This is a genomic window from Bacillus sp. JJ1521, from assembly GCF_036965165.1.
GTDB lineage: Bacteria > Bacillota > Bacilli > Bacillales > Bacillaceae_L > Ferdinandcohnia.
Map to the genome: position 1 here is coordinate 1 of NZ_JBALOX010000021.1, position 54,590 is coordinate 54,590.

A 54,590-nucleotide genomic window follows, 5' to 3' on the forward strand; every position below is an offset into this window, starting at 1 on the left:
AACCGTATTTACCACAGCTGCTTCTAATGCTGCCGTCCCACCTGAAGGAAGGAGCAAAACATCTTGTTTGGTCCCGAAGACTGTTTTGACTCGCCCGGTAGCATCTTGATACAGCTTTACAAATTCTGGTGTACGATGGCTAATCATATCCTGCGCCATGGCCAGTTCTACTTTCTTAGGAATGGGAGTTGGTCCAGGATGTCTAAGAATATTTTGATACATTTTTAATCCTCCATTTCACAACCTTAATAAGGTTGATTTATCTAGATTTGATTATATCTTATTTTAATGTATTTTTCAGTTAATTCCGTCTTTAACCAGAAAGGATTACATATCAATGATAAAAAAATAACCCTCTACTTTTTCAAGTGAAGGGTTAACAAAGTTAAGCGACGTACTCTTCTTTTTTTATATCAGTTGGGTCTTCCTTAAGATAATATTTTCCTTTTGTAGCAATAGCCAAAATAATCGTGAGGATAGCAGCAAGAATGCTTGCAAAAAATGCGGCCGTACTTTGTAAAAACGTACCCATATATCCTAGCGCGGCGACCGTTCCAAGGATACATGAAATTAATAGTGCGCCAACTCCTACTGGATTCCATTTATATAAGTACGCTTGTTTAGCCTCATAGTAACCTGGGCTAAGCTTTAATATTTTCTTAACGAAAACAGCATCTGTCACTAATATAGATGCCCAGGACAATAGGAAGACTCCTTGGAAAGTCAAGACTGTATCAAGGTGATTGACAATATTACCAAGCATTAAGAGGATAGCGGATACACCGGTTACAACGACCCAAAAACGTCTTCCAGGTTTAAAATGAAATACGTTTTCAAAAAAGTTCGATAGTGATAGTGAACCACTGTAAATATTTGTAACGTTAATTCTAACTTGGGTAATCATTGTAAATAATGCTCCCCACATACCTAGAAGTGTAACGATATACACACCAGGATTCGGTTCACCAAGACGAACACCGAACCAAATACCTAAACCGCCCATTACACCAAAACAGAAAATCTGTGGGACAAAGCCAATTGCAAATATTCCAATTTTCCTGTCTTTAGGTTTAAGAAAACGTGCGTAGTCGGACGCAAGCAGGGGAGTTAATCCCATAATTCCGTGTTGCATACCAATGCAAAGTAAAAGAGCTGTTCCTCCAACTTGAACGTTTTCTGGCATATATGTCCAGAAGCTTCCATCGTATAAGGACGGTGTCATAGCTGCGACAATAATCGCGGCAATTAAAAAAACGCCAAACAGTGGTAAGGACCATTTTTGTAATTTGTCCAATTGTTTGATTCCAAACCAGTTTAGTGGAATGACGAGGGTACCAAAGAATAGAATTAAAGCCCATTCAGGAATAACGGGTAAGAATTCGTGGACTGCGGAAACTAGAATTAAACCTTCCAGTGCACAATACATGATGAAATTTGTGGCATAAATAATGGAGGTCAAAGATGCGCCAATATATCCGAATCCGCCTCCCCTTGATAATAAATTGACGTTCATACCAGACTTTGCAGATAAGTACGCAATGAATGTTCCAAGAATACCGGCAACGATAATCGCATATATAGCGGAAATTATGGCGTTAATAGCACCAAACTGAAGTGCCATCACACTTCCCATTTGAAAATAAAAAATAGCCGTTGCAATTCCGAATGTAATATTCGTTATACTTAACCAACTCATGTTCCTCTTGTTAAGTGGTACTCTATCCAATGAATAATCATCACTCGCTTCATTGCGGTTCTGATCTGCTTGGATAACAGATCCCATTTTATCATCTCCTTTTGTGAATGTTTTCACAAGTGTGTTGCTTGTGTAATAAATAGTATTCTACAAACGCGCTTAACTGTTTGTAAGTATATCAATTATAAAATAGAGGTAGCAACCGCGATAATCACTCATATATCGTGATAAGACCCCATTAGAACGATTCTAGTAGACATAATCTGCCTCTATCTTAGGAATGGTTCCAAATACCGAATAATTCGATCTAAATGCTATTGAATATGCGTATTATGATGATGGATGGAATAACTTGCACAATTAGAAAAGAATAATTTTCGGATTTTGTCGAAATGAGGTAAACATATTATTTTTATATAGAATAGAACAGTGCCTTATAGAAATATTTTAGTAAAATCTTCTGAAAAATGTGTTAAAATAAATAGAGTCGAGATAACGTTATCATAGAAGCATTACATATGGTCTGCTATTAAAAGTAGTCGCGACAAGACAGGGATTGGAGGAATATCTATGACTGCTGGACTTATAATCATTTTACTACTCGTTCTATTTTTACCTTTCGTTGTAAAACCAATTGAACGAAATTTAGAACCCTTTTTATTTGTCATGGGCTTCCTAGCGGCACTGGTAAGCGGTGTCTTTAATCGGGAGTTATTTTTTCATGCGTTAAAAGACCCCATTTTCATTACGCTAGCTGTGCTTATCGCAGGTTTATTATTCAAATGGTTGAAGAGACCAATTGAAGGGGCCATCTTAAATGTTAGTCACAAAATGGATATCCGTTTATTTCTTGCAATAATCATTGTGGTTTTAGGATTATTATCAAGTATTATAACTGCCATTATTGCTGCTATCGTGCTCGTATCGATCGTAAGTACGTTAAGTTTGGATCGCAAAACCGAAATTCGGACTGTTATCCTAGCTTGTTTTTCGATTGGACTAGGTGCCGTTCTAACGCCAGTTGGGGAACCATTATCAACGATTACAACAAGTAAGTTAAAAGAGGATTTCTTTTATCTTTTTGAATTAATTGGTCTTGAAGTTATTGTTGCTGTAGTTTTAATTGGTGTTGTAGCACTATTCGCATTAAAACCAGTTGAGGGTGCTGGTGGCTTGGATGGGGACAACCAGGCAGAAAGCTACTCTGAAATCATTGTTCGTTCCTTTAAAATTTACCTATTCGTAATGGGTCTAACTTTATTAGGTGCAGGCTATGAACCATTGGTAAATATGTATTTACTTCATTTACAACCAGGGGTCCTTTACTGGATCAACATGATTTCGGCGATTCTTGATAATGCCACATTAGCTGCAGCTGAAATTAGTCCATCTATGAATTCAGAAACACTTCGCTTCTTGCTGCTAGGGCTAATCATTAGTGGTGGAATGCTAATACCAGGAAATATCCCCAATATCATTTCAGCTAACAAACTTGGAATTACAAGTAAAGAGTGGGCAAAATTCGGTGTGCCATTTGGTTTAGTTGTTATGGTTATTTTCTTTATTTATTTGCTTATTATGGGGTAACAATTAAGAGACCTAAAGAATGATCATCAAAAGCCACCTGCATTTTGACAACAGGTGGCTTTTGATTTTATTTAATTTGAAGGTTTTCCATTTGCTTAATAGATACAATTACATCTTGATCACTATAGGAACCCAATAATTGCATTGTCTCCTCAGGACTTGCTGCGTGGGAAGCAATCCGTGCCATTGCTTGTTCTTGGTTGTTGGTGATACCTAGATCGTTAAAGCAAGCCGGTAAGTCTAACATCTGCTAGAAAGGTATAAGTTCCTATACCTCATCTAATTTTAAAAGAAAACTGTATATGTAAATGTGAAATTTCTGCTAATACTTTGTGTTCTTTACCATAAGAAATACTTATCCATTTTCATAATAAAGATTAAATTTATTAATCACCCTTTTGCAANNGTACAAGGGGTGGTAGTAAATGGAATATATAATTCTATTTTTCATTGGGATTTGTGCGACGACTTTGGGGACGCTTGCTGGTGGTGGGGGATTGATTAGTCTCCCGTCAATGTTGCTTTTGGGGGTACCAGTTCATTCAGCAATTGGGGCGAATAAGGTTTCCAATACGATTAGTTCGTTCTCGAGCTTCTTCTATTTACTACGGAAAAAGGAGCTTTCTTTAAAAGAGTCGATTTGGATTATACCAGTTAGTTTAGCCGGGGGGATCAGCGGGGGCTTTATTGCTTCAAGGATTTCTGCAGAAAATATGTATATTGTGGCAATTGTCCTGTTATTGTTTGCTTTCATTGTTTCCTTTATCGGAAAAGGGAACTTTACAGGAAATGAACCATTGAAGTTTAACAAAATAAGTGCACCGGGGTTGTACAGTATTGGTATCTACGATGGGTTATTTGGTCCAGGTCAGGGGACGTTAATGCTTTATCTATACAATCATTTAAATATCGCATATATTCGTGCGGTTGGATTAGTAAGACTCGCTACGTTTTCTAGTTGTTTTGGGGCTGCAATGACGTATATTGCGACAGGTAAAATTATATGGCCAGTTACAATTGCATTGTTGCTAGGTTCCGTTACAGGGGCACAAATTGGGGTGCGCATTGCTCAGAAGCTAAAGCCCCAGTATGTAAAACCAATTTTAAGAATTGTAACAGTACTGCTTATTGTTCAAATTGTAAGTGAGAATGTACTTTAAATAAAAATCTGGGCTTAATGAAAAAGCCCAGATTTTTTTAGTTTTTGTTTGATTGGAGTACTGAGTTTGTTTAAAGGTTCTTTTAGCCAAGCACCAAACATGATGGCTGCCATGCCAAATAAAGTTAGGATAAAGAGATCATAGTAAACTGTTTCCCAGATAATCCCGCCAACAGCTTCACGTGTTAAACTGATGGCATAGCTGAATGGGAGGTAAGGGTGAATGTATTGAAAAAAGGAAGGCAGCAGGACAACTGGGAAAGTGCCACCCGAGCTTGAGATTTGTAAAACTAGGAGCACAATTGCTAAAGCCTTGCCGACATTGCCTAGTATTGATACAAGAGAGTAGATCATGACGACGAAGACGAGACTGATAAAAACACTAAACAAAATAAAGAAGAAGGGTGCACTTACTTCGACTCCTATTAGCCACATATCTCCAGCAGTCACAATAATGGTCTGCAAAATACCAATCGTTAAAAAGGTTAATGCTTTTCCAAAGTACTCCTCTTTTCCTGTTATGCTTTCAAAACCATGAGCATCAATCGAAAGTAGCGATATCATTAATAATCCGCCTACCCAAATTGCTAGTACTGTATAGAACGGCGTCATTCCCGTACCGTAATTTGGAAGAGGGAAAAGTTTATGAGAATCCAAAACAACAGGTTCAGCAAAGAAGCCACATTCTACCTCCGGATCATTTCTTAGCAACTCAATAACGTCATTAATGTTGGCTTTTTGATTAAGGTCACGAATTTTCCCAGCAAGATCATTTACCTTTTGATTTAAATATGGGTATTGATTACGAGCAGCACCGATGATGTTTTTCCCTTCTTGTAGTTGCCCATTCGCATTAGTAAGGATTGATTCAATTCTTGGTATGATTTGTTGTACCTTTACAATGATTTCCCTTGCCCCTTTTATGGTCTGTTTTGCATTTTTGAGCTGAGTTCGAATGTTTGGCTCAATTTCATTGTTGTATTGATGTATGAATGTGTCGATCTGGTCTCTTGTATTTTTTGAATAGCTTTGAACCTCTTCTAAGCTAGGTATGTTTTTGTCAATATCATTAATCTGTTGATACAAGGAATCTACTTGTGAAACGGCATTATCGAGATATTGATTCTGAACTTGAAGTTGTGACTTGTATTGCTTCCCAAGTGTATTTAATTCTGTTCGGATATCATTTAGTTGCTCATTTGATCGATTGTCAGTTAGTGAATCTAGTTGATTAAACGAGTCATTGATATCCGGGTTATTTAATCCGCTTTTCATGTCACTAAGTAGACTTTGAAGAGATTTGATATCCCTTTTGGTTGAGGCTAAATCAGTAGGGATATTATCTACTGATTGGATATAATCATCCACTGTGTGTGTTGCGTGTTGAACCTTTGCCAAATCCACTTTGATGAGTGGAGATAATTCATTAAAGCGGGTTTCAGCTTTTGTAAGGAAAGAATCCGCATCGTCAATTGTATGTAAGGCTTGGTCGGTCGTACTTTTCGCTTTTGGAATCAATCCCTGGATATCATCGATTACGGATTCTGCTTGATTTATTTCTCCGTAAGCATCATCAAGTGCCATTTTTATAGATGGCATTTTCTCTTGCAATAATAAGACATAGTTTTGAAATCGCTCAATATCAGGTTTATTCTGTTCCAGTTCAAGTCCAAGTCTATTAAAAGCATCAAAAATAGTCCCGTTTACCGTGGAAACAAACTGGCTTGTAATCTGTTCAGTAATGACACTGGCCCCTTTTTCTGTAATCTTTGGGGAGATGGCATTCACTTTTTCATTTACATAATATTGTATTGTTGCTTTTGTTGGGTGGTCGCTAATAACAGTTCCAAGCTTATTTGAAAAATCAGAGGGGATAATAATAACCGCGTATAGATCTCCAGATTTAACCTCCTTCATTGCTTGGTTGCGGTTGAGAAAATGCCATTCAAACGAGTTATTCTTTTTTAAGGTTTTAATTAAGTCATCTCCAATCTGAATTTCTTTATCGTCAATTATAGTCCCTCGGTCTTCACTAACAATGCCAACCGGAATTTGATTGGTATTGCCATAAGGGTCCCATGAAGCCTTGATGTTAAACCAAGCGTAAAGCGATGGAAGCAAAATAAGGGATAGGACAACTATAGCTGCAACCCAATTTGTTAACGTATTGTTAATATCATTTAAAAAGATCATCCTGATATTTTTCATATGGCAATTCCTTTCTCGAAAGACTCTTTCTATTAGTAATGCCATAAATTTTAACGAATATCAGATTTTCGTAGCCCTATTTGGTTATCCTAGTCAGAAGGAGCGTGAAGACAGTGGAATCATCATTTTGTCCAGTCATGTGGGATGAGGATCCAACACCCGAAGACCAGAAGGATTGCAAGAAATGTGGATTGTATCAGCAGGGTACACGGATGATCTGGGGAGAGGGAAATCCGACAGCTCCGATCATGATTATATTGGATAATCCTGGTGCCCGAGAAGATCGTGAAGGAAATCCAATGATTTGTGGAACAAGGCAGACCTTGCAGAAAGTAGCCCATGAAGCTGGGATAGATAAAGAGCAATTATATGTCACGTATATTTTAAAAAGACAGCCAAAACGGGCTTATGATAAGGAGAAAACACGCGAAATCTGCATGAATCATCTCCTTGCTCAGTTGGAGGAGCAGAAACCGAAACTAATTGTTTGTCTGGGCAATGTGGCAGTTCAGTCATTTTTTCAGAACACCGAACTCGAGGTTAAAGGACTTAGAGGAAACTTTTATCAGATGAATGGCTATCAAACGACTGTCGCGTACCATCCGCTTGCGGCCAGAAGAAGACCAAATTTGTATCCACTCCTTCTTGAAGATATGCAGTTAGTAGCATTAGAGCTTCGGAAACAAATCTGATAAAAGGACAGGTCAATATAAACCTGTCTTTTTTAGTTTCCAGTATATTTAAATGAGTATATATGCGTTTTTGTTAACTCAATGACTTCCTCAATAAACTCCTCTTCAGTTTCCTTGAAACCATTTGTGATCCAATTTTGGATAAGCCCGTAAAAGCCATAGGCTGTGTAGCGTTTAAAGTAGTCCATGTTGACTGGAATATTGTTGATTGTTTCAAATATAAATTTTTCTTGATAAATTTTTAAAATTGTTTGAGGGAAACTTGTATGTAATCCCGGTAATGTGTCTTCATATTTAATGAGCTCAAAAAAGGTACGATGCTAATCAATATAGGAAACAATATTAAAAGATGGTTTACCTATCTTTGATGTAAATACTTTTTGTCCGGGTGTATATGGTTTGCCAACAGAATTCCATAACCCCGTCATCATAGAATCTAGTAAATCTTCAGCTAAATCAATTTTATCCTGGTAGTGAACATAAAAGGTACTGCGATTATAGGATGCTTTATCTACAATATCCTTTACAGAAACGGAATGATAACCCTTTTCTTTAATAAGGTCGATGAGAGCAAGTTTTAGATGTTCCTTTGTACGATTTTGACGTTTAGAATGGATATCAAATTCATCATTCATTAAAAAAACCTCCCCCAAAATAGACAGTTTTGTTTCAACTGTCTACTAGTTAGACAATTCTATTTTAATTGATGATTGTTAAGTATACCTACAATAGTAGAATTAAATTATGAACAAATGGTGACAATACCGTTTGTGGTAAATATTACTCTACCTTAGGGTAACACTATATCCAAATTATATTTTATAGGGGAGGAATACAAAATGGGAAAATTACAAGGCAAAGTGGCTGTCATAACTGGTGGAGCTTCAGGCATTGGTGCAGCAACAGCTCGTTTATTTGTTGAAGAAGGGGCAAAAGTTGTTCTTGTTGACTTAAATGAAGAAAAAGGTAAAGCTTTTGAAGCGGAATTGAAAGCGCTAAATGCAGAAGCTCTATTTGTAAAAGCAAACATTACAAGTGAAGAAGAAGTGGCAAATATCTATAAACAAACAATCGAAGCATTTGGTAAAGTGGATGTTGTTTTCAACAATGCAGGTATTGGACGGGTTCAACCATCACATGAATTAGAGTATTCTGAGTGGAGAAATACAGTAAATGTGGACTTGGATGGTGTTTTCTTAGTAGCACGTGAAGCTATCCGTGAATTCTTAAAAGCCGATGGTGGAGTAATCGTAAACACTGCATCAATGTACGGTTGGGTTGGGTCACCAGGTTCAGCAGCCTATAACGCAGCAAAAGGTGGCGTAGTTAACTTAACTCGTTCACTTGCACTTGAATATGCTGAACAAAATATTCGTGTAAATGCGCTTTGCCCAGGTTTCATTGATACACCAATTATTCCTGAAGAAAGCAAAGAAGTTTTACGTACAATGACTCCAATGAAGCGTCTTGGACAAGCTGAGGAAATGGCTAAAGCTGTTTTATTCCTAGCTAGCGATGATTCTACATTCATGACCGGAAACAGCTTAATTGTCGACGGCGGCTATACTGCTCAATAATTAAAAAATAATGACTCATCACCAAAATGGTGGTGAGTTTTTTTGTCGGTATAATTTGTTTCCATGAGGGACCTTTAGTAGAAATAACGTTAATTTAAGTATATTGAAATAATAGTTTATTTAATTCTGACTTATTCATTTTGTATAAAAATAATAAAGATTCAAAAATATATTGACAACAGTATACTTGTCGACTAGTATGTAATTATAATTTGAAAGCGCTATCCAATTGATGGTAGGGCTAATTAAGAACTCTGTAATAAGATAATTTAAAAGAGGGGGATTTACATGTTGAAAAAGTTTGGGGTAGTTGCACTATTCGTTATTTTTAGTTTACTAATTGCAGGTTGTGGACAAGAATCTTCTGGTTCCGGATCAAAAGGTAAGAAAGTTGTTATCAAAATTGCGAATAATTTTGGTACAGACCATCCACATAATATTGCTTTAAAAGAAAAGTTTGAGAAAATCGCAGAAGAAGAATCTAATGGAACTTTGGATATTCAAATCTATGAAAATAATAAATTAGGTAAAGAATTAGAAACATTTGATGGGGTAAGAAATGGTTCGATAGAAATGGCTATTGCTGGTACAACTGTATCTGGTGATCCAGAAAAACTAAAAGTCGGTGACTGGCCATTCCTATTCAATGACTTAGATCATGCAAAGGCAGCTTTTACTGGAGAAGTTGGTGCTGAAGTTGCTCAAGAATTAGAAGAAAAAACAGGAGTAAAAGTGTTGGCCTGGGCTGCAAACGGTTTCCGTGCATTTAGTAGCCATCAACCAATCACAAGTATGAAAGACTTTGAAACTTTTCGTCTAAGAATGCCTGATTTACCAGAATATATTGCAATTGGTGAATCACTAAATGCAAACGTTATCTCGTTGCCATTCTCTGAAATATTTACAGCATTAGAGCAAAAAGTTGCGGATGGTCAAGATAATCCATTATCCACATTAGTGGCAAATGGGTTCTATGAAGTACAAGACAACGTTTTACTTTCAAATCATGTTTTCAGTCCGAACATGTACGTGATTAATGCAGATCTTTGGGAAAATAAATTAACAGATGAACAAAGAAGTGCAATTGAAAAGGCAGCCAAAGAGTCCTCTGAATATCAATGGCAGTTATATGGAGAAAGTGTTGAAAAAGACATTGCTTTCTTAAAAGAAAATGGCTTAACAGTTACAGAGCCAACTGAAGAATTCAAACAGGACATGGTTGATGCAATGGATTCATTCTATAAAGAGCGTAAAGCAAAATATTCATGGGCTGAAGGAATCCTTCAAAAAATTGAAGATTTAAAATAATAATTTCTGTAAGAGGGGGAGGTCTTTACTTGTGTAAAAGGGGCATCCCCCCTATTTTCGAGGGAAGTGTAAAGCAGTTACAAATTTGTACATAAAGGGGAGTGGCATGGTGGAATTAGAAAAGGTCCGTTGGGGAATTATTGGATGCGGAACTGTCACAGAAGTTAAAAGCGGTCCCGCACTGCAAAAGGTAAAAAAATCAGAGTTAGTCGCGGTCATGCGCAGGACCGGTGAACTTGCAAAAGATTATGCCCAAAGGCATGGTGTTCCGAAATGGTACGATGATGCGAACGCATTAATAAATGACCCTGAAGTTGATGCTGTCTATATTGCGACGCCACCTTCTTCTCATAAAGAATATGTGCTTAAAGTAGCAAAGGCTGGAAAACCAATCTATGTAGAAAAGCCTATGGCACTTAATATTGAAGAAAGTAACGAAATGATTGCCGCGTGTAAGGAAGCAGGCGTTCCGCTATATGCTGCATACTATCGTAGAGCAATGCCCCGTTTCTTAAAAATTAAAGAGTTATTGGATAATAATGCAATTGGGGATGTTCGCTTTGTCTCAACGACTCAGTATCAAGTAGCGATGGAAGATTTGAAGGATTCCTGGAGGGTTAAAACGGAAATATCAGGAGGCGGACTTTTATATGATATGGGAAGTCATACGCTAGACATATTGGACTTTCTCCTCGGGCCTATAAGGGAAGTAAAGGGCTTTACTTCAAACCAAGCGGGCATTTACCCTGCAGAGGATATCGTTACTGGGACTTATTTATTTGAATCTGGTGTCCATGGAGTTGGAAATTGGTGTTTTTCCGCTTTTACAGATGTAGATATAAATGAAATCGTTGGAAGCAAAGGAAAAATTACTTTTTCCACTTTGGGAAATGAGCCAGTGGTATTAACGACGAATGATGGGAAAACGGAGTGGAGCTTTGAACCACCACAACACGTACACCAACCACTAATTGAAATAATTGTGGCAGAATTAACTGGAGAAAATGAAAAGTGCCAGAGCACGGGTATTTCTGGGGCAAGAACAGACTGGGTAATGGGTGAATTTTTCAAATAAAACCAATTAACCATTTTTGAATGACTCCTTCTCTAGCCTGTCGGAGTTTAAGGAGCATTCTATTTAAAACTATAAGAGTTACACTAATTTTTTTTCTGATTTATCGGTCGACAAGTATCCTGAAGTTCTGTGATTTGTTAAGTAGTGTTGTTGAATAGTATTTTCAAAATAAAAGAGTGGCAGATAAGGAGTTATGAATATGAGAATAGCATACCAAGAGATGAAAGAAGAATTCAAACGCGTACTAATGAAGAAGGGGTTCGCTGAACAAGATGCTGCGGAGGCAGCTGAATCATTTACGAATAATAGCTGTGATGGAGTTTATTCACACGGGGTAAATAGATTTCCAAGGGTTATCGAATATATTGAAAAAGGCTATATTAAGCCAGATGCAGTTCCGGAAAAAATCAGTAGTTTTGGTGCAATCGAGCGATGGGACGGGAATTTAGCATTAGGAAACCTTACTGCAAAAAAATGTATGGATCGGGCAATTGAATTGGCCGGGGAATATGGAATAGGGTGCGTAGCATTAAAAAATACAAATCACTGGATGAGGGGTGGAGAATTTGGCTGGCAGGCAGCGGAAAAAGGATTTATCGGAATTTGTTGGACAAATACACAACCCAATATGCCTGCATGGGGTGCTCAAGACAGAAGAATCGGTAATAACCCAATTATTCTAGCACTTCCAAGAGCAGAAGGGCCAGTTGTTGTAGATATGGCGATGTCACAGTTTTCCTATGGGAAGATTGAAAAATATAAAATGGATGGTCAAGAATTACCTGTACCAGGAGGATTTGATAGTCAAGGGAATCTTACTACAAACCCTAAAGCAATAGAAGAAACTTGGAGAGTACTGCCGGTAGGTTATTGGAAAGGTTCAGGTTTGTCAATCGTTCTTGACATGATTGCTTCTATGTTGTCAGGAGGAAATACGACACATGGTGTAGGAAAACTAGGCGATGATGAATATGCATTATCACAAGTGTTTATTTCTATTGCGCCAGATAAACTAGGCAATGGTTCTGGAGAGGAAATGATTAACGACTCAATTAAATACATTAAAGAATCGGTTCCGGCTACAAGTGGCAATGAAGTGTACTACCCAGGAGAGCGTACGATGAATACAAGAAAAGAGAACACTGAATTAGGAATACCTGTTGACGAAGAAGTATGGCAAAAAATTAAGTCTATGTAAGCAATTAACGTAAAAGGCATTCGGACGGTTGGGGCAATGACAGGTGCCGCCTTATGTTGATGAGTCACGAGAAACTTTACTTTATAAGGATGATAACAAATGAAAGCAGTCAGAATACCAGAAGCGCATGTAATCGAACTAATAGATGTAGAAGAACCAGTGATTGAACAAGAAAATCAAGTGAAGGTTAAGATAAAAAGAGTCGGTATTTGCGGTTCAGATATGCATATTTTCCATGGAACAAACCCACTTGCTACATATCCTAGAATCGTAGGACATGAGGTGGCTGGTGAAATTATCGAAGTAGGAGCAGGCGTAAACAAGGTCGCGGTTGGTGATCATGTTGTAATTGAACCAATTACTTATTGCGGTGAGTGCTATGCTTGTAAGACCGGCAGGCCAAATGTATGTAAAGAAGTATCTGTATTTGGAGTTCATGAGGATGGCGGCATGAGAGAATTTGTTGTAATTCCAGAAAAACAAGTACACAAAATAGACTCAGAAATTGATTGGGATGAAACTGTTATGGCGGAGCCTTATACGATTGGTGCCCAAGCAACATGGAGAGGTAACGTTCACAAAGGTCAAACAGTTTTTATTCAAGGTGCTGGCCCAATAGGGATTACGGTTTTAAAAATGGCCAAGTTACGCGGAGCAACCGTGATTATTTCAGATTTAACAAATGAGCGTCTAGAATTTGCTAAAGAAAATGGTGCCGATTTTACCATTAACCCAACAGAAGTCGATGTTATTGATCAAATAAATAAAATAACAAATAGCGAAGGTGCTAATGTCGTAATAGATGCTGTCGGTATTCCACAATCATTTGAATTGAGTGTAGAAGTTGCTTCACCGGCAGGTTATGTAGTTACATTAGGATTTAATGCAACTCCATCATCTGTCGCGCTTATGCCAATTACTAAGAAAGAGTTAACAATTGTTGGCTCAAGGCTTCAAACAAACCAATTTGGTAAAGTAATAGAATTAATTAATCAGAAAAAATTAACCCATAGTGGCTTGGTGACCCATAAATTCCATGTAGCTCAGGTGAAAGAAGCATTTGAATTTATCAAGGGAAATCCAGATAAAGTGAGAAAAGCAGTTATAACATTTGATTAACAGGCTTTGGCCTATCAAAACGTGCTAATTTTTAAATGCTATCCAAGAAAAGGAAGAGATAAAATGAAATTTCCAAAGGATTGGTTACAGAATGATTCCTTAAGTGAACTCATTACAAGTGAATTAAGGTTACAGATAATTAATGGAGATTTCGAGAATGGTTCTGTTTTAAGTGAAAACAAAATATCGAGTTTATTCGAAACAAGCCGCTCACCGGTTAGGGAAGCTTTTAAAACCTTAGAAATAGAGGGGCTTGTTAACCTGGGAAGAATGGGTGCAACGGTACAAGGGTTAGATGAAGAAGGAATTAGAGAATTATATGATGTCAGATTTTTATTAGAAAATTTTTGTGTTAAAAAGATATATCATGACTTTGATTCAGATAGGGCAAGTGAATTCTATAGAATTCTTGATTTAATGAAATTTCATGCAAAATATAATGATTTTACAGAATTTGCCTATCAAGATTTGCTTTTTCACGAAACTATGATATTACTCGCAGATCATAAAAGGGTCTTATATTTTTGGAAGAATATACGAAATATTATTCTATGTTTTGTACTCGTTGCGACAGAAAAAAGGTTTAAAGAGGAAAAGGATAAAATTGGAAATCTAATAAATGAACATAAGTTACTCATTGATGCAATGGTAGAAAAAAATGAACAAAAAATAGATGATTGGATGAAGGATCATTTATTAGATACAAATGCATCGGTATTGAGTGCTTATTTAAAAAAGTGAAAATAAAAGATTTTCATTCTAGTTGGATAAAAGGGGTTTGTATAAATGCAAAAACTGGAATCGTTATTAAATAGGATACTAAAAATATTTATGGCTGTTTGTGTTGCTTCCATGAGTATTCTCATATTTTCAAACGTTGTTTCTAGATATGTATTTGATTCAAGTATTACCTGGGCAAATGAATTGTCCCGTTTCTTTTTTGTATGGCTCATATTTTTGGGGGCAATTAAAGCATTAAAAGAGAATGAGCATATGGGAGTAGATTTATTGATTAGAAGGTTTCCCAAAAGTGCCAGAAAGGTTTCTTTTCTATTTACAAATCTAATCGTACTCGTTCTACTTTATCTCATTTTTGATGGAAGTATTATCATTACACAATTAAGTGTTAATAGTCCGGCACCAGCTACAGGAATTCCATTTGCTCTTATTAATGGAATGGGAATTGTTGTAAGTATCGGCATGGCGATAATTGTTATCGTTCGTTTGATAAGGGTTATCTTTTTTAAAGATGATGTGGATCAATATATTTTTCCGAAACACGAACTAGAAGAAATTGACGGCGGGGAAGAGAGGATTAATAAATGACATTATTAATATTTATAGTCGTATTATTTGCATTAATTCTAATTGGTATGCCAGTTGCGTTTTCTCTCATAGCCACTTCCATTGTATTAATGTTTTATTTAGATGTATTTAGTACACAAGTTATAGCAACAAATATGATCAGTGGAGCAGATAATTTTCCACTAATGGCAATACCGTTTTTCGTACTTGCTGGTGAAATAATGAATGCAGGTGGAATGTCAAATCGAATTGTAAATTTTGCAATGTCCCTATTCGGTCATATTCGTGGCGGATTAGGTTATGTAAGTATTTTTGCTGGGGTTTTATTAGCTGGATTATCCGGATCGGCTGTAGCGGATACGGCAATGCTAGGGGCTATCTTAATACCGATGATGGTAAAAGCAGGGTACAGCCGTGAAAAGTCAACAGGGTTGATTGCTTCAAGTGGAATTATAGCGCCGATTTTACCACCTAGTATTCCGTTGATTGTATTCGGTGTTACGAGTGGTGTTTCGATTACAAGTTTATTCATGGCTGGTATTGTTCCAGGAATTATGATGGCCATTGGATTAGTGATTATTTGGGCTCTCATGATGAAAAAAGGTGATGTTACAGTTCTGCCAAGAAAAAGTGCTAAAGATGTTTGGAAGGGTTTACTAAGCTCATTCTGGGCTTTATTATTACCTGTTATTATTATCGTTGGATTACGTGGAGGTATTTTTACTCCTACTGAGGCAGGGGTAGTTGCTGCATTTTATGCTTTATTAATAAGTGTTGTAATCTATCGGGAATTAAAGTTGTCTGCCCTGTATGAAGTACTTGTTGCAACAGCGAAGACAACGAGTACCGTTATGTTTCTAATTGCAGCTGCGATGATTTCTGCATATTTAATTACAATATCTGATATTCCAATGGTTATTAGTGATTTCCTAGGGCCATTTACTGAAAACCCAACAGTTCTTATGCTAGTTATTGTGTTCATCTTATTTGTCGTTGGAACGGCAATGGATATCACTCCGGCTATTTTAATTCTAGTTCCTATCTTGATGCCGTTAGTAAAAATGGCTGGAATTAATGAAGTTTACTTTGGAATAGTCTTTGTATTTGTTTTAACAATTAGTCTATTAACTCCACCGGTAGGAACCGTTATGAACGTTGCTGCGGCGGTTGGAAAAGTTAGTATCGCTCAATTCGTGAAGGGTGTATGGCCATTCTTAGTAGTATATTCAATTATTGCGATTTTACTAGTATTGTTCCCATCCATCGTTCTTGTACCTTTAGAGTTTTTCCTTAAATAAGTAGAAAAGAAGAAGGGGTGGTTCTCAACCAACCCCTTCTTCATCTTTATGCCCTATTGTTGTTCGCCATTACGATGAATGGTCAACTGATGAGACACCGGAATTACCACTTTCAGCGTCAAATGCCTCCTTGATGGCTTTCCGCAATTGACGTTCAACTTCCCACTGCTCACCATTTTCTGTTTTCGCAATGACACGCAACACAATATCAGAGGTTCCAATTTCCTGAACACCAATGACATTGGGTCCATCGACAATAGACTGATTGTTGGCAGCAACTTGGTCACAAGCTTCTTGCATCACCACAATGGCTTGATCAATGTCCTCATCGTAAGCAATCTTTATATCAACAAGTGCGCGCATATTCCCTCTGGAATGGTTACTCACACTTTTAATGTCTCGATTCGGAATATAATGTAAGGTCCCATCAAATCCTCGAATTTGCGTTGTACGTAATCCTACAGATTCAACAACCCCACTAAGAGCTCCAAGGGTTACATAATCGTTCACATCAATTTGCTTTTCTAATAATAAGAAGAAGCCAGTTACAACATCACTTACTAGTCCCTGGGCTCCAAAACCAATGGCTAGTCCCACAACTCCAGCGCCAGCAATAAGACTTGCAACAGGGATATTAAAAATGTCAAATATGGAGGCAACCAAAATAAAGACCAACGCATAGGAGAGGATGTTTTCCATAAGCTTTTGTAGCGTGTGCGCTCGTCCTAAAGAAATATTTTGTTTATCCTGTAATTTCGTAAAGGTACGGTCAATGACTTTGTTCCCAATCTTTTTAACAATGATAAATGCAATGAAGACCCCGATTATTTTTAAGGCTGTAAAACCTGCATTGATGAGCAGGGCCTCCCAATTGTAATTGAACAAACTATCATCCTTCCTCATGTTTTTCTTTTTTCATAGTAAGAGAATACCACAATCACCTTGAGCAGATAAATAGACGGAAAAATTTCGCTTAATAAGTAATTATCATTAAAGTTCGCCTTAATTGACGGAGAAATTCCGCCTATTGACTCGGAAAATTCGAAAATAGGGGATTTTACTTGGCTTAATCGGAAAACCCACCCTTATTTCCCCCGAAGCGCGCTTCATTTTGCATATTACCGGAAAATCTCCGCCTATTTGCCTGGTGTACATTTCTAATAAAGAAACTCGCCAATTGGCGAGTTCTATATGACTGTATTTTACCTGCTTACTTTGTATAGTTATCAAAATATCCTTGGATGTAGACGAATGGAGTTCCTTTGTCTCCGCTTCCTGATGTTAGGTCAGAAAGAGAACCGATAAGGTCAGTTAGTCTTCTAGGTGTTGTTCCTTGTGCTTCCATTTGACCAACAAGGTCGCCTTCTTTGTTCGCGATAAATTCAGAGATTGCTTTTTTAAGTTCTTCACCTTTTAAATCAGCAAAATTGTTATCAGCAAGATATTTTAATTTTACTTCATTTGGTGTACCTTCAAGACCTGCAGTATAGGCAGGGGATACAACTGGGTCAGCTAGCTCCCAAATTTTTCCGACAGGGTCTTTAAAAGCACCGTCTCCGTAAACCATAACCTCTACATTTTTACCGGACTTCTCTTTAAGAAGCTCTTGAATGTTATCAACGATTGGTTGGCAATTACGAGGGAAAAGCTTTACACTTTCTTCCGTTGCTTTGTTTGAACCAAGTAAACCATATTGTTCATTATAACCGCTACCGTCGATAGATTCAGAAAGAATATTGTCAAGACTGTAGACCTTTTCGCCACCATTTGCTTTTAAAATTCTCTTTGTACGGAATCTCGTGTGTATATCACAAGTTAAAACGTTCTTTGTATAGTCTAAAATGGTTTTTGGATTGTTTGAGAAGATAACCTCACATTCAACCCCATATTCTTCGACTAACGATTTATAGTAATCAATGTAATCTACGCCAGTAAAGGGATGTGTATTGTATCCGAAAAGATCACGGAATTGTTGTTCTGTTAAAACATCTGTCCAAGGGTTTACCCCTTTTTCATCAAGAAGATCGATGTCCACTAAGTGGTTACCAACTTCATCTGAAGGATAGCTTAACATTAGGACAATTTTTTTCGCACCTTTCGCGATTCCACGAAGGTTGATTGCAAAACGGTTACGACTTAGAATTGGAAAAATGACGCCAACAGTGTCATCACCAAACTTTGATTCTACATCCTTTGCAATATCATTAATGGTCGCATAGTTTCCTTGAGCACGTGCAACAATAGATTCAGTTATTGTCACGATGTCTTTGTCCTGAATGGTAAAACCTTCAACCTCAGAAGCCGTTAATACAGTATCAACAACGATTTGCTCTATGCTGTCGCCTTTATTGATAATAGGTCCACGTAAACCTCTTGCAACAGTTCCAACTACTCTTTCCAAAACAATCACTCCTACATGCTAATAGACTTAATGTAAATAATATCTACTAGTACTATACATCTAATATATGATATAAGTAAAATTAATATATCTAATAATGGGTATAAGGGTGAGTTATATGATAGGAAAATTAGATTTATATAAGGTTTTTAGTGTGGTTGCAAAGAATGGAAGTTTTTCGAAGGCGGCAAAGGACCTTTTCATGACACAGCCTGCAGTTAGTCAGGCGATGATGCAGTTAGAAAGGGAGTTGGACATTCGGCTGTTTAATCGCACACCAAAAGGGGTGACTTTGACGAATGAAGGAAAATTATTATTTGAATATGTCCATTCCGCGATGAATCTCCTCCATGTTGGAGAGGAAATGATTTTAGAATTTAAAAATCTGACGAAAGGCGAATTAAGGATTGGTGTAGGGGATACGATATCAAAGCACTTTTTGCTGAAGTACCTAGAAACCTTCCACATGGAATATCCAAATATCAAGTTTAAAATTGAAAACGGTACGACCCAGGAGCTTATTTCTTTGTTAAAGTTGGGTGAGGTCGATCTTGCGGTTTGTAATTTCCCTGTAGATGATCCTGTTCTCGCGCAAATCCCTTGCATGGATATCCACGACATTTTTGTGTGTGGAGAAAATTACAATAAGTTTTTGCCTAAATCAGTGAGTTTACAAGAATTAATTAAGCATCCTTTAATCATTCTTGAACCAAAGTCAGTTTCTCGAAAGTATGTCGATGAGTTTTTGTTATCTAAGGGTTTAAGGATTTCACCCGAATTTGAACTAGGCTCACATGACTTGCTGTTAGAATTTGCGAAAATAAACCTAGGTATCGCTTGTGTCACGAAGGAATTCTCACAGGAATATTTAGTAAAGGGCATTTTACACGAGGTGCCGATAAATGAAGAAATTCCAAAACGAAGCATTGGAATCTGTTACGTCAAAAATGTACCACTATCAACCGCGTCGACAAAATTTTTGGAGATCATCGAGAACCGTAGGGACGGTATTCCTGGTTAATCTTGAACCGCCCCACGTGTTTATTCCACATAATATATTTTTGAATGGGTAGCATCATAGCAATAAAGTCTTCCGCCATATGCACAGCCGCCATCAATGCCGATAATGTTATTTTTACCGAAATACATGTCGTTGCTTTTATGTAAGTATTTTGTAGGTGTATGGCCGAATATGACCGTTTTTTCTCCGGTATATCCATTGTGAAATTCCTCTCGAATCCAGACGAATAGATGGGGGTCTGTTGATTCTAATGGTGTTTCCGGATGAACACCTGCATGAACAAAAATATGTGTATCTGTTTCATAGTAATAAGGAAATTCTTTTAAAATGTCTAAATGAGGTCGGATTTCTTCATTCATTTCAAGAAGGTTTGGCATTTCTTCTGTTGTGTACCAATACTTGGCATCATCTTTTTCAATGTGGTAGCCATAGTTTTGGAGCGTTTTAATTCCGCCATTGTAAAACCATCTTTTGACGCTCATCGAATCAGCACGAAAGGCCTCCATCATCAATTTTTCGTGATTGCCAATTAACGCAATCGCACCGTCATTTCGTAATTGAATCACTTTATCTAAAACGGCCCTTGATTGTGGTCCACGATCAACGTAGTCTCCTAACAAAAAAAGCTGATCTTGCTTATAATCATATTGTACAAGCTCCAATAGTTGCTCGAATTTATCTAAATCTCCATGAATATCACTAATCGCAAGCATTCGCTTCACACATCACACAACCTTTTTCATTATAGGTACTTCTATTTTAACACATCCTACATTTAGTTAAGGAATCCCCCATTTTGTATAATCTTTATTGATTTAAAAAATACTAGAAGTATTAAAAGGAAAGTTGTGTCGTCAATGAAATTAAAAAGTCAGTTATCAGTTGCATTTATCCTTTGTCTCTTTTCGCTAATCGTCTTTGGTGTACTGGCCTATTATGTTCACGGTCATGATATTATTCGATTTGACAGCCGTGTCATATCGCTGATACAGGGGATGGAGTCGGTCTGGCTAACCTTTCTGATGAAGTTCCTTTCGTTTATTGGATCAGCACCAGTTATCATTGTTTTATCCATTTTAATTCTGTTTTTCCTATATAAAGCATTAAAGCATCGCTATGAGCTCATTTTGTTTGTGGGAGTAATGGTGGGGTCACCGCTTTTGAACATTTTATTGAAGGAATTGTTTAAACGAGTAAGACCAGATTTTCACCGATTAGTTGAAATTTCAGGCTATAGCTTTCCGAGTGGACATGCGATGAGTGCTTTAACGTTTTATGGGATTATCACGTTCTTGTTGTGGCGTCATATTTCAGTAAAGTGGGGGAGAATAGCACTTCTTACGTTTAGCGGACTTATGATTTTCGGTATAGGGATGAGTCGGATTTATCTGGGTGTTCATTACCCAACCGATGTAATCGGAGGCTATTTCGCAAGCGCCGTGTGGCTAGGATTTTCAATTTGGACCTTTCAATGGTTCAAGGAAAGACGAGCGGTTAGGTATGCAAGGCTGGGAACTGGATAAGTTACCCCAAGCGGCACAATTACATGTGTCGAATCTTGGGGAAATGTTTTAATTGAATATGAAAGCGCTATCAATTATAATAAAGTCAGGTGGATGACATGTGTGGTCATCATGGTATTTGGCGAAGGTGGGGCCAATACTGTAGTGAGGTAATACATTAACGAGTAACTTTTTAAAAGTATTCTTTAAAAGAGACCTTTTAATTCGGTGGTGAATTAAAAGGTCTCTTTTTTTGATGTTATTATTATTTCAAATTAAGTCAGCCTCATCGAACTCCTGGAAATTTGATGATTGTTTTGGAAGGATGAATTTCTCATAAAACTTGTGGAAGATAAAATTCATCAGAGCGTCTGAAAAAATCAACATAAAAAACTTGGCAGAACTAATTTTTAATTTGAAAAATTGTAGCTTTCTAAGTAATGAAACGACCGGATATGCATAAATCCAATCTGCCACAAGGTTTATGATCGTGTATGGGAGAAACTTCCCCTTTGATAAATTAAACACCCAATAAGTTGCAAAAAGATAGGGTCCCAATATTAATATACAAACGTCACACACCATGGCACCAACGCTGCCCTTTACCTTCCAGAGCTTATGTACAGTAAAGTAGAAAATCTCAAACATTATAATGCTAGAAGAAAACAAGGCAACAGGTAAGTATTTTATGTAAGATTTCTTTGGAAGTAACACTGCTGCAACCACCGAACATAGAACAATAAAAATCCTAATGCCGTTTTTTAACATGTAAAACAGTCCTTTCAGAACCAAGTTTTTCTTAATGTGTTCTAAGAGAAAGGTTCTTATACGAAAAACAAGGTCCTGGACAGGCACTAGGTGGGCAATTGGGACCACAAGAACCGTCCCTACGGTTCCGTTAAATTAGTTCGATGGAACTAAATTCCAATGCTTACAATAATTATAAATAATATTTTGATATAATTTTATTTTCTGAAAAGTGTTGATTTTGGGTATTTTTCGTGATATATTAATGACTATCAAATTGAGATTTGTAAGCAAGTGGGTTTATCAGTATAATTTTTATGCTCTAGATATGCTATCGGGAAAACTACTATTTAAAGGTTATCTAGGGTGTTTTAGGAGGAATAGATATGTCATCTAGAGGTTCATTTAGCTACACCATAGCAGTAGGATTTATGCTATTTGCATTATTCTTTGGAGCGGGAAATTTAATATTCCCAGTTCAAATAGGTCAATTAGCAGGAAGTAATGTTTTTTCAGCGAATTTCGGTATGCTTATTACAGGAGTAGGTTTACCTGTTCTTGGTATCATGGCGTTAGCTTTCTCAGGTAAAAGTGATTTGGAATCACTAGCAGGCAGAGTTAATCCATTATATGGAGTTTTCTTTACCGTTGCCCTTTATTTAACAATTGGTCCTTTATTTGCAATTCCAAGAACAAACACGGTAGCGTATGAGATTGGGATCGCACCCTTTATTGAGAATCAAGCAAGCCATCTACCATTAATTATTTTTACAATCATCTTTTTCGGTTTAACATTATACTTTTCACTAAAATCTAGTAAGATTGTTGATATTGTCGGAAAAGTACTAACACCGATTTTATTAGTAGTCATTGCGGTCCTTATTATTGCGGCATTTGTTAATCCAATTGGTGCAATCCAAGACCCTACAGAAACATATGCAACAAATAGTTTCTTTAAAGGCTTCCAGGAAGGCTATAACACAATGGATGCACTTGCAGCGTTCGTGTTTGGAATTATCATCATTAATATCATGAAAGAACGCGGTGCACGTACTAAAAAAGAAATCATGGTTTCAACAGGTAAGGTTGCATTAGTTGCCGGTGTATTATTAGCTGCCATCTACTCTTCACTTGCATACTTAGGAGCTACAAGTGTGGAAGGATTTGGCATTATGGAAAATGGTGGAGCGGTTTTAGCTTCTGCTTCTCAGCACTTCTTTGGTTGGTATGGTAAATTAATTCTTGCTGTTATCGTTATTGCAGCATGTTTAACAACAAGTATCGGACTTATCACATCTTGTGCAGCATATTTCTCAAAATTAGTTCCTGCTCTTTCTTATAAGCGATGGGCAGTTATCTTTACATTATTTAGTGCAGTTATCTCAAACTTTGGTTTAAGTACAATTATTAACTTTTCAATTCCAGTACTTGTTTTGCTTTATCCATTGGCAATGTGTTTAATGGTATTAACATTCTTACACCCTCTATTCAAGGGACGTAAGGAAGTGTACCAAGTTAGTATTTTAGCTACATTCATCCTAAGTATTAATGATGGATTGAACGCAGCTGGTGTAAAAATTGCTGCTATCAATGAACTATTTACAGCAGTTCTTCCTCTTTATTCCGTAGGATTAGGGTGGATCATTCCAGCGATTATCGGCGGGGTAATCGGATATTTAATTAGTATCATTAAAAATGGTGCTCTAAATCCAGAGCCAATTGAAGAATAACCAAGAAGTCACAATGGGCAGTTATTACTTGCTCGTTGTGATTTTTTACTCATTGCTTAGATTTACATCCAAAATCATATAATATGAAACTTTTGACATTCTCTTAAAAAGGAAATATAGTTTAGGTGAGTAGTAAAAAACATATTTTATATAATGGATTGTTACTGCAGAGGCAGGCAAAACCTAATTTACATTTATTAAAATACACATGTATTTAATTTATGTAACATGGTATTGTCTGTCTTTATTTGTTTTTACTAGCAATATAACCAAAATTATTATATGGAGGATAAATATAATGCAAAACAATAGTAAATTTCCAAAAGGTTTTTTATGGGGCGGTGCTACTGCAGCTAATCAGTTAGAAGGTGGCTTTAGTGAAGGTAATAAAGGTTTGAACATTGCCGATGTCTTACCAGGAGGTAAAGTAAGAGGTTCTGTCAGATTAGACCCTAATTTTGACTTTACTATTAACAAAGAGAAATACCATTATCCGAATCATGATGCGATCGACCATTACCATCGTTATAAAGAAGATATTGCTTTATTTGCAGAAATGGGATTCAAAGCATATCGTATGTCTATTGCTTGGTCTAGAATATTTCCAAATGGTGATGAATTAGAACCAAATGAAGAGGGATTGGCTTTTTATGAAAAAGTATTTGATGAATTACACAAATATGGAATTGAACCGGTAGTAACTCTTTCTCATTATGAAATGCCTCTCCATTTAATTAAAGAATATGGTGGTTGGAGAAGTCGTGAAGTTGTAACTTTCTTTGAAAGATATGCAAGAACTGTTTTTAACCGCTATAAGAATAAAGTTAAATATTGGTTAACATTCAATGAAATAAATAGTGGATTAAGAATCCCTCTTTATGGACTTGGATTTATTCGAAAAACAGAAGAAGATAAATACCAACCAACATTCCAAGCATTTCACCATCAATTCCTAGCTAGTGCCTTAGCGGTCAAACTAGGTCACGAAATTATTCCAGGTTCTCAAATTGGTTGTATGATTCTTTATGCACCAGTATATGCTTACGACTGTAATCCCGAAAATGTGATGTTTGCTTTAGAAGAAAAACGTTTCTTTAATTATTTCTGTGGAGATGTTCAAGTAAAAGGTAAATATCCTAGATTTATTAATAGATACTTCAAAGAACATAATATTGAACTTGATATACAAGATGGAGATTTAGAACTACTAGAAGAAGGAAAAGTAGATTTTATTTCTCTTAGCTATTATATGTCTCGTACTGACAAATTGGATAATCCGGATAAAGGTGAAGGAAATATGATTGGTGGTGCTAGAAATCCATTCCTTAAAGCAAGTGATTGGGGATGGGAAATTGACCCTACTGGTCTTCGTATTTCTTTAAATGAATTATATGACCGTTATGAAGTCCCTTTATTTATTGTAGAAAATGGATTAGGTGCTCATGATAAAATCGAAGAAAATGGTTCGATTAATGACGATTATCGGATTGAGTATCTAAAAGAACATATTAATGCAATGGCTGATGCTATTGAAGATGGCGTTGAAATGATTGGGTACACTTCTTGGGGTTGTATAGATCTTGTTAGTGCTGGAACAGGGGAAATGGCAAAAAGATATGGCTTTATTTATGTAGATAAACATGATGATGGAACTGGAGCATTAGAGCGTAAAAAGAAAAAGTCTTTTTACTGGTATCAAAATGTGATTAAAACAAATGGTGAAGAATTATAAATAATACGTATAGAAATCCAATAGCTCCCCACTTTTCATTGAAAAGTGGGGAAAGCTAAAGACTAAGGTGGCATAAGACATGAAATTAATAGCTTTAGATTTGGATGGAACAACTTTAAATTCAAAAAAGGAAATTAGTGAAGAAACTGTAAAAACAATTAAGAAAGCACAAGAACAAGGGCATATTGTGATGGCACTATCTGGACGTGCTGCACACTCAATCACCTTTGAACTGAAAAAACATGGTCTTAATTGTATAGTTGGTGCCAATAATGGAGCTTCACTATACGTGGACGATGACTTAATAAGTATGATTACTTTAACACCTGAGCAACATCGGAAAATAATCATGGAACTAGATAAAGAGTTTATACCTTTCAATATGTCTACTAATAAAGGAGTCTTTGCACCAAAAAACTGGGAAGAACGTTTGCGTAAAGTACTTTCTTCGGGTTTAGTGCCAGAGGAAAACTATAGTCATAAAAACTTTAAAATATTTACGACTCCTCCTCATATCTATGGTCACCCTATTTACGATAAAACGGAAGAAATAATAGATGATGAATCGATTACTATACAAAAATTTCTGATTTTAACCTTCGATCCTATACAGAAAAAAAGAATAGAAAGCTTTCTTAATTCAATTGAAGGTATAAATATCGCTTCTGCTACTCTGAACGTTGATATCATGCATGTCGATGCGCATAAAGGAAGTGCATTAAAACGAATGGCAGAATACTATAACATCCCCTTAGAAGATACGATTGCAATTGGAGATGATGCGAATGATATTGCTATGTTAAATATAGCAGGCCTTTCAATTGCTATGGGGAATGCAGAAGAAGAAGTTAAAAAATATGCGGATTTAGTTACCTTAACAAATGATGAAAATGGCGTTGCTTACGCAATCGAAAAATACGTTTTAGAAAAACAAACAACATAAAGGCAAGATAGGATCACCTGCTTTACATAGCATGTAGCTCGAATTCAAGGTCCTCCCTTTTGTAATAATCCTATAACTTGTTATAATAGAAGGTAGGATTGTTACTGGTAAAGCAGGCAAAACCTAAGTAAAGTGTTTCTTATTTGGGAGACGGTTTATTTAGGTTTTTTATTTTTATGTGGGAAAGGGGATTTTGGATATGAAACTGATTGCTTCTGATTTGGATGGAACTCTGTTAAATGATAATAGTAAGGTGAGCGAGGCAAATGTACGTGCCATTCAAAAAGCAATAGATAAAGGGATAAAATTTGTGGTTGTAACAGGAAGGTCCTATGATGCTGCACATACGCCGCTTAAGGAAGTAGGGATTACTTGTCCCGTTATTACCTTAAACGGTGCTAGTTCATTTGATATGGATGGAAATGTTTTACGAGATATTCCAATGGATTTGTCTGTTAGCAAGAAGGTGTATACTGCATGCCATAATGGTAAGATGTATACTGAATTTTTTACGAACAAAGGCTTATTCTCATTTGGAAGAGACAAGTTTATAGAAAGAATGACTAAGTGGTTGAAAACAACTTTTCCTGATTTTACAGATGAAGAAATTAATCAACGAATCGAGCAGCGTTTTCAGGATGAAAGTGTTCAGTTTGTTGAGGATTATGAACAGTTGGAAGCCATAAACGATCTTAAAATTTATAAGTTGTTAAGCTTTGCGGAGGATGAGGAAAGCCATACGCAAGTGTTAAATGAGCTTAAGGATGAGACTGGAACGGTGATTACGTCATCAGGATATTTAAATCTTGAATTTAACCACCCAGAGGCTAAAAAAGGCTTAGCACTCAAGGAATTGGCAAACAGCATGGGGATTAATATGAAGGATGTCATGTCATTGGGAGATAACTTAAACGATAAAAGTATGCTCGAAATGGCTGGACGCGGTGTTGCCATGGGGAATGCCAACGAAGAAATTTTGAATCTATGTAAATTCAAGACGAAAACAAACGAGGAAGATGGGGTAGCTTACGCAATCGAAGAGATGCTAAAGGAGTATTATCAATAAGGATGTGCCAAAGTAATATCATTGACAAGCCAAATCATATTTGATATAAAAAAGGTAACGTTTGCAATAGAATAAAAGGATTGTTACTGTTCGGCAGGCAAAACCTATGTTTGTGATAGAATATCAATAATGGTATTCTTATGTACAAATATAGGTTTTTTTATTGGACTTTGTGATTTTGGGGCGAGGTGGATTCATGAAAATCGAGAAGGTATTAAATAACAATGTTGTTATGTGTAGAAATGAGCATGATCAAGAGATTGTTGCCATGGGGAAGGGCTTAGCCTTTCAACGAAAATCTGGTGATGAAATAGATGTGTCTAAAATTGAGAAAACCTTTGTGTTACAAAATCATGATATAGTCGAAAAGCTTGCCAAATTGCTTGAAGATACATCAGAGTTTTATTTAAGTATATCCTCTAAAGTATTAGAATACGCAAAAACCCAGTTGCCGAATAAATTGGATGATTTTTTATATGTGGCCTTAACAGATCACCTAAGCTTTGCAATCAGTCGACACAAGCAAGGAATTCAATTCAAGAATGCCCTATTATGGGAGATACGAAAATATTATAAAAAAGAGTTTCAGGTTGCTTTAAAAGCACTGGACATCATTGAACAAGAAACAGGGATAAGGCTTGATGAAAATGAAGCGGCATCAATTGCTTTGCATTTGGTGAACGGTCAGCTCTCAGGGGATGATATGGCGTCAACAGTTCAAATTACAAAGATGGTGAATGATATTTTAAACATTGTTAAATACCATTTTAAGATGGAACTTGATGAAACCTCTTTGAACTATGAACGGTTTTTAACACATCTACGTTTCTTTGGAATGAGGTACATGCGTAATGAAACCTCATTCGATTCCATTGATGATTTTTTCCATGGACAGATTAAGCTCAAATACTCTGAAGCTTACATGTGTACGCAAAAAGTTGCAACCTATTTAAAGAATGAGTTAGGTTGGGAAATTTCTAAGGAAGAGGAAATTTATTTGACTGTACACATTCATCGGGTCACCAATCGTCATTTACTTAACCAAAAGGTAAAATAGGATTTTGTCGAAAAAAGAAGTAAATTGTCAAAGAAAGCGTTGACAGAATGAAAACAACTTGCTATATTAAAATTGTAAATTTCATATCGATCGATGGAATGTTACCTTAATAGGGCATAACCTGAACTGACTTTGAACACGCTTAAAATGTGTGTTTAACTTTAGTTCAGGTTTTTTATTTGTAAAAAATTGTAAAAATTTTACTAGAAAGCAGGGGCCAAACATATGAAGTATGAACAGTTAGCCAAAGACATTATTGAAAATGTCGGTGGAAAGGAAAATGTGAATAGTGTTGTTCACTGTGTTACTCGTTTACGCTTTAAACTTAAAGATGAGGGTAAAGCGAATACAGAAGTATTAAAAAACATGGATGGCGTTGTCACAGTCATGAAAAGTGGCGGTCAATATCAAGTAGTTATCGGAAACCATGTACCTGATGTATATAAGGATGTTGTTCAGGCTGGTGGATTTGAATCAGGACAACCAGTGGATGCAGATGAAGGTAATGGAGAAAAGCAAAACTTGTTCAATCGTTTTATTGATATTATCTCAAGTATCTTCCAACCTGTTCTAAGTTTACTAGCGGCTACAGGAATTATCAAAGGTTTTAATTCTTTATTCCTTGCGTTAGGTTGGTTAGAAAATACTGATGGCACATATCTGTTGTTAAATGCAATCGGAGATGGATTCTTCGTATTCTTACCAATTTTCTTAGGTTATACTGCAATGAAAAAATTTGGTGGAACGCCTTTCCTTGGAATGGCAATTGCGGCAGCGTTAGTTCATCCAAGTCTTCCAGGAATTAAAGCCGGCGAAGCAATCATGACACTATTTACTGGAACGATGTTTGAATCGCCAGTACAAATTGCATTCTTAGGTATACCTGTAATTTTAATGAGCTACACATCTTCCGTTATTCCAATTATTTTAGCAACCTATTTTGCTTCGAAACTTGAGAAAGCATTCGCGAAAGTTGTTCCAACGGTTGTGAAATCATTCGGAGTTCCGTTCCTTACATTAATCGTTATCGTACCTTTAACATTTTTAATTATTGGTCCAGTAGCAACTTGGATTGCAAATTCAATTGGTCAAGGTGCAACATTTATTTATGAAGCAGCTCCTCTTGTTGCAGGTTTAGTTTTAGGTGGATTCTGGCAAGTGTTTGTTATCTTTGGAGTCCATTGGGGATTAATTCCAATCTATTACAATAACTTAGCTGTAAATGGTTTCGATACATTTATCACAATGACAATTCCGGCTTCTTTTGCTCAAATTGGTGCAGTATTAGGGGTACTAGTATTAACAAAAAATCAAAAATTAAAATCATTAAGTATTCCAGCATTTATTTCAGGTATTTTTGGAGTAACAGAACCAGCTATTTATGGGGTTACATTACCACTTAAAAGACCATTTATCATGAGCTGTATTGCTGCTGGTGTTGGTGGAGCGGTCATTGCAGTATCAGGTTCAGCGCTTTATTCAGCTGGTCCACTTGGAATATTTAAAATTCCTACTTTCATCCATCCTGAACATGGGATTGATGCAGGCTTTTGGGGAATGATTCTTTCGTTAGTAGTAGCATTTGTTTTAGGTTTTGTCCTAACGGTATTTTTCGGTGGAGTAAATAAAAAAGTATCAACTGCAAATGAAACAACAAGTCATAAGGAAGCTGCTGCAACATCTGAAGCAAAGCCAGTAGCACCTATTCAAGATACAAAAAATGAAACAGTATTTAGTCCTTTTAACGGTAAAGTAATGGCTTTATCAGAAATTGAAGATGCTGCTTTCGCATCAGGAGCACTTGGACAGGGTGTTGCTATCGACCCTTCAGAAGGAAAATTATTTGCTCCTGTTTCAGGTACGGTAACTGCACTGTTCCCAACAAACCACGCAATTGGCATTACAAGTGATAGTGGAGCAGAGATTTTAATTCATATTGGCATGGATACGGTACAACTTGAGGGGAAATATTTCTCTGCAAAAGTTGCTCAAGGTGACCGTGTTGAAAAGGGACAACATCTAATTGAATTTGAACCTGAGAAAATTAAAGAAGCAGGCTATATTGTAGCAACACCTGTTGTGGTTACCAACTTCCAACAGTTTGAAATGAAGATTCATACGGACCAACAAATGCAAGTTGGCGATGTATTAATGGAATTAGAGAAAAAGGCATAAGACATTTTAAAAGAAGAAGGAAAGAATTTGGCTTTCCTTCTTTTACTACATACTCTTGGAGGAATTACCGTGGAACATAAGACACTAAAACCATTCCCCAAAGACTTTTTCTGGGGTGCCTCAACTTCAGCATACCAGACTGAAGGTGCTTGGAATGAAGATGGAAAGGGTCCATCTGTTATTGATGTAAAAAGAATTCCTGAGGGTACAACAGATTATAAAGTCGCAAGTGACCATTATCATCATTATAAAGAGGATGTAAAACTATTTGCTGAAATGGGCTTTAAGGCATATCGTTTTTCAGTCGCTTGGACTCGTATTATTCCAAATGGTACGGGAGAAGTAAACCAAAAAGGCATAGAATTTTACAGTAACTTAATTGATGAATTAATAGCAAATGGAATTGAACCCATTGTTACAATGTATCATTTTGATTTACCTAATGCCCTACAAGAAAAAGGTGGTTGGTCTAGACGCGAAGTAGTTGATGTATTTGAAAGATATGCGGAAATTTTATTTGAACACTATGGTGATCGCGTAAAATACTGGTTAACCATAAATGAACAAAACATGATGATTTTACATGGATCAGCACTTGGTACACTCGATCCAAATTTAGAAGATCCCCAAAAAGAATTATATCAACAAAACCATCATATGCTTCTTGCGCAAGCAAAAGCGATGGTTCTCTGTCATAAAATGCTTCCAAACGCAAAAATTGGTCCTGCTCCTAATATCTCATACATTTATCCAGCAACTTCAAAGCCAGGAGATGTTCTAGCTGCACAGAACTTTAATGCTGTTCGAAACTGGTTGTATCTTGATATGGCGGTATTTGGAAGATATAACAATATCGCATGGAGTTTTATGGAGGAAAAAGGATATACTCCAACTATTTTAGAAGGTGATATGGAAATCCTTCAAGCTGCTAAACCAGACTTCATTGCATTTAACTATTACACGTCTAAGACGGTTGCTGAAAGTAAGGGTAATGAAAATGCATTCGGACATACAGGAGACCAAGAACTTGTGGTTGGAGAACCGGGTGTTTATAAGGGAGCTTCCAATTCGAATCTAGAAAAAACAGAATTTGGATGGGAAATTGATCCTGTAGGTTTCCGTTCAACTCTACGCGAAATTTATAGCCGTTATCATTTGCCACTCATCATTACCGAAAATGGATTAGGTGCTTACGATAAGCTAGAAGAGGGGGATATCGTCAATGACCCATATCGAATTGAGTACTTACGAAAACATATTGAACAGATCCAGTTGGCGATTACAGATGGTGTAGATGTTTTTGGTTATTGCCCTTGGTCTGCGATAGACTTAGTGAGCACACACCAAGGGATTATGAAGCGTTATGGCTTTATTTATGTAAATAGATATGATGATGATTTGAAGGACTTACGTCGTATTCGAAAACAAAGCTTTTTCTGGTATAAAGATCTGATTCAATCCAATGGAGAAAATTTATAAATAACACTAAGTGAAAGGTGGATATAAAAATGACTCAAACAAGTAAATTTCCTGAAGGTTTTCTATGGGGAGGAGCGATTGCTGCAAACCAAGCAGAGGGAGCCTATCTAGAAGACGGAAAAGGATTAACAACGGTTGACTTATTACCTCACGGAGAAAAAAGACGACCAACAATGGTAGGAAATCTATCTTCGTTTACTCCACTTGAAGGCGAATTTTATCCGTCACATGAGGCAATTGATTTTTATCACCACTATAAGGAAGATATTGCTCTATTTGCCGAAATGGGTTTTAAAGCACTGCGCGTATCCATTTCTTGGGCAAGAATTTTCCCTAATGGAGATGAAGAAACACCAAACGAAGCTGGACTCAAGTTTTACGATGATTTATTCGATGAGTTGTTAAAATATGAGATTGAGCCGGTCGTTACGCTTGCCCATTTTGATGTGCCAGTTCATTTAGTTGAGAAATATGGAAGCTGGAAAAACCGAAAACTTGTAGACTTTTTTGAAAAATATTCGATTACTGTTTTTAAAAGATACAAAGACAAAGTGAAATATTGGATGACATTTAATGAAATTAATATGCTTCTACATCTACCTTTTGTTGGGGCTGGACTGGTGTTTAAAGAAGGAGATAATCAGGAGCAAATTAAATATCAAGCTGCACATCATCAGTTAGTAGCAAGTGCATTGGCTGTAAAAGCGTGTCATGAAATTATTCCTGGTTCAATGATTGGTTGTATGCTTGCAGCAGCAATGGTTTATCCTTATTCATGTAATCCAGATGATGTGAAAGCGGCAATGGATAAGGATCGTGAAAATTTCTTCTTTATTGATGTTCAATCTCGCGGTGAATATCCGGGATACGCAAAGCGCTTTTTCAAAGATCATGATCTAAACATCGAGATGGAATCTGGGGATGAGGAGCTGTTGAAAAAGTACACAGTTGACTACATTGGGTTCAGTTATTACTCAAGTAGAGCAACGAGTGTAGACCCGGAAGTATTAAAAAATATGACAAGCGGAAATGTTTTTGGTTCTGTTTCCAACCCATATGTTTCAAAATCAGATTGGGGCTGGACAATTGATCCGAAAGGCTTCCGTATAACTGCAAATCAGCTGTATGATCGCTATCAGAAGCCTTTGTTTGTAGTAGAAAATGGCCTTGGAGCTGTTGATGAGGTTACTGCAAATGGGGAAATCAATGATGATTACCGAATTGATTATCTAAGCAAGCACATCGCTCAAATGGGGGAAGCAATTGAGGATGGTGTTGAGATTCTTGGCTATACGAGCTGGGGACCAATTGACATCGTAAGTGCTTCATCTGGCGAAATGAAAAAGCGTTATGGCTATATCTACGTTGATCGCAATAATGCTGGAAATGGTACCCTAAAAAGAATCAAAAAGAAAAGCTTTGACTGGTACAAGCAGGTAATCGAATCGAATGGGGCAGAGTTATAATATTTCGATTAATTAGGTAAGACCTAAATAAGTAGAGTATCTTGTAATAGGCAAGCTACCTATTTGTTTAGGTCTTTTACTCATAATAGAGGAAAGCAATATTCTTCATTTCAATAATGTAAAATGATAAAGTGATTATAATAAGAATTGTTCACGACTTGAAGCGATAAAATAAAAGAAATAACGAAAGGGGTATACCAAATGAGCAAATTTATAGGATATGTTGGTACCTATACAAAAGGTGATAGCAAAGGGATTTATACTTTTACATTAGATACAGATGAGCAAAAAATACAGGATGTAATGCTTGCAGCAGAATTAGAAAATCCTACATACGTTACAGTTAGTCAGGACAATCATTTTCTTTACTCTGTCGTTAAAGAAGGAGAATCCGGTGGTGTTGCAGCTTACTTTATTGACAGTCAAACAGGTGAGTTAAAGCCAGTAAATAACAACGTTTCAAAAGGAGCATCACCTTGTCATGTCAGCGTGAACAAAGTGAATTCTCAAATTGTTACGGCAAACTATCATAAAGGTACAATTGAGCTGTATTCAGCTAACAGTGAAAGTGGAAGCATTGAATCTTCTTTATCTGTGGCTGCCCATGAAGGTACAGGGCCGCATGAGAGACAGGAAAAACCTCATACCCACTTTACAGGATTTACTCCGGATGAAAAATATGTGGTTGCAGTTGATTTAGGAATTGATAAGCTGATTACCTATGAGGTGAAGGATGGTGCTTTAAAAGAGGTAAATAGTCTATCTGTTCGACCAGGAAGTGGACCAAGACATATTGCCTTCCATCCAAATGGTAAACATGCATACCTGATGACAGAGATCAGCAATGAGGTTATTGCACTAACCTATGATAGCGGCAATGGTAGCTTTACGGAAATTCAAACTATATCAACGATTCCTGCTGATTTTACTGAAAACAGTCAGGGTAGTGCCATTCATATTTCGAAAGACGGGAAATTTGTATATGCTGGAAACCGCGGGCATAATAGCATCGCTGTCTATCAAGTGAATGAAGCAACAGGCGAGTTAACTTTGGTAGAAATGGTTTCATCCGCAGGAGATTGGCCACGTGATTTTGTTTTTGATCCAACAGAAAAATTTATCGTCGGTTCCAATCAAGAATCAAGCAACCTCGTTTTATATGCAAGAGATGAACAAACAGGAAAATTATCTTTACTTGATTCAGATATAACCGTACCATTTCCGGTATGCGTGAAATTTTTACATGCTTAATTTTACTTGATAAGGCGACAGTTACATGTCGTCTTTTTTAATTTGACAATAAATACTACAAGCTAGACAAAATAATGCAAAAAAATGACAACTTTTTGGAAAGAGGGTCTATATTATGTAAGCGTTTTAGTGTAAAATGAATATACTAGATTGATAATTTTAAAATCAACAAGAATTAGCGGGATTCATTCAAAGGGAGATTTTGCAATGAAGTATAGTCAAGTTAGCCGAAATGATAGGGGAACGAGAAGGGAATTTGTCTACTCATATTTATATGAAAAAATCATAGATTTATCATTAAAGCCAGGCATGCCTATTTCGGAAAGTGAAATTGGAGCCCAGCTTAATGTTAGCCGAACACCGATTAGAGAAGCCCTGATGCAGCTTGCAAAGGAAGATTTAATTGAAATAAAACCACAAATAGGGACATTTGTGTCCTTAATTGATCAGTCTCATATTGAGGAATCGAGATTTATGAGGAAAGCAGTCGAGCTTGCAGTTATCCGTGAGGCGACGGAAAAGCTTTCTTCTGATACATTATATAAATTAGAAAAAAGTTTAACGATGCAAGAAATTGCTTTGAGAGAAGAAAATCATAAGGACTTTTTAGCGTATGATGATGAATTTCATGAGATTATTTATAAAGGGTTAGGGATGGACCGCATTTGGCAAGGGATTGATCAAATGAATGGACAGTATAAACGTGTGAGGATGCTACGTTTAATCACTACGAAATCCCAAGAATGGGTGTCTGTTTTGGATGAACATAGAGCGATATTTAATGCCTTAAAAAATAAAGATGTTGTAACAGCAGAGGAAGTTGTTAATGAGCATATATCAAAAGGCATCGCTCATTTATATGAATTTAAGAAAGAACAACCGAATTATTTTAAAAAAGAAAGTATTTATATTTAATCAGTCGTGCATCAAATACGTAACGAAACCCACTCTCCTTTAAGGGGGAGTGGGTTTGCTTTAGTATATGTCCTTTCGAAGTTCTTCCATTTTCTTTGTGATGAGCGGGTAGAAGTACTTCTCGGCGCTTGTTGTGGAGTTTCCTCCGAAAAATCCTGTTCCCGGACAGGTCTTCACATTATAATCAGGTCCTTTATCAAGCACTCTTTCTCCATTTCGTAGATCCCACCAATGATGATATGTAATGCTGTCAATCGAGGGGGTTAAACCAAACTTAAGGCTAAGGACAGCGTTGATATAAATGATTGTGTCGTGTTGCTCTTTTGTCATAACATCATGTCCGATATCGAAATTTCCTACGTGTTCAATGGCAATTCCAACAGAGTTGGCCTTCCTGCCAATGGTGCCTTCAGGGGCAATGTAAAGCGGTCTTGAGACAGCAACCTTCCCATCCGGAAAAGTCGTAATGTTTTGGGCGATATGCTTCCAACCCATCGTATTTTTATGGTAATTTTCCATTCCAGTTAATAAATTGAAATGGTTGGCGTGATTAAATCGACTATAGTCTGGCACCCAAGTATGATGCTGTTGGATGAGGCTTACTTTCCGTTTAATCTTCTGATTCATGAGCCAATTCTTAAACTCCTCTTTCGTCATTAATATATGTTCCCCTTGCATGTTCATCTTTTTCGGGACAATTTTAAGGACTTGCCCGGGGACAACCTGCTCGGATGAAAGCCCATTGGACGTTTTGATTTGATTAGGGGATGAATGAAACTGAGCTGCAATCCCCTTTAATGTGTCACCAGATGCTACCTCATAGGAAAAAGGAACCCAAAGCTTTTGCCCAACAATGACTAAATCCGATTGAAGCCCATTGGTGATTTTTAAATCATCAATCGAGATGTCAAATCTTTTAGCAATCCCAGGTAATGTATCACCTGCTTGAATGACATAGATATTTTCATGGCTATTTGCGTTTGTTTTAATAGGTGAAAATAATATAAAGACTCCGATTAACAACGTAAACCAAATTTTCATGACTTGATTCCTTTCCTGAAATGTTAGTATTAGTTTGTAAAACAAACGTAATATTATGCGATTTAGGTACTTGTGAGTAGGTTCCTTTCATTTTTTAAAGGAAATGTATGACAAAAAGCGAAGTAGTACTACGAAGTATATAGTATTAATCCGACTTCTTTTAGGAAGTTGGCAATGGGCGGTAAGGAGGAAAAGTCATGTTTGAGTTTGAACCATACATAGATCAATTTGCAAGAATAAAAGTAATAGGTGTTGGTGGCGGTGGAAATAATGCTGTTAATCGAATGATTGAAGCAGGGGTAGATGGTGTTGAGTTCATTGCAGTAAATACGGATGGACAAGCCCTTAATCAATCTAAAGCAGAGATCACCATTCAAATTGGTGCATCTTTAACACGCGGTCTTGGGGCAGGTGCAAATCCGCAAATTGGGATGAAAGCCGTTGAAGAGAGTGAAAAAGAGATTGAGGAAGCATTAAGGGGAGCGGATATGGTCTTTGTTACTGCTGGAATGGGTGGTGGCACTGGAACCGGGGCAGCCCCGGAAATTGCAAGAATCGCAAAGAAGCTGGGTTCTTTGACAATCGGTGTTGTAACACGCCCGTTCCGATTTGAAGGTCGTAAACGAGCTGTCAATGCAGATGCCGGTATTGACGCGATGAAGGAAGCAGTTGATACATTAATCATTATTCCAAATGAAAAATTATTGGAGATTGTCGATAAGCGTACACCGATGATTGAAGCGTTCCGAGAAGCCGATAATGTTCTTCTCCGCGGGGTTCAAGGGATTTCCGATTTAATTGCGGTGCCTGGTTTAATCAATCTTGATTTTGCTGATGTAAAAACAGTTATGTCCCACAGGGGAACCGCATTAATGGGAATAGGAATGGCAAAAGGGGATGGGCGTGCAGTTGAAGCGGCTCATAAAGCAATTAATAGTCCATTGCTTGAAACATCGATAAGCGGGGCACGTGGTGTGATTTTAAATATCACAGGTGGACGAAATTTAAGCCTGTTCGAAATTCAGGAAGCAGCCGATGTGATATCGTCAGCAACACATGAAGATTTAAACATGATCTTTGGATCAGTCATTAATGATAATTTAAAGGACGAAATTATTGTGACCGTAATCGCTACCGGCTTTTCGGAAAATTAAAGGAAAGAAATTAATACAAAGCAAGTGCGAATTCTGATGCGAATCGCCTTGCTTTTTTGTGCTTTTATAGTTGCGGTTACTCCAAAAGAGAACGGCTTCCGTTGGTCGATAAAAAGGTGATGATTAAGAGGTTCCCCACTTATCAGGCTAGGGAATCAGATTAAACATCCGATTTAATAAATAGACGGACAAACTCAGCTTAATAAGTAATTTTTGATAAAAAAGGCTTCATTAGACGGAGAAATTCCGCCTATTGAATCAAAAAATGCGAAAATAAAGGTTTTACTTTGCATAACCGGAAAACCTCCCTTTATATACCCCAAAACGGACTCCATTCTGAATCTAGTCGGAAAATTTCCGTTTATCTTACTTTTGCTAGTTATAAAAATCTAATGTCTAAAATGTTATCTATATTGACGTTAAATAGACTCTAATCATTGATAAATCAATAAAAACCAAAGGCTCTAATTTAGTTGAAAAATTAGAGCCTAATTTGATATTTATTTGGTGTTCTGCACCTTGAAACAGAGCCCCTTACTTTAAGAGGGTTTATGGTAAGAGATAACCTGCTGCTTGGAAAATGCTGTACCAATCTTCACGGGATAATTGAACTTCACTTGCTTTTACAGAGTCCTTTAAGCGTTCTACATTCATTGTTCCGATAACTGGTTGCATGTTGGCCGGATGACGCAATAGCCATGCAATCGCGATCGTCGTATTGGATACGCCATATTTTTCTGCAATTTCGTCAATCTTTTGATTTAATTCAGGGCATTTCTCATTGCCAAGAAAAGGACCTTCAAAATAACCATATTGGAATGGGGACCAAGGTTGAATCGTAATGTCATTTAAACGGCAAAAATCGAGCACGTCTCCATCACGGTTAATGGACTGGTCAATTTGCATATTACCCGTAACGCCACTTGCAATCATATGGGCATTTGGGATGCTTAATTGCAGTTGATTCGCAACAATAGGCTGCCTCACATATTTTTTAAGTAATTGAATTTGCATCGGTTTTTGATTGGATACACCAAAGTTACGAACTTTCCCGGAAGACTCTAGTACATCGAATGCTTCTGCTACCTCTTCAGGTTCAACAAGGGCATCTGGACGATGTAAAAGTAAGACATCAAGATAATCCGTTTTGAGTCGTTTTAAGATCCCATCTACAGAATTGAGGATATGCTCCTTTGAAAAATCAAACATTCCTTTTCGAATGCCACATTTGGATTGAAGAATGATTTTTTCCCTTACATCATCATTCATATGTATTGCATCTGCAAAGATTTCCTCACATTCACCTTTACCGTAAATATCGGCGTGATCAAAGAAGTTGGCACCGATTTCTAATGCTGTTTGCACAAATTTTTCCGCTTCAGGCTTTTCCAAAGAATTAATCCTCATACAGCCTACTCCAACAACTGGTACTTCTAATGTACTCGTTCCAAGTTTTATTTTTCGCACGGTTGATTTACCTCCAATTTTAGAACTGTTATTACTGTTTCCTCTCTCTAGTCTACCTATTTCAATCATGAATGGAAAGCCACGTCACAAAAAAAGTGTTCCCCCTAACTTAGGGGGAACACTTTAGTTATGCAACGTTTGCTGCTGTTTTTGTAGCTTTTTTCTCGTTAATTCGTTTTGTAAGGTAAGGTACTGCGAATCTGTCTACACCGTAGTAGTAAGTTGCAGCGCCTGCGAATAAGAGAATAATGGCTACTGTGTAAAGCGTTGGGTTAGTGCTTGTTGTACCAGCAAGCATGAAGTTAAGGTTCATGAATGCACCTGCAAGTAATGCTGGAATTGTTGCGAAACCTACTATTAAGCCAAGTCCTACAAGTAATTCTCCCCAAGGGATGAGTACGTTGAATAACTCAATATTTGGTAGGGCAAAGCCTTCAAGGAATGCTGCAAACCAGCCTTGTACTGCTGGGTGATCTCCACCTGCATTTGCGATGGCACCTTGGATAAATCCACCTGCATCAAATCCGCCTGCTGTTACTTTATGAAAACCAGCTTCTAGCCATTGAATACCTAACCATACACGTAATACTGTCCAAACTACTGCCATAATAGGTCCTTTTAAGAATATTTTCATTCTAATCTCCCCTTATAATTGATTTGTGAAACTCTTCACAAGTTGTTGTAAAAAAATATGAGTGCTTTTTAGCTGCCAGCTTTGTTGTAGTTAGTTTGTGAAGTTTTTCACTAACTTTCTACACTCTTAATATACAGCGGATTTCAAATAAATGCAATAGGCTTCACAAATATGACACATATGATTTTATAGTCTTTTTTTTGCTCTAAATACATACATAGGAATAGGGAGGATACTCTATCTTCCGGATGAACCTAAACTCTTTTAATATGGTCTGCTGAATTTGGGTTTGTCCGATATTAGGGGCGGATTGTCCGATAAAATTTAAGTTCCGTCCGATATCTCCCCCCGAATGTCCGATAAACTCAAATTTATGTCCGATATCCCAAAACTGCATTAGATACTCGGCCTTCCGCATTGACTGGAAGGCTTTTAATAAGAAATGAGTACGAAGCGAAAATTCCAATAAGGGAAAATATTTCAAAAAGTGTTTGACTTTGGACTTTTCACATACTATAATCCTTTTATACAGCAAAACAGGAACGTATTAATTTAATATAGACTCTTATCCAGAGCGGTGGAGGGACATGGCCCTACGAAACCCGGCAACCTTCAAGATTATTCTTGAAAAGGTGCTAATTCCTGCAGGTATTTTTACCTGAAAGATAAGAGGAGGATAAAGCCCTCTTCTTATTGAAGAGGGCTTTTTCTATTGCTTGGATGATGAAGGTTTGAAGTTGTATAAGTACTATTCCTAGTTTTCCTATAAAAATATTGGAGGTATATATATGAGTAATCAATTTGAAAGCTATGATTTAGAAACAATATTATTACACGGGGGACAATCACCAGATCCAACAACCGGGTCACGTGCAGTGCCTATTTATCAAACAAGTTCGTATGTTTTCCATAATTCTGAGCATGCAAGGAGTTTATTTGCCCTTGATGAACCTGGGAATATTTATTCAAGAATTGGAAATCCAACTGTAGATGTATTGGAAAAACGAATTGCCCTTTTAGAGGACGGGGTTGCGGCTGTTGCGACATCATCAGGGATGGCTGCCATTGCCTTAGCGATCATGAACATTGCAGAAGCGGGTGATGAAATTGTTGCTGCTACAAATCTATACGGTGGTACATATAATCTGTTCTCAACCACATTACCGAAATACGGAATTAAGGTCCACTTTGTAGATTCGAAAGATCCAGAGAATTTTAGAAAAGCAATCACTCCAAATACGAAGGCAGTTTTTGCTGAAATTATCGGAAATCCAAGCTTACAGGTTTTAGACGTAGAAGCAGTTGCAGCAATTGCACATGAAGCAGAAATTCCACTTATTATTGATAATACATTTGCTTCTCCATATATTTGTAAACCAATTACATGGGGTGCTGATATTGTCGTACACTCTGCAACGAAATGGATTGGTGGTCATGGAACCACAATTGGTGGTCTTGTTGTAGATGGGGGTCGCTTCAATTGGAATAACCCTAAATTCCCGGGATTTACTGAGCCTGACCGAAGCTATAACGGCGTAAGATATGCCTATGATTTTGGAACACTTGCATATAGCCAAAAACTTCGCGTACAGCTTCTGCGTGATTTTGGTTCATGCTTGAGTCCACAAAATGCATTTTATTTATTGCAAGGACTTGAAACCCTCCATCTACGTGTGGAAAAACATAACAAAAACGCTTTAGAACTAGCAAACTATTTAAAAAATCACCCAGCAGTTGAGTGGGTATCCTATCCGGGGCTAGAGGACCATCCATCCTATGAGCTTTCACAAAAGTACTTAAACAATGGCTTTGGGTCCATCGTAAATTTCGGAATTAAAGGTGGTCGTGATGCAGGGAAAAACGTCATCGACAATATCGCACTTTGGTCACATGTAGCGAATGTTGGCGACGCGAAGTCGTTAATTATTCATCCAGCATCGACAACCCATCAGCAGTTAAGTGCGGAAGAACTTCTTCTAACTGGGGTTACAGAAGACTTGATTCGTCTCTCCGTCGGAATTGAATCCGTTCGCGACCTACAAAATGATCTTGATCGTGCGTTTTATGAAGCAACAGGTCTTTCTTTTAAAGGTGCAGAAAAGGGAGAAGTTGTAGTGAACGATGAAGGAGTCATTCGTTGGGCGCTACAATCACCAATTGTTCGGGAAGAGATTGATGGAGTTGAGACACAAAGACCAAAAACACTAGCGATTGTTGGATTAAGTAGTAATCCGGCTCGACCGAGTAACCGATTGGCAAGAAAAATGCAGCGTTTGGGATATAGAATTGTTCCAGTAAACCCTAGAGAAACAGAAGTTTTTGGAGAAAAAGCATATTCAAGTTTGAAGGAAGTACCGTTTCCAATTGATATTGTTCAAGTCTTTAGAAGTCCCGAGGCTGCAATTGAGGTTGCGAAGGAAGCGGCAGAGGTGAAGCCTAGAATTTTCTGGCTTCAAGAAGGGGTTATTTCACCTGAAGCGGCACAAATAGCTGGTGAGGCAGGACTAGAAGTCGTACACAATCGTTGTACGTATAAAGAAGCGCAACGATTAAGAGGCAGCATCGTTACATTCGCTTGCGAGATCTGAGTCGAGTTGAGAAAGGGAGAGATGAGAAATGAAGAAAATAAGTACTATTTTTATAGCTGTATTGTTGTTAGTCGGATTAGTAGGTTGCTCAAGTAGCACAGGGAAAGCAAGCCAGGGAAATGATAAGCCAAAGAAAATTGTCCTTGATTATGCCTTCTACTCTCCAACAAGCCTTGTGCTGAAAGAGTTTGGCTGGGCTGAGGAAGCTTTCGAAGAAGAAGGAATTAAGGTTGAATTTGTTCTAAGCCAAGGAAGTAATAAGGCACTAGAATTCTTGAACAGTGGAAGTGCGGATTTCAGTTCATCTGCAGGAGCAGCAGCCTTAATGGCAAAAGCAAAGGGAGCGCCGATTGAGTCGGTTTATATTTACTCGAAACCTGAATGGACAGCACTTGTTACAAATAAAGATTCAAAGATTCAAAGTGTAAGTGATTTAAAAGGGAAAAAGGTAGCGGCAACGATTGGAACAGATCCATATATCTTCCTGTTACGTGCGTTGAATGAGGAAGGATTAAGTTCATCAGATGTTGAGATTGTCAATTTGCAGCACGGTGATGGTGCATCAGCATTGTCTTCTGGTCAGGTAGATGCATGGTCAGGGCTTGACCCACATATGGCAAGAGTAGAACTTGAAACAGATGCAAATCTTTTCTACCGAAATGCTGATTTTAATACGTATGGGGTTTTAAATGTCCGTTCTGAATTTGCTGAAAAATATCCCGAGTATGTTGAGAAGGTTATTGAAGTATATGAAAAAGCCCGTAAATGGACATTAGAAAATCCAGATGAGGCAACAGAAATTTTAGCAAAATCGGCTAATATCGATATCGAAGTTGCGAAAAAGCAATTTAATGAACGAAATGATTTCTCAAACCCTGTACCGGGTGATACTCAAATTGAATCGATAACAGAAGCTGGTAAGGTATTACAGGCTGAAGCAATCATTGGCAAGGAAGTCGACCTTGAAAAAATTGTTCAAGAGTTAATTAATCCTACATTTGCTGAAAAAGTAATCAAACAATAGAGGGAAGTGCCGTGTTGGCACTTCCTCGTAATAGGAGGAGGTAAAATGAGTACAAAAGGCGAAGCGTTGTCAAGACAAATAAAGGTGAAATCATCGAAAGCCTCGTTTGTTTTATCAGGAAATGTAAAGGTAGTCCTACTTGGAAGTATCATACCTGCTGTTTTACTCGTAGTTTGGCAGTATTTAAGCTATATCGGTGTGCTTGAGGCGCATCTAATGCCAGCGCCGACAGTTATCCTAGCAAAAATAATCGAATTTGCAGGAGATGGAAGCCTTTGGGGGCATGTTGGAATCACGTTATATCGAATCTTTTTTGGATTTTTGATCGGAGTAGTAGCGGCTGTGATTTTTGGTTCCTTGGTCGGTTATTTTAAAATTGCGGAAGCATTATTGGATCCAATGCTTCAGGCTTTCCGTTCGATTCCCTCCCTTGCCTGGGTGCCACTTTTTATCCTGTGGATGGGAATTGCAGAGCCATCAAAAATTACGTTAATCGCTGTCGGTGTGTTTTTTCCAGTTTATTTAAATATTGTGTCTGGTATTCAAGGTGTTGACCGAAAGCTGATAGAAGTAGGAAAAGTCTATAATTTTACAACGTTCCAGCTTATTAAAAGGGTTATTTTACCGGCTTCCCTTCCTTCATTTTTAGTCGGGATACGCAGTGGATTAGGCTTAGGATGGATGTTTGTTGTTGCGGCGGAATTAATGGGGGCAAGTCAGGGAATTGGCTACTTGTTAGTCGTTGGTCAAAATTCATACTCTCCAGAGACTGTGATTGCAAGCATTGTCTTATTTGCAATCCTTGGAAAAATAACGGACTCCTTTTTAAAGAAATTGGAAGAAAAAACACTTCACTGGCAGGACAGCTTTGGGAAGAAAGCCTAAAATGCGTGTTCAAAAGGAGGATGAAAAGGACCAAGAAGTTCGAGGCAGCGAAGTTTTGAGTAGCGGAACGTAGGCTGTTAATACGTGAGCAACGGAAAAACGAGCCAACGAAGAAATTCGATGTGTCATTTTCACCGGACTTTTTGAACATCCTCTTGAAAGGATGAAATACAATGCTAGCAGTTTCAAATGTTTCGAGAACCTTTTCCAATGGGACAGCAGGGTTTAAAAATATAAGCTTTGAAACAGAAAATGCCGAAATTATTGGTGTATTAGGCACAAGTGGTTGTGGAAAAAGCACCTTATTGCGGGTCTTATCCGGACTAGACCCGGATTTTTCAGGGGAAGTCAAAATCAGCGGGGACGTGATCAAGTCTGTTCATGAAAAGGTCGGGGTCATTTTTCAAGAATCTCGCCTTATGCCATGGCTTACGGTGATTGAGAACATTTCCTTTGGTCTGTCAAATGACAAGGAGAAAAGGGAAAAGGCAGAGGAATATGTGAAGCTTGTTGGGCTTCAGGGTTTCGAGAATCATTATCCTAAGGATATTTCGGGCGGGATGGCACAGAGGGTGTCCATCGCAAGAGCTCTCATTACAGCACCGGAAGTTTTATTGCTTGATGAACCGTTTAGCGCACTAGACGCATTTACGAAAATGCAGCTTCAAGACCTCCTTCTAACCATTTGGAAAACGTATCAATCAACGATGATTCTAGTCACTCACGACATTGATGAGGCCCTCTATTTATGTGACCGAATTGTTATTTTAAAGGGTCAGCCAGGTGAAATCTATCAAACTATTACTATTGATGATACGAAGCCAAGATCCCGTGGAGATGTAAGGTTGGCCCAACTAAAAGCAGAAATATTAGAACTTTTAAATGTAGAAGATAAGGGGAGATAACGATTGTCAGACTTACACTTAGAACCAATACAACCTATTGATGGGGCGTATAATCTCCCAAACTATAAAGAGGTTTATCAACAATTTTCCTGGAACGATGTTGAAAAAGAATTCAGCTGGCATCAAACAGGGAAAGTAAACATGGCCTATGAATGCATTGATCGTCATGTTGTAGAAGGGTATGGAGATAAAATCGCACTCCATTATGTAAATGGGGATGAAGAACAGGTTTTCACATTTAAAGAGATACAGGAAAAAACTGACCATTTAGCAGCCGTTTTGAAAAAATATGGGGTAAAAAAAGGGGACATTGTGTTTATTTTTTTACCAAAAGGACCTGAGTGCTATCTTGCGATGATTGCAGCCATAAAGCTTGGCGCTGTTGCTGGTCCACTATTTGAGGCGTTTATGGAGGAAGCCGTAAAGGATCGAATTTCCGATTGTGAGGGACGATTCCTCATATCAGATTCGGAACTAGTTAAAAGAGTTCCAAGACATGAACTGCCATCATTAGAGACAGTCTTCATTACCGAAGAGCCTGATAAGTGTAGGGAAAATGAAATTTCACTTATAAAGGCTTTAGAAGAAGTTGAACCTGAGGAAAATAGTATTGAATGGCTGGATTTGGATGATCGCCTTAATATCCATTATACGAGTGGCTCCACTGGCAAACCAAAAGGAATTGTGCATGCCCATCGCGCGATGATTCATCAGTACCAGACAGGGAAATGGGTCTTAGATATAAAAGGGGATGATGTGTATTGGTGCACAGCTCATCCAGGCTGGGTAACGGGAACTGTCTATGGCATTTTTGCCCCTTGGTTAAATCGGGCAACCATTGTTGTCAATGGTGGAAGATTTAATGCTGATTCCTGGTATTCAACGATTGAAAAAACAGGGGTGACGGTTTGGTATAGTGCCCCGACAGCGTTCCGTATGCTGAAGGCAGAAGGGAATGAAGTGCTGGAAAAATACGACCTTAGCTCTCTAAGACATATTTTAAGTGTCGGAGAACCATTAAATCCCGAGGTCATAGTCTGGGGAACCGAGACATTAGGGAAAAGAATCCACGATACGTGGTGGATGACAGAAACAGGAGCGCAATTAATCGTCAATCTACCATCAGAGGTTATTAAACCAGGCTCCATGGGGAGACCTTTTCCTGGAATCGAAGTAGCTGTTCTTGACGATAACGGAGTTCCGCTTCCAAATGGACAGATTGGGCATCTTGGAATCAAGGCTTCTTGGCCAGCAATCATGCGAGAAGTATGGAAAAATAAGGAGAAGTATCAATCGTATTTTATAAATGGCTGGTATATATCAGGTGATTTAGCGGTTCTCGATGACGATGGTTATGTGTTTTTCCAAGGTCGTAGCGATGATATGATTAATTCATCCGGTGAACGAATTGGTCCTTTTGAGGTCGAAAGCAAGCTAATTGAACACGAAGCAGTTGCAGAGGCTGGTGTTATCGGTAAGCCAGACCCTGTCAGAGGGGAAATTGTAAAGGCATTTATCGTTTTAAAAAAGGGATATAACTCATCTCCGGATTTACTAGAGGAAATTCGCGTATTTGTGAAACAAAAGCTTGCTGCCCATGCAGCACCTAGGGAAATCGAAGTATTGGATGAACTTCCAAAAACTAAGATTAGCGGAAAAATATTACGAAGAGAACTAAAGGCACGGGAACTTCAAAAAGTTCATCAGTATAGATAAGAGAGAAGACATAATCTTAATTCACCATATAAGCAGGGGGGTATCCCCTTGCTTTTTTGTGTTCTTAGGACATATAAATGTTATAATTTATGAAAAAGGGCGGTGGGTAGAATGTGTTTAATTTTGTTCGCCTATCATGCACATCCGGTCTATAAATTAATTGTTGCGGCAAACCGCGATGAGTTTCTTAAGCGAAGGACGGCACCGATTCACTTCTGGGAGGATGAGCCTAATCTTTTGGCGGGAAGAGACCTTGAAAAAATGGGAACATGGATGGGGGTCACCAAAGACGGACGTTTTGCGGCCATAACGAACTATCGAGACCCAGATGAGATATCGGAGGGCAAGCAATCTCGTGGAAAACTTGTATCAGATGCTCTCACTTTTAATGGTAAGATTGCCGATTATATGAAGCAGTTAGAGCTTACAAACTCCCAGTACCCTGGATACAATCTCTTAGTGGGGGACTTAGATAATCTCTATTATTATTCAAATGTAGGAAAAAACCCCGAAAAGGTGAAGCCGGGCATCCATGGGCTCAGCAACCATTTGCTCGATACAAACTGGCCGAAGGTCGAAAAAGGAAAAGAGGGGCTAGCCCAAATCATAAAGGGTGAAAATTTAGTAGAGAACCTAATGGAACTCCTTCAGAACACAGACCAGCCAAATGACAATCTTTTACCTAAAACGGGAGTGTCTCTCGAATGGGAACGGATTCTTTCTTCATTATTTATTCAAACAAATGGGTATGGGACGAGAAGCTCGACTGTATTATTAATGTCGGATACAGAGGTTCAGTATGTGGAGCAAACTTTTTCTAACTCAAAAACAAGCAATCAAAAATACCACTTTCAAATAGGGAAATAAAAAAAGTTTTGGATAGCCAAAACTTTTTTTATTTTGTATTATTTTTTAAGGATAGATTGTGCTTTTTCTTCATTCGTTAGGTCTTCTGAAACTAATGCTTGTTCTTTCCATTTCATATACTCTTGTAAAAACTCACGAGCCACTTCTCTATCATCAAAATGGTTTGTGACATCTCCGATAATTTGATAGGTTTCATGGCCTTTACCTGCAATAATCACACAGTCATCTTTTGTTTTTAAACTAGCCCCGCGAAATATTGCTTCCTCAATTGCTTGTTTTCTATCGACTAGTTTCGTATAGTCTTTTCCAAGTGTTCCTTCTATTCCTTTTTCCATATCGTTTAAAATTTCATGTGGGTCTTCGTTCCGAGGATTATCACTTGTTAAAATGACATAATCACTATACTTTTCTGCAATATTTGCCATAATTGGACGTTTTCCTGCATCTCTGTTTCCTCCACAACCAACTACACAAGTAATTTTCCCTTTTGACAGCTGGCGTGCTGTTTTTAATACATTTTCTAAACTATCTGGAGTATGTGCATAATCAACAATAACAGCGAAATCTTGCCCAGCATCCACGGTTTCAAATCGACCTGATACCCCATTAATTTGTTCAATTGTTTTTACAATTGCATGTAATTCAATGTTTTCAATTAAACAAGCAGAAATGGCAGCAAGTAAATTATACACATTAAATTTTCCGATGAGTTTGGTGGTTACATCCGCTTTTCCCTTGAATGTATGTAACGTAAAATGTGTGCCTCTTGGCGTCAATTTAATATCGGTTGCATATACATCTGCTTCTTTATCAATTCCATACCTAATGACTTGTGCAGGTGTAATGGAAGAATATTTTTCGCATAGAGGATCATCATGATTGAGAACTGCGAAATTTTCGTTTGTTAAACCAGAAAATAATAATCCTTTCGCATGAGCATATTCCTCCATACTATGATGATAATCAAGATGGTCCTGTGTCAAATTGGTAAAAATAGCCGTTTTAAATTTTGTCCCCCATACACGACCAAGTGATAACGCATGGGAAGAGACTTCCATAACAACATGAGACATATCCTTGTTTTTCATGTGATCAAAAAGTTCTTGCAACTCCAATGTATCAGGAGTTGTATTTTTCGATTCGATAACCACATCACTATACTGAATATTAATCGTACCGATTAAGCCGCTTGGTTTTTGATTTTCGTTTAAAATTTGTTGAATAATGTTTGATGTAGTCGTTTTCCCATTTGTACCAGTAATGCCGATTACCTGAAGTGTGGAGGTTGGTGATTGGTAAAACGTATCAGCAACAATCGCCATTGAACGTCTTGTATCAGGGACTTGAATAGTAGTGATATGTTCAGGAACGTCTACTTCTTTTTCCACTAGGAAAGCGACAGCACCCTTGTCGATTGCTTGTTCAATAAAATCATGACCGTCAACAGTATAACCTTTTAAGCAAATAAAAAGATGACCGGCTTTAACCTTTCTTGAATCATACTGTACACCAGTAATCTCAATATCTTGTTCGTTCTTTATCGTTTTAATTAACAGCCTATCCGTTAATTCTTTTAATTTCACAAAGTTCACCCCTTAAAGGTTGTTTGTCTATTTTATCTTAGCCATAATAAACATAACTAACCACTACACCTCTCGTAATTCCAGTTGTAATGGTTAGTTTTGAATGATAGGCTACACCTGTTTTTTGAACAGGTTTTAGACAGTTAAATTACCTTTTTCCATCAATGTTGATTGAAGTTCTTCCACACTGGTTTCTCGTACATGCAAAGCATACCACAATAAGAAAATAACAACGGTCCAGACTTTTCTGGAGTTATCAATTTTTCCTTCCCTATGTTCGTATAACAATTCAAGCACATATTGTGTGTTTATATACGGGTTTGCATTTTCTTCCTCAAGAAGTGCTTTTATCCAACTGAACCATTCATCCTTCATCCAATGACGAATAGGGACAGGAAATCCTAATTTTCTTCGATTCATTGCACCTTCTGGAATAATTTCTTTTGCTGCTTGACGTAAAATGTACTTTGTTGTACTTTCCGTCAATTTATATTCCGTTGGGATTTGGGATGCCAATGCAAACACTTCTTTATCCAAAAATGGGACACGAAGTTCTAGAGAATTGGCCATTGTCATTCGATCAGCTTTAACCAAGATATCTCCTCTTAACCATGTATGCATATCAATATATTGCATCTTAGTAGGATCATCATAGTCTTTAATTTCATCATAGAACGGCTTTGTGTATGTTTCATATGAAAGGGTTTCGTCATAACCTTTTAATACCTTTTGTTTTTCAACTTCCCCGTAAATTTTTGCATTTCCTACATATCGTTCTTCAATTGATTGACTCGCTCTTTCAATGTAGTTTTTACCCTTTACACCTTTTGGAATTACTTTTCCTATTCTTTTTAACCCATTTTGAATGGTTTTGGGTAGATTGTAAAATTTTCGAAGATCAAGGGGTTCACGGTAAATGTTATACCCTCCAAAAAGTTCGTCAGAACCTTCTCCACTTAAGACGACTGTCACGTGTTTTTTAGCTTCTTTTGAAACAAAATACAAAGGAATTGCTGCAGGGTCTGCTACTGGTTCATCCAAATGCCACACAATTTTAGGAAGTTCCTCTAAAAACTCCTGTGCTGTAATCACTTTATGAATATTTTCAACACCAATGTATTCAGCTGTTTCTTTTGCTAAATCAATTTCACTAAATCCTTCTCGTTCAAATCCGACTGTAAAAGTTTTGATATTTGGATTAACTTCTTTCGCTAAAGCTACAATGATACTTGAATCAATCCCGCCTGATAAAAAGCTTCCAACCGGAACATCGCTTCTCATATGCATTTGAACAGATTTTCGCAATGTGTCTAATATTTCATTTTTCAATTCCTCAAAATCTTTTTTCTCCTGTTCAAATGTTGGTTTGAAATATTGTTCAAATTCCATATTTCCACTTCTTTTTAGTTTGAAGAAATGTCCAGGTAACACTTTATTTACTCCATCGTGCATTGTATATGGTTCAGGAGGATATTGGTAAGTCATATAATGATGTAAAGCAACTTTATCCAATTCTAACATTTGGGTATTTTTTAATACATAATCAATACTCTTTTTCTCACTTGCGAAAAAGGTACCTAATGATGTGTGTGCATAATACAAAGGTTTGATTCCAAAATGGTCTCTTGCTCCAAAAAGAACTTCCTCAAGATTGTCCCAAATCAAAAAGGAATACATTCCTCGTAAATGGTTAACAACATCTTCTTTGTATTCATGATAGGCAGCTAAAATCACTTCGGTATCTGAACTTGTATTAAATTCATGACCTTTACTAATGAGCTCCTCTTTTATCTCCAAATAGTTGTAAATTTCACCATTAAAAATAATCCAATAACGATTATCCAAATAGGATAGTGGTTGATGTCCGCCCTCTAAATCAATAATGCTTAATCTTCTAAATCCAAAAAACACTTGCTCATTTTCATAAAAACCGTTATCATCTGGTCCACGGTGATGAATAATATTTGTTGCTTCTTTGAAAGTTGAATAATCATTTATCTCGACTTCCTGCTTAGGAAGAAATCCAAAAAAACCGCACATATATTTAATCCTCCATTTATTTAATACTTTATAATTTACGTTTAACCCCTTTTTTCTCTCTACAAAATAGACTCCATAACTCATCGATAAGTTACAGACATTGAAAATAAAAAGACCTTTTTTCAAAGCAGAAAAAAGGTATAGAAAAAACATGAATACCGAACTTTTGGGTGTTTTTAGGTACCAATCCAAATAAACCAAAAAGGACGTACGGACAAAAGTTGAAAAATCAAAAACGTATTTCAATTTTTCGACTGATATTATCATACAAAAAGTGATAAAAAAATACAAATTTCTTTCGTTATGTCATCATGACAAAACCCAGTATTTTCGCACGAATTGAAATGAAAATGTAATAATACTTTGACGTTTTAAGACAAATTTTTATGTTATAATACAAAACATGTGAATATATAGCAAAATATGATAATTTTGGTCAGATATAAATCCTGTTTTTTCCTTGTGAATGATAGATTACTAGGTTAGTAGAAGGGGGAATTCGGTAAGTTGAATAGAAAGCTTATTATTGTTTGGATGGGTATATCAATAGGACTTGGAAGTTTATTTACATCTATGCCGAATACTGCATTGGCGGTTCAAAAAAATGAAAAGCTAGAAAATGAGAAGAAAGAGGTTCAGGAGAAGAAATCAGAGCTAGAGTCTGAAATCTCTCAAAAAGAAGATGCGATTGGTGAAATCAAACAACAAAAAGTCGGTGTTGAACAGGAAATTAAGCGACTTGATTTTGCAGTAGATGAAACACGCGGGAAAATTGATGGCACAAAAGCACAAATCCAAGAAACAAAAGAAGATATAGAGCGCCTTGAAGCTGAAATGAAGGTGCTTGAGGAACGAATTCAGAAGCGGGACGAGCTTATTAAAGATCGGATGCGCAGCCTCCAGCAAAGCGGTGGAGTGGTTAGCTATGTGGACGTGTTACTCGGTGCTAAAAGCTTTAATGATTTCATCAACCGAGTTAGTGCAGTATCTACATTCGTACAAGCTGACCGTGAAATTATGAAAGAACATGAAGCAGATGTTAAACAACTAGAAGAAAACAAAGTTGAGGTTAAAACCTTACTTGTACAGCAGGAAGATCAGTTGAAGGAACTTGACCGGTTAGAAGTCCAACTCAAGTCTCAAATTCAAGAACAAAATAAAGTAATGGCCCAATTAGAGGTCCAAGAGCAAGAGATGCATGATGAGCTTCATGCATTAGAGGATGTCGGTGAATTATTAGCTGCACAGGAAAAAGCGATTCAAATGGAAATCAATGCGTGGAACCAAAAGCAAAAAGAGCTTGAAGAGCAGCGAAAAAAGGCTGAAGAGGAACGTAAAAGGATTGAAGAGGAACGTAAAAAGGCTGAAGCGGAAGGAAGAACACCGCCTCCCCTACCAGAAGCGCCACCCGTCGTGAATAGCGGTGGGTTTATAAACCCAACAACAGGCCGTTTAACATCCGGTTTCGGAGAGCGTTGGGGAAGAATGCATTACGGAATTGATATTGGAAAAGGTGGCCGTACAGGAAATGTTCCGATTTATGCGTCCGCGAGCGGTACGGTTACGCGCTCTAACTTTAGCAGTAGTTATGGAAATGTCATCATTATTACCCACTATATCAATGGACGTCAGATGACAACTCTTTATGCTCATTTACAAGAACGATTTGTTGGCCAATATGATAGGGTAGAACAAGGAGCTTTAATTGGTTACATGGGGAATACAGGAGATTCAAAAGGAGCTCATCTCCATTTTGAAATTTACGACGGACCATATCAAGCATCACATTCAAACGCAGTAAACCCACTTAATTACGTATCATATTGATGATTGAAACGCCCGACCAAAATAAGGTCGGGCGTTTTATTTTTTAACTTTATTCAGCCAGGGTTTAAAGCCCGGCTGAATAAAGTTAAAGCCTCCGGCGGTGCCACAGATTTTCAAAGGTAATTTTTCGAGCTAGTCGAAAAAATCTGGGCGCAAATACGCCAATGCGTATTTGATAACAAAAAACCCACATTCAATGTGGGTTTACAATGTTTTTGCTTTCTTTTTTAAGCCTTCAAGATCGAGGATATGAATATCCCTTTGACCGCTTACCTCAATTAGGTTGTCTGAAATGAATTTAACAAACTTCCGGCTGATGGTTTCTGGTGTTGTGCCGATAAGAGACGCCAAAACCTTTTTAGTAATAGGAAGTGTAAACCGACCATCCTTGGAGCGAACTCGGTTATTAAACAAAAGGAGAACACTTGCTAACCGTTGCTCGACCTCCATTAAGCTCAGTAAACTCATCCACTCATCAGCCTGATAAATTCTCTCGTTCAATTCCCGCATGAAGCGAAGCGCCAATTTGTGGTTTCGCTCTAATGTATTAAAGAAATCCTGTTTCTGGATGGTATAGATAACAGTATCGTTAATCGCAACCGCATTTGCATAATGATTTTCCGTTTGAAGCATGGCTGATTGACCAAAAAAGTCATCAGGGAATAGGAGGCGAACAATTTGTTCCTTTCCGTCTACTGCCACTTTTGTGATTTTAATAATGCCCTCACCGATAATATATAGCGTATCAGAGGGGTCACCTTCACTAAAAATCACATCTCCTTTGCGGAAATTACGAATTTGAATGACCTTTTGTAAAAGATTCATTTCCTTCTCATTTAAACCTTGAAAAATAGGTACCAGACGAATATAGCTTGGATCATGTGGACTGCTAATCATACAGAACACTTTTTCTCCTTTCAAAATGCCCATAAAATGCGGACTCTTGTTGTACTTTAGTTTACCTACATTGCTGAAGTCTAAACGGACTATCGGTATCAAAAGTGTAAGTGGATCAACGGTTCCTTTACTTCAAGTGGAATGTTGTACTACAATAGAGACTTCACTTTATGTTGTTTTAAAATCATATTATTTTCTTTAGTTCAAATACGCCTATGCGTATTTGTGCCTGATTGTTAGGCCCACAGGAAGTGG

General features: G+C 37.4%; 41 protein-coding genes, 4 pseudogenes and 1 riboswitch. Of the genes and pseudogenes, 31 read left to right on the plus strand and 14 right to left on the minus strand.

The window, feature by feature from the left end:
* Positions 1-222: pseudogene (locus V7147_RS04140) on the minus strand (alanine--glyoxylate aminotransferase family protein); the annotation flags it as partial.
* A gap of 163 nt (positions 223-385) precedes the next feature.
* Complete coding sequence (locus V7147_RS04145) at positions 386-1,783, minus strand: purine-cytosine permease family protein (protein WP_335366601.1); 1,398 nt, start codon at positions 1,781-1,783, stop codon at positions 386-388.
* Between the two features lie 483 nt (positions 1,784-2,266).
* On the opposite strand from V7147_RS04145, the gene V7147_RS04150 reads away from it, so the two are divergent.
* Together V7147_RS04150 and V7147_RS04155 are read left to right on the plus strand one after the other, a co-directional pair.
* Positions 2,267-3,283 carry a DUF1646 family protein gene (locus V7147_RS04150; RefSeq protein ID WP_335366602.1) on the plus strand — a complete coding sequence of 339 codons (1,017 nt, stop codon included), beginning with the start codon at positions 2,267-2,269 and terminating at the stop codon, positions 3,281-3,283.
* Between the two features lie 425 nt (positions 3,284-3,708).
* Positions 3,709-4,443 carry a sulfite exporter TauE/SafE family protein gene (locus V7147_RS04155; protein WP_335366603.1) on the plus strand — a complete coding sequence of 245 codons (735 nt, stop codon included), beginning with the start codon at positions 3,709-3,711 and terminating at the stop codon, positions 4,441-4,443.
* 14 nt (positions 4,444-4,457) lie between these two features.
* On the opposite strand, the gene V7147_RS04160 is transcribed toward V7147_RS04155, so the two are convergent.
* A complete protein-coding gene (locus V7147_RS04160; protein WP_335366604.1) occupies positions 4,458-6,650 on the minus strand; it encodes a YhgE/Pip domain-containing protein in 2,193 nt (730 codons plus the stop codon).
* A 137-nt stretch (positions 6,651-6,787) separates the two neighbouring features.
* Between V7147_RS04160 and V7147_RS04165 the strand changes: the two genes are divergently transcribed.
* The gene (locus V7147_RS04165) at positions 6,788-7,342 is read left to right on the plus strand and encodes a uracil-DNA glycosylase (RefSeq protein WP_335366660.1); all 555 of its coding nucleotides are present in this window, start codon (positions 6,788-6,790) and stop codon (positions 7,340-7,342) included.
* Between the two features lie 32 nt (positions 7,343-7,374).
* Here the strand turns inward: V7147_RS04165 and V7147_RS04170 are convergent.
* Positions 7,375-7,977, minus strand: a pseudogene (locus tag V7147_RS04170) (TetR/AcrR family transcriptional regulator).
* A gap of 204 nt (positions 7,978-8,181) precedes the next feature.
* Between V7147_RS04170 and V7147_RS04175 the strand changes: the two are divergent.
* From V7147_RS04175 to V7147_RS04210, 8 genes are all read left to right on the plus strand, one after another.
* Positions 8,182-8,919: an SDR family NAD(P)-dependent oxidoreductase gene (locus V7147_RS04175; RefSeq protein ID WP_335366605.1), complete on the plus strand. Its 738-nt coding sequence runs from the start codon at positions 8,182-8,184 to the stop codon at positions 8,917-8,919.
* A gap of 288 nt (positions 8,920-9,207) precedes the next feature.
* Positions 9,208-10,227, plus strand: a complete 1,020-nt coding sequence (locus V7147_RS04180; protein WP_335366606.1) for a TRAP transporter substrate-binding protein — start codon at positions 9,208-9,210, stop codon at positions 10,225-10,227.
* A 106-nt stretch (positions 10,228-10,333) separates the two neighbouring features.
* On the plus strand, positions 10,334-11,302 hold the full coding sequence (locus tag V7147_RS04185; RefSeq protein ID WP_438824539.1) for a Gfo/Idh/MocA family protein: 969 nt from the start codon (positions 10,334-10,336) through the stop codon (positions 11,300-11,302).
* Between the two features lie 199 nt (positions 11,303-11,501).
* Entirely contained in the window at positions 11,502-12,500 is a 999-nt protein-coding gene (gene yiaK / locus V7147_RS04190; RefSeq protein WP_335366608.1) for a 3-dehydro-L-gulonate 2-dehydrogenase, read from the plus strand.
* A 99-nt stretch (positions 12,501-12,599) separates the two neighbouring features.
* Positions 12,600-13,619, plus strand: a complete 1,020-nt coding sequence (locus V7147_RS04195) for a zinc-binding alcohol dehydrogenase family protein (RefSeq protein WP_335366609.1) — start codon at positions 12,600-12,602, stop codon at positions 13,617-13,619.
* Positions 13,620-13,682: 63 nt separating this feature from the next.
* Entirely contained in the window at positions 13,683-14,360 is a 678-nt protein-coding gene (locus V7147_RS04200) for a GntR family transcriptional regulator (protein WP_335366610.1), read from the plus strand.
* Between the two features lie 45 nt (positions 14,361-14,405).
* Positions 14,406-14,945 carry a TRAP transporter small permease gene (locus tag V7147_RS04205; protein WP_335366611.1) on the plus strand — a complete coding sequence of 180 codons (540 nt, stop codon included), beginning with the start codon at positions 14,406-14,408 and terminating at the stop codon, positions 14,943-14,945.
* Entirely contained in the window at positions 14,942-16,222 is a 1,281-nt protein-coding gene (locus V7147_RS04210) for a TRAP transporter large permease (RefSeq protein ID WP_335366612.1), read from the plus strand. Before V7147_RS04205 ends, V7147_RS04210 begins: the two co-directional genes overlap by 4 nt.
* 53 nt (positions 16,223-16,275) lie before the next feature.
* Here the strand turns inward: V7147_RS04210 and V7147_RS04215 are convergent.
* Together V7147_RS04215 and V7147_RS04220 are read right to left on the minus strand one after the other, a co-directional pair.
* Positions 16,276-17,125 (minus strand): annotated as a pseudogene (locus tag V7147_RS04215) (mechanosensitive ion channel family protein).
* Positions 17,126-17,432: 307 nt separating this feature from the next.
* Positions 17,433-18,623: a coenzyme F420-0:L-glutamate ligase gene (locus V7147_RS04220; RefSeq protein WP_335366613.1), complete on the minus strand. Its 1,191-nt coding sequence runs from the start codon at positions 18,621-18,623 to the stop codon at positions 17,433-17,435.
* A gap of 118 nt (positions 18,624-18,741) precedes the next feature.
* On the opposite strand from V7147_RS04220, the gene V7147_RS04225 reads away from it, so the two are divergent.
* Positions 18,742-19,644, plus strand: a complete 903-nt coding sequence (locus V7147_RS04225; protein WP_335366614.1) for a LysR family transcriptional regulator — start codon at positions 18,742-18,744, stop codon at positions 19,642-19,644.
* Positions 19,645-19,664: 20 nt separating this feature from the next.
* Here V7147_RS04225 and V7147_RS04230 read toward each other — a convergent pair whose 3' ends face one another.
* Entirely contained in the window at positions 19,665-20,366 is a 702-nt protein-coding gene (locus V7147_RS04230; protein WP_335366615.1) for a metallophosphoesterase family protein, read from the minus strand.
* 135 nt (positions 20,367-20,501) lie between these two features.
* Here V7147_RS04230 and V7147_RS04235 point away from each other — a divergent pair, with 135 nt between their 5' ends.
* Positions 20,502-21,167, plus strand: a complete 666-nt coding sequence (locus V7147_RS04235; RefSeq protein ID WP_335366616.1) for a phosphatase PAP2 family protein — start codon at positions 20,502-20,504, stop codon at positions 21,165-21,167.
* A 249-nt stretch (positions 21,168-21,416) separates the two neighbouring features.
* On the opposite strand, the gene V7147_RS04240 is transcribed toward V7147_RS04235, so the two are convergent.
* Positions 21,417-21,914, minus strand: coding sequence for a hypothetical protein (locus V7147_RS04240; protein WP_335366617.1), 498 nt, complete (start codon positions 21,912-21,914; stop codon positions 21,417-21,419).
* 365 nt (positions 21,915-22,279) lie between these two features.
* Between V7147_RS04240 and brnQ the strand changes: the two genes are divergently transcribed.
* The 10 genes from brnQ to V7147_RS04290 all read left to right on the plus strand — a co-directional run bounded on the left by brnQ (position 22,280) and on the right by V7147_RS04290 (position 35,707).
* Positions 22,280-23,623 carry a branched-chain amino acid transport system II carrier protein gene (gene brnQ / locus V7147_RS04245; RefSeq protein ID WP_335366618.1) on the plus strand — a complete coding sequence of 448 codons (1,344 nt, stop codon included), beginning with the start codon at positions 22,280-22,282 and terminating at the stop codon, positions 23,621-23,623.
* Between the two features lie 298 nt (positions 23,624-23,921).
* Positions 23,922-25,355 carry a glycoside hydrolase family 1 protein gene (locus V7147_RS04250; protein WP_335366619.1) on the plus strand — a complete coding sequence of 478 codons (1,434 nt, stop codon included), beginning with the start codon at positions 23,922-23,924 and terminating at the stop codon, positions 25,353-25,355.
* A gap of 79 nt (positions 25,356-25,434) precedes the next feature.
* Complete coding sequence (locus V7147_RS04255; protein ID WP_335366620.1) at positions 25,435-26,298, plus strand: Cof-type HAD-IIB family hydrolase; 864 nt, start codon at positions 25,435-25,437, stop codon at positions 26,296-26,298.
* A gap of 199 nt (positions 26,299-26,497) precedes the next feature.
* Positions 26,498-27,364: a Cof-type HAD-IIB family hydrolase gene (locus V7147_RS04260; protein WP_335366621.1), complete on the plus strand. Its 867-nt coding sequence runs from the start codon at positions 26,498-26,500 to the stop codon at positions 27,362-27,364.
* Positions 27,365-27,560: 196 nt separating this feature from the next.
* Positions 27,561-28,421, plus strand: a complete 861-nt coding sequence (gene licT, locus V7147_RS04265) for a BglG family transcription antiterminator LicT (protein ID WP_335366622.1) — start codon at positions 27,561-27,563, stop codon at positions 28,419-28,421.
* A gap of 225 nt (positions 28,422-28,646) precedes the next feature.
* A complete protein-coding gene (locus V7147_RS04270; protein ID WP_335366623.1) occupies positions 28,647-30,596 on the plus strand; it encodes a beta-glucoside-specific PTS transporter subunit IIABC in 1,950 nt (649 codons plus the stop codon).
* A gap of 69 nt (positions 30,597-30,665) precedes the next feature.
* The gene (locus V7147_RS04275) at positions 30,666-32,075 is read left to right on the plus strand and encodes a glycoside hydrolase family 1 protein (RefSeq protein ID WP_335366624.1); all 1,410 of its coding nucleotides are present in this window, start codon (positions 30,666-30,668) and stop codon (positions 32,073-32,075) included.
* A 29-nt stretch (positions 32,076-32,104) separates the two neighbouring features.
* Positions 32,105-33,541, plus strand: a complete 1,437-nt coding sequence (ascB, locus tag V7147_RS04280) for a 6-phospho-beta-glucosidase (protein ID WP_335366625.1) — start codon at positions 32,105-32,107, stop codon at positions 33,539-33,541.
* Between the two features lie 201 nt (positions 33,542-33,742).
* A complete protein-coding gene (locus tag V7147_RS04285; protein ID WP_335366626.1) occupies positions 33,743-34,792 on the plus strand; it encodes a lactonase family protein in 1,050 nt (349 codons plus the stop codon).
* A gap of 207 nt (positions 34,793-34,999) precedes the next feature.
* Positions 35,000-35,707, plus strand: coding sequence for a GntR family transcriptional regulator (locus tag V7147_RS04290; RefSeq protein ID WP_335366627.1), 708 nt, complete (start codon positions 35,000-35,002; stop codon positions 35,705-35,707).
* Between the two features lie 60 nt (positions 35,708-35,767).
* Here the strand turns inward: V7147_RS04290 and V7147_RS04295 are convergent, their stop codons facing one another.
* Positions 35,768-36,748, minus strand: a complete 981-nt coding sequence (locus tag V7147_RS04295) for a LysM peptidoglycan-binding domain-containing protein (protein WP_335366628.1) — start codon at positions 36,746-36,748, stop codon at positions 35,768-35,770.
* Positions 36,749-36,945: 197 nt separating this feature from the next.
* On the opposite strand from V7147_RS04295, the pseudogene ftsZ reads away from it, so the two are divergent.
* Positions 36,946-37,896 (plus strand): annotated as a pseudogene (ftsZ, locus tag V7147_RS04300) (cell division protein FtsZ); the annotation flags it as partial.
* Positions 37,897-38,451: 555 nt separating this feature from the next.
* Here the strand turns inward: ftsZ and V7147_RS04305 are convergent.
* Together V7147_RS04305 and V7147_RS04310 are read right to left on the minus strand one after the other, a co-directional pair.
* On the minus strand, positions 38,452-39,369 hold the full coding sequence (locus tag V7147_RS04305; RefSeq protein ID WP_335366629.1) for an aldo/keto reductase: 918 nt from the start codon (positions 39,367-39,369) through the stop codon (positions 38,452-38,454).
* A gap of 127 nt (positions 39,370-39,496) precedes the next feature.
* Positions 39,497-40,003 (minus strand): DoxX family membrane protein, encoded by a 507-nt coding sequence (locus V7147_RS04310; RefSeq protein WP_335366630.1) that lies wholly within the window; start codon positions 40,001-40,003, stop codon positions 39,497-39,499.
* A gap of 562 nt (positions 40,004-40,565) precedes the next feature.
* Positions 40,566-40,675, plus strand: a riboswitch (SAM riboswitch).
* A gap of 116 nt (positions 40,676-40,791) precedes the next feature.
* Here V7147_RS04310 and V7147_RS04315 point away from each other — a divergent pair.
* From V7147_RS04315 to V7147_RS04340, 6 genes are all read left to right on the plus strand, one after another.
* Entirely contained in the window at positions 40,792-42,591 is a 1,800-nt protein-coding gene (locus tag V7147_RS04315; protein WP_335366631.1) for a PLP-dependent aspartate aminotransferase family protein, read from the plus strand.
* Positions 42,592-42,619: 28 nt separating this feature from the next.
* Entirely contained in the window at positions 42,620-43,615 is a 996-nt protein-coding gene (locus V7147_RS04320; protein ID WP_335366632.1) for an aliphatic sulfonate ABC transporter substrate-binding protein, read from the plus strand.
* A gap of 45 nt (positions 43,616-43,660) precedes the next feature.
* A complete protein-coding gene (locus V7147_RS04325; RefSeq protein WP_335366633.1) occupies positions 43,661-44,500 on the plus strand; it encodes an ABC transporter permease in 840 nt (279 codons plus the stop codon).
* 173 nt (positions 44,501-44,673) lie between these two features.
* On the plus strand, positions 44,674-45,405 hold the full coding sequence (locus tag V7147_RS04330) for an ABC transporter ATP-binding protein (RefSeq protein ID WP_335366634.1): 732 nt from the start codon (positions 44,674-44,676) through the stop codon (positions 45,403-45,405).
* A gap of 3 nt (positions 45,406-45,408) precedes the next feature.
* On the plus strand, positions 45,409-47,121 hold the full coding sequence (acsA, locus tag V7147_RS04335; protein ID WP_335366635.1) for an acetate--CoA ligase: 1,713 nt from the start codon (positions 45,409-45,411) through the stop codon (positions 47,119-47,121).
* A 111-nt stretch (positions 47,122-47,232) separates the two neighbouring features.
* Positions 47,233-47,988: an NRDE family protein gene (locus V7147_RS04340; protein ID WP_335366636.1), complete on the plus strand. Its 756-nt coding sequence runs from the start codon at positions 47,233-47,235 to the stop codon at positions 47,986-47,988.
* A gap of 38 nt (positions 47,989-48,026) precedes the next feature.
* Here the strand turns inward: V7147_RS04340 and V7147_RS04345 are convergent, their stop codons facing one another.
* Positions 48,027-49,571: a UDP-N-acetylmuramoyl-L-alanyl-D-glutamate--2,6-diaminopimelate ligase gene (locus V7147_RS04345; RefSeq protein ID WP_335366637.1), complete on the minus strand. Its 1,545-nt coding sequence runs from the start codon at positions 49,569-49,571 to the stop codon at positions 48,027-48,029.
* Positions 49,572-49,706: 135 nt separating this feature from the next.
* Positions 49,707-51,611 carry an asparagine synthase (glutamine-hydrolyzing) gene (gene asnB / locus V7147_RS04350; RefSeq protein ID WP_335366638.1) on the minus strand — a complete coding sequence of 635 codons (1,905 nt, stop codon included), beginning with the start codon at positions 51,609-51,611 and terminating at the stop codon, positions 49,707-49,709.
* Between the two features lie 507 nt (positions 51,612-52,118).
* Here asnB and V7147_RS04355 point away from each other — a divergent pair.
* Positions 52,119-53,438, plus strand: a complete 1,320-nt coding sequence (locus tag V7147_RS04355) for a murein hydrolase activator EnvC family protein (protein WP_335366639.1) — start codon at positions 52,119-52,121, stop codon at positions 53,436-53,438.
* Between the two features lie 204 nt (positions 53,439-53,642).
* On the opposite strand, the gene V7147_RS04360 is transcribed toward V7147_RS04355, so the two are convergent.
* Complete coding sequence (locus V7147_RS04360; protein WP_335366640.1) at positions 53,643-54,368, minus strand: Crp/Fnr family transcriptional regulator; 726 nt, start codon at positions 54,366-54,368, stop codon at positions 53,643-53,645.
* Positions 54,369-54,590: the final 222 nt, after the last annotated feature.

Excerpts from the sequence above, each read along its gene's own strand:
- V7147_RS04145 (WP_335366601.1), bottom strand. The coding sequence starts at position 1,783 with ATGGGATCTGTTATCCAAGCAGATCAGAACCGCAATGAAGCGAGTGAT.
- V7147_RS04150 (WP_335366602.1), top strand. The coding sequence starts at position 2,267 with ATGACTGCTGGACTTATAATCATTTTACTACTCGTTCTATTTTTACCT.
- V7147_RS04155 (WP_335366603.1), top strand. The coding sequence starts at position 3,709 with ATGGAATATATAATTCTATTTTTCATTGGGATTTGTGCGACGACTTTG.
- V7147_RS04160 (WP_335366604.1), bottom strand. The coding sequence starts at position 6,650 with ATGAAAAATATCAGGATGATCTTTTTAAATGATATTAACAATACGTTA.
- V7147_RS04165 (WP_335366660.1), top strand. The coding sequence starts at position 6,788 with ATGTGGGATGAGGATCCAACACCCGAAGACCAGAAGGATTGCAAGAAA.
- V7147_RS04175 (WP_335366605.1), top strand. The coding sequence starts at position 8,182 with ATGGGAAAATTACAAGGCAAAGTGGCTGTCATAACTGGTGGAGCTTCA.
- V7147_RS04180 (WP_335366606.1), top strand. The coding sequence starts at position 9,208 with ATGTTGAAAAAGTTTGGGGTAGTTGCACTATTCGTTATTTTTAGTTTA.
- V7147_RS04185 (WP_438824539.1), top strand. The coding sequence starts at position 10,334 with ATGGTGGAATTAGAAAAGGTCCGTTGGGGAATTATTGGATGCGGAACT.
- yiaK (WP_335366608.1), top strand. The coding sequence starts at position 11,502 with ATGAGAATAGCATACCAAGAGATGAAAGAAGAATTCAAACGCGTACTA.
- V7147_RS04195 (WP_335366609.1), top strand. The coding sequence starts at position 12,600 with ATGAAAGCAGTCAGAATACCAGAAGCGCATGTAATCGAACTAATAGAT.
- V7147_RS04200 (WP_335366610.1), top strand. The coding sequence starts at position 13,683 with ATGAAATTTCCAAAGGATTGGTTACAGAATGATTCCTTAAGTGAACTC.
- V7147_RS04205 (WP_335366611.1), top strand. The coding sequence starts at position 14,406 with ATGCAAAAACTGGAATCGTTATTAAATAGGATACTAAAAATATTTATG.
- V7147_RS04210 (WP_335366612.1), top strand. The coding sequence starts at position 14,942 with ATGACATTATTAATATTTATAGTCGTATTATTTGCATTAATTCTAATT.
- V7147_RS04225 (WP_335366614.1), top strand. The coding sequence starts at position 18,742 with ATGATAGGAAAATTAGATTTATATAAGGTTTTTAGTGTGGTTGCAAAG.
- V7147_RS04235 (WP_335366616.1), top strand. The coding sequence starts at position 20,502 with ATGAAATTAAAAAGTCAGTTATCAGTTGCATTTATCCTTTGTCTCTTT.
- V7147_RS04240 (WP_335366617.1), bottom strand. The coding sequence starts at position 21,914 with ATGTTAAAAAACGGCATTAGGATTTTTATTGTTCTATGTTCGGTGGTT.
- brnQ (WP_335366618.1), top strand. The coding sequence starts at position 22,280 with ATGTCATCTAGAGGTTCATTTAGCTACACCATAGCAGTAGGATTTATG.
- V7147_RS04250 (WP_335366619.1), top strand. The coding sequence starts at position 23,922 with ATGCAAAACAATAGTAAATTTCCAAAAGGTTTTTTATGGGGCGGTGCT.
- V7147_RS04255 (WP_335366620.1), top strand. The coding sequence starts at position 25,435 with ATGAAATTAATAGCTTTAGATTTGGATGGAACAACTTTAAATTCAAAA.
- V7147_RS04260 (WP_335366621.1), top strand. The coding sequence starts at position 26,498 with ATGAAACTGATTGCTTCTGATTTGGATGGAACTCTGTTAAATGATAAT.
- licT (WP_335366622.1), top strand. The coding sequence starts at position 27,561 with ATGAAAATCGAGAAGGTATTAAATAACAATGTTGTTATGTGTAGAAAT.
- V7147_RS04270 (WP_335366623.1), top strand. The coding sequence starts at position 28,647 with ATGAAGTATGAACAGTTAGCCAAAGACATTATTGAAAATGTCGGTGGA.
- ascB (WP_335366625.1), top strand. The coding sequence starts at position 32,105 with ATGACTCAAACAAGTAAATTTCCTGAAGGTTTTCTATGGGGAGGAGCG.
- V7147_RS04285 (WP_335366626.1), top strand. The coding sequence starts at position 33,743 with ATGAGCAAATTTATAGGATATGTTGGTACCTATACAAAAGGTGATAGC.
- V7147_RS04290 (WP_335366627.1), top strand. The coding sequence starts at position 35,000 with ATGAAGTATAGTCAAGTTAGCCGAAATGATAGGGGAACGAGAAGGGAA.
- V7147_RS04295 (WP_335366628.1), bottom strand. The coding sequence starts at position 36,748 with ATGAAAATTTGGTTTACGTTGTTAATCGGAGTCTTTATATTATTTTCA.
- V7147_RS04310 (WP_335366630.1), bottom strand. The coding sequence starts at position 40,003 with ATGAAAATATTCTTAAAAGGACCTATTATGGCAGTAGTTTGGACAGTA.
- V7147_RS04315 (WP_335366631.1), top strand. The coding sequence starts at position 40,792 with ATGAGTAATCAATTTGAAAGCTATGATTTAGAAACAATATTATTACAC.
- V7147_RS04320 (WP_335366632.1), top strand. The coding sequence starts at position 42,620 with ATGAAGAAAATAAGTACTATTTTTATAGCTGTATTGTTGTTAGTCGGA.
- V7147_RS04325 (WP_335366633.1), top strand. The coding sequence starts at position 43,661 with ATGAGTACAAAAGGCGAAGCGTTGTCAAGACAAATAAAGGTGAAATCA.
- V7147_RS04330 (WP_335366634.1), top strand. The coding sequence starts at position 44,674 with ATGCTAGCAGTTTCAAATGTTTCGAGAACCTTTTCCAATGGGACAGCA.
- V7147_RS04340 (WP_335366636.1), top strand. The coding sequence starts at position 47,233 with ATGTGTTTAATTTTGTTCGCCTATCATGCACATCCGGTCTATAAATTA.
- asnB (WP_335366638.1), bottom strand. The coding sequence starts at position 51,611 with ATGTGCGGTTTTTTTGGATTTCTTCCTAAGCAGGAAGTCGAGATAAAT.
- V7147_RS04360 (WP_335366640.1), bottom strand. The coding sequence starts at position 54,368 with ATGGGCATTTTGAAAGGAGAAAAAGTGTTCTGTATGATTAGCAGTCCA.